Source organism: Variovorax paradoxus (assembly GCF_030815975.1).
GTDB lineage: Bacteria > Pseudomonadota > Gammaproteobacteria > Burkholderiales > Burkholderiaceae_C > Variovorax > Variovorax paradoxus_N.
The window spans coordinates 2400912-2456024 of the sequence record NZ_JAUSXL010000002.1 but is presented as its reverse complement, the minus strand read 5'-3'; the positions used below and the strand labels follow the sequence as shown (position 1 = coordinate 2456024).

Below are 55113 nucleotides of genomic sequence, written 5' to 3'. Positions count from 1 at the left end.
TGTTCCGGCTCGGCGTGGTGCCATGCGCCGCGGTGGCGCTCGCGCTCACCGGCTGGTTCACCCACAGCCGGCTGCAGACGCTCGAGGCGGCCTTCGATGCCGAAGGCCAGGCGGTGGCGCGCCAGGTGGCGGCCATGTCCGACCTGAGCCTTTATGCCGGCGACCTGCCGGCGCTGCAGAACGTGGCCAATGCCGCGCTGCGCGGCGGCCAGGTGATGCGCGTGGAAATCAGCAACAGCGCCGGCGTCTATGTGACGGCCGGCCCCAAGGCCTCGTCGCTCGCGCAGCTGCGCATGTTCACCTCGCCGGTCACGCTGCGCGAGGCGTCGCGCGCCAGCGCCTTCGCGCCGGCGGGCTCCACCGCCGCCGGTGAGACCCCCATCGGCCTGGTGCAGACCTTCCGCGACACCACGGCCTATGCGCGCGAGCGCAGCCGCTCGCTGATCGCGAGCATCGGCATCGCGCTGGTGGCGCTGCTCGCGGCCTGGGCCTCGGTGCGCCACATGGCGCGCACGGTGGCGCGGCCGCTGCGGCGCATCTCGCGCACCGTGGCCGCGCTCGAGGCCGGGCACTTCGAAGCGCGCTGCGACGTGGCCGAAGGCGACAGCCGCGCGGCCGCCGCGGGCTTGGGCACCGGCCGCGCGCACGAGCTCACGGTGCTCGCGCACGACATCGACCGCCTGGCCGAGCGCCTGCAGCGCAACCGGCAGATCAGCGAGGAGCGCGTGCGCGAAGCCACCGCGGTGGCGCTGCAGCGCATGGCCGAGGCCGAGCAGGCGGCGCTTTCGCGCGCCCGCTTCCTGGCCGCGGCCAGCCACGACCTGCGCCAGCCGCTGCATGCCATGGGCCTGTTCATCGACGGCCTGCTGCCGGGCGCCAGCGCCGCGCAGCGGCCTGCCATGCTGCGGCTGCAGGAGAGCACCGAGTTCATGGGCGTGCTGCTCGACGACCTGCTGGAGATCTCGCGGCTCGATGCCCAGGTGTTGACACCGGCGATCACCAAGGTGCCGCTCGCGGCGCTGTTCGACCAGCTCAATGCGCAGCATGCCGCCACCGCCGCCGAAACGCATGTGCGCCTGCGCTGGAGCGACCGCGGCCTGGCGGTGCGCAGCGATGCGGCGCTGCTGCAGCGCATCGTCGGCAACCTGGTGGCCAATGCACTGCGCCATGCGCCGGCCGGCGGCACCGTGCTGGTGGCCGCGCGCCGCGCCCGCGGAAAGAATGGCGACAGCGTGCGCATCGAGGTGCGCGACAACGGCATCGGCATCGCGCCCATCCACCAGGGCCGGATCTTCGAAGAGTTCTACCAGGTGGCCAACACCGAGCGCGACCGCCGCCGCGGCTTCGGGCTGGGCCTGGCGATCTGCGCGCGCATCGCAGCGCTGCTGGGCACCCGCATCACGCTGCGCTCGGCGCTGCAGGCCGGCAGCACCTTTGCGCTCACCCTGCCCGCGGCCCATGCGGCCGAAGCCGCCGCGCCCGAGCCCGCGCCCCTGGCGCCGACGCCGCTGGCCGGCCTGCACTGCATGGTGGTGGACGACGACCCCGCCATCCTCGACGGCAGCCGCGCGCTGCTGGAGCAGTGGGGCTGCCAGGTCGAATGCGTGGCCACCGGCGCCGAGGCCATCGCGAGGCTGGGCACGGGCGATGTGCATTTCGACGCGGTGCTGTGCGACCTGCAGCTGGCCGGCGACGCCGACGGCATGGACGTGATCGATGCCGCCCGGCGCCTGCAGCCCGACGCGCTCGCGGTGCTGGTCTCGGGCGCCACCGGGCCCGAGGTGCTGCAGCGGCTGCGCCATGGCGGCGTGATGCTGCTGACCAAGCCGGTCGCGCCGGCCAAGCTGCGCGCGCTGCTCACCACGCGGCGGCATGCGCACGCGGCCTGAATGGCACGCCTCTTCAACCACCCTTCCGACCACGCCATGCTCGACACCGCCGCCCTCAAGGGCCTCCGCCCCTTCGTCGCCACGCCCAGCTACAGCGGCGCCATGACCAGCCTCTACGTGCGCAGCCTGCTGGGTCTGGTCAACGCGGCCTGGACGCATGGTTTCGCCATGCAGACGCGCTTCCTCGACGGCGACAGCCTGCTCACGCGCGCGCGCAACCGGCTGGTGGCCGAGTTCATGGCCGATGCGCAATGGACGCACCTGTTCTGGATCGATGCCGACGTCGGCTTCACACCCGATGCGGCGCTGCGCCTGCTGCTGTCCGGCCGCGACGTGGTGGCCGGCGTCTACCCGCACAAGAACGACGGCTGGCCGGCCCAGGGCCTGGCGCGGCCGCTGCCGGCGGGCGCCACGCAGGCCGATTTCGACGCGCTGCATGCGCGCTATCCGCTGAACCTGCGCCACACGCCCACGCAGGCCGACGCGGACGGTTTTGTCGAGGTGCTGGACGCGCCCACCGGCTTCATGCTCATTGCCCGCGGCGTGTTCGAACGCATGGCCGCGGCGATGCCGGAGCTGCGCTACACCCCCGACGCCGGCGAACACGCCCATGCGCACCTGCCGCACTGGCGCTTCTTCGACACCCAGTTCGAGCCCGCCACCGGCCGCTACCTGAGCGAGGACTTCGCCTTCTGCCGGCGCTGGCAGCAACTGGGCGGCCAGGTGTTCGTCGACCTGCAGTCGCGGCTGTCGCACCAGGGCCTGAAAACCTGGCACGGCGACCTGCCGCGCGCGCTGGGCGCCACCGGCAGTGCCGGCCTTGCGCGCGAAGCCGTCACGCCTGCCGGGCCGGCGGATCGAAGGTCCAGCGCACCCTGAGCAGGCTCCACAGCTCCTCGGGCGTGAGGCCCGCGCCGGCCGCTCCCAGCAACTCGTCGTGCAACCCTTCGGGCGGCAGCGGCAGGCCGGCCTGGAGATAGGTGGCCCGCCAGTGCGATTCGTACAGCACGGTGTACTGCTGCGTCCAGCGCACCCGCAGCCCGTGGTGCTGCATGAGCCAGCACATCGCCCGGTCGCACACGGGCGTGAGCGAACGCGGCAGTTGCGACCAGGCGCCCCAGAGGAAGCCGGCCGAGCGGGCCAGGCTGATGCAGTTGGTGTCCACGAATTCCGCCTCCGGCACCTCGCCCGGCGGAACGATCCGCAGGTGCTCGTGGCCCGGCAGGAACATGTACCGCGACGAGAACACCGCATCGACCGGACGGCCCCGCGCCTGCGCCTCGGCATAGGCCTGCACCACCGAGGCGACGTGGTCGGGCAGGAACAGATTGTCCGCGTCCAGGAAGCACACCACGTCGGCGCCGTCGGCCAGCGCGCACAGCGCGCCGATGCCGCGCGGCGTGCAGCCGAAGTTGGCGTTGCCGTGCGGCAGCGGGATGTGCCGCACCTGCGGCCACTCGGCCAGCAGCTCGGGCTGCGCAAGGCCGTCCGCCACCATGTAGTGCACCACGTGCGGATGGTCCTGCGCGCGCACGCTCTGCATGCAGCGGCGCAGCACGGCAGGCGGCTCGCGGTGATAGGGGGTGACCACAGCCACCCTGAGCGGCGCGCCGTGCAACTCAGCTCCCGCGGTCCGCCAGTACGGGAATGGTGCGGGCCGCGGGCCGCGGCGCGGGAAAGAGCGGGACCTCGCGGCGCGACGCGCAGGTGCTGGTCTCCCTGCGCACGCTGTGGCTGATGCCGCAGAACTGGTTGCACCCGCGCATTGCCGCGCGGATGAACTCCGCCTCGCGCCAGAACAGGCGCAGGTCGCCGGGCCGGTCCAGTTGCATGCCCGGAAAGCTGCCCGAGAAGCACAGGCGCGCCACGCCGTAGTGGTCCACCATGATGTTGCGCTCGTAGGTGCTGCAGATGTGTTCCGGCGTGCGTGTGTGCGAGCCCCAGCCGCGCGCCGCGTCCGGGCAGGCGCGCAACGTCGAGAAGTACATGTGGACCTGGCGCAGCCAGACCGGGTTCAACCCGAGACCGAAGCGCTGGTCGCAGCGGCGGATCACCTCGACCAGCCGGTCCGGATCGACGTCGCGATGGGCCGCGAAGAAGGGGTCGACCAGCTCCATCTGGCCGAAGCTGGGCTGCAGAAAAGTTCAGCTTGAGCTTGTCGGCGCCCAGCTCGTCCAGCACGAAGGCATGGAAGTCCTCCAGCTCGAGGTAGTTCTCGTCGAAGATGAGGCCCATCACGTTGATCTTCGTGTCGCTGCCCGGCGCGCGCGCCCGCGCCGCCAGCAGCAGGCGCAGCGCACCGGCCGCCTTGCCGAAGGCCCCCGGCACGCCGCGCGTGCGGTCGTGCAGGGCCGCCCGATGGCTGTTGAGCGACACCGAGATGCCGCGCGGGCCCTCCCGGATCATGCGATCGGCCATGGCCTCGTCGCGCACGCGCGTGCCGTTGATGACCGACAGGCAGCCCAGGCCCAGCTCGCGGCAGCTGCGCGAGATGTGGAAGTAGTCTTCCAGGTCGAGCATGCTCTCGCCGCCGCAGATCACCACGCTGCCCTGGGGATTCATCCCGGCGAACTCCGCCAGCAGCTCGCGCCGTCGCGCGGGGCCGAGGTAGCGCGCACGGTCGGCGTCGTCGAGCTTCCAGAAGTCGCAGTGCTCGCAACGCAGGTTGCAGCGCTTGTTGGTCTGGATGAACAGGAACAGGGGCGGCGGCAGTTCCACGACCAGGTCCGCTCTCAGAAATCCGCGCAGCCGTTCTTGCGATCGGTGGCCACGCAGCTGGTGAGGTTGGGCCGCGAACGCACGCGCGACCATTCGCGCGCCAGCAGGTCGTCGCCCTGCTGCGAACGTTCACCCTCCAGCGGTCCGGTGGCAAAGCAGATCGGCGGCGCACCGAGGTTGCGGTCGAAGGTGTAGGTGTTGGTGTTGGGCAGCTCGCGCACCAGGTCCGCGCTCGGGAAGTCCGGGCGGCGCAGGTTCGCCGTCACGGTCAGCGTCCCGGGCACCACGTCCACCGCGTAGCCGGCCGCCGAGGTGAAGCTGCCGTTGATCGCATAGCGCCCCGCGGGGCTGAAGATGCCGGCCAGGCTCGTGGGCGTGCCCAGGAAGCCGGCCGTGCCGTCGCCCAGGATCAGCCCGCCGATGGTGAAGCCGAAGGGCGGGTTGGCCATGCCGAAGGGCCGGCTGGCGTCGCCGATGACCACCGTGACCCGCGGCTGCTGGGCGTAGATGAAGTGGTTGTCGCCCGGCGTGATGCTCACGGTGCACAGGCCCAGGTAGGCGCAGTGGAACAGGTTGGGCGTGGCGCCCGAGCCGGCGATGCCGCCGCGCGACTCGCCCACCCAGGTGTCGGCCCAGATGCGCCAGGGCGCGCCGCCGATGCTGCCGCCGCCCGCATTCTGGAAGCGCGCCGCGGCCACCAGGTCGGTGCCCGAGGTGCTGGTGACGGCGGTGTCCAGCGTGAGGTCGCCCGAGAGCGTGCGCACGAACACCGTGTCGGCCGCCATCGAGGTGGCCGACACCACCTGCGGCCGGTTGGTGCCGGCATCGAAGCCGGTGACCGACAGCGCGCCGATGCGCACGCCGTCCACGTCCTGGTAGCGGAAGGCGCCGGCAGCGCCGCCGCCCAGCGTGTTCTCGCTCACGTTGTTGGCCGCCCGGTCCAGCAGCACGCTGCCGCGGCTGGAGCGCGCCAGCAGGTGCTGGGCGGTGATCGGCGCCTTCGCCGTCTGCGTGATGTCGCCGGACGACAGCAGGCCCAGGCGGTCCGCCGTGACGGCGCCGTTCAGTACGATGCCGCCGGTGCCGGCGCCCTGGCCTTCGTTCTGCAGCGTGAGGGCGCCGCCGCTCGTCAGCGCGCCGGCCACGGTGATGGTGCCTGCGTGCGTGTTGCTGCCCACCACCACGCTCGGCGCATTCAAGCGCGACATCAGCGCATCCGACAGCGTGAAGCCGGGCCCCGCCGCGCCGCCGACGGTGATGCCGGTGGCCGTGGCGTCGAAGGCGTTGAGCGCCGTGTCCATGCCGCCCGGCCGCAGGTTGATGACGCCGGCGGCGCTCACCGGCGCGTCGATCACCAGGGCGGGCACGGTGCCGTCACTGGCCGCACGCAGCACCAGGTTGCCGCTGCTTTGCACCTGCGGCGCCGCACCGGGACCGCCGGCCGGCGTCGTGCCGGCCTGGATCGACACGCCGGGACTGGCCCGGCTGGAAGCGCCGGTGAGCTCGATGCTGCCGCCGCCCGTGGTGGCCAGGCGGGCGCCGTCTTCCAGCCGCACGCCGCTGTCGGTGCCGTCGAACACGTTGCCGTCGAAGCTGCCGCGCAAGGCGATGTTGCCGCTGCCAGCGGTGATGCTGCTGCCGCCGCGCACCAGCACGCCGTGTGTCGCCGCGAAGGCCGAGGACGGATTGGCTCGCGCCACTCCTTGCACCAGTACGTCGCCGCTGGTGGTGGAGATGCTGCTGGCGACGTTGTTTCTGCTGCGGTCGATCACGACGCCGGTTCCGGCGGAAAACGACGGATTGCCCACGCCCGTGATGCCGATGTTGCCCGTGGAAGCGGCAATCTGCGAGCCGGTGATGCGCACGCTGCCGCTGACGATGCCGACATTGCCTCCGGCGCCGGCATCGGATTGGCCCACCCGCGTGTCGATCACTGCTTCGTCCAGGCTGACCAGGCCCGTGGGCGCACCGGGCTGACCGGTGGTGATGGACACGGCGCCGCCGCCGGTGTCGATACGGGCGTTGCCCAGGTTCACCGCGCTGTTGGCATGCATCGTGACGCTGCCACCCTGCGTGGAGATAGCGGCCACATCGGCGGCCGAGCTGCCCTGGAAGAGGATGCTCCCGAAGGTACCGCCGGCCGTGCCCGCGTTGAAGATCACGTCCATCGGCCCGCTGGTCGAGCGGATGGTGGGTGCCAGCCACGAGGAGGAGAAGGTGCGGCCGATGTTGCTGGCCGCGTCCAGCTGGAAGAACACCGGCGCTGCGCCGGTGTTGCGCTCGATCGCCATGCCGCTGTCGAAGTTGATGTTGCCCGCGTCGGTGCCGCCGGTGCCGGTCGTGATGGCCACGCTGGTGCCACCGTTGAGGGCATTGTTGATGTCGCCGTCCTGGATGGTCGAGGTGGCCACCGGGTCGAAGGGGATTGGTGGGCAGCGAGCCGCTGGCCGTCCCGTGCCCGATGGTCACGTCATAGGGGTCGACGATCCAGCGCCCCGCCAGGCCGGCCGGGGCCGAGGCGTCGACGCGGATGCCTCTCACATCGAACGAGCCGCCCGATGTCTCGATCGTGCCGCCGTTGCCGCCGGCGCTGCCGCCCCGGGCCTGCAGGTCGCCGAAGGCGCGCACCGAACGCTCGCCCACGACGGTGATGCGGCCGCCGTTGCCGCTGCCCAGCGCGTTGGCCAGCAGCGTAAGGTTCGGGCCGATCGAGACCACGCCCGAATTCTCGTTGCCGGCGCCGGGCGCGGTCGTGCCGCGGATCTCGATGCTGCCGCCGCCGCCCGCGCCGCTGGCGTCCGCCAGGCCGCTGGCGTCGGCCGTGGATTGCGCGAGGATGTTGCGCCCCGTCACGCCGATGCTGCCGCCCATGCCGGTGGTGCTGGCAGCGTCGAGCAGCGTGCCCTCGAAGGCGCCGGCTGTCAGGCCCACATCGCCCGTGCCGGCCGCGATCCGGATGCTGCCGCCCGCGGCATGCAGCCCGTCGGTCTGCTGGGACGACGAAAGCCGCACACCAAAGGGCGTGACCGTCGCGTCCAGGGGCGCGAAGGCCAGCGCCGCGCCGTTGCCGTCATAGCCGAAGCCCGCGCTGCCGGCCGTGCCGGTGATCGCGATGCTGCGGCCTGCGCCGGCCTCGACCCGCGTGCCGTCGATCAGCACGCCATTCGAGGCGCCCACCGTGAAGCTGGAGCCGAACGCGGCGGCTTGGGTGCGCAGGCCGGTGGCCATGCCCGACAGGTCGCCGCCCTGGCCCGTGATGCGCACATTGCCGCCGGTGGTCAGCTTCGCGCCGGTGATCCGTACGCCGGCGCCGTCCGGGGGCTCGCCGACCGGGCCGCCGCTGGTCCAGTCGCGCACCGTCCCGGTCACGGCGATGTCGCCGCTCGCCGAAGACAGTGCGACCGAATAGTCGTCGCCGTTCAGCCGCACGCCCGAGCCTCCCGCGGCGCCGCGGCCGGCCAGCGTGATGCCGCCGGCCTGCGTGCTCAGCGTGCTGTCGCCGTCGATGCGCACACCGTCGGTGGCGCTCAGGAAGCCGCTGCCCACCTCGGCGGTGCCGCCCTCGCCGCGCAGCGAAATGCTCCCCGCGCCGAGCGTGCTCAAGGTGCTGCCGCCCAGCCAGACGCCGCTGCGAATATCGCCGGCGCCATCGGCGTCCGGGCCCTTGACCTGCCCGCCGATCGCTCGACCGTTGTCGCTGTCGCCCTGCCCGAAGAAGCGGATGTTCCCGCCGTTGGCATCGATGCGCGCGCTGTCCAACCGGATGGCCGCCGCAATGCCGTTGGCCTGGCCGACCTCGGCGGCGGCCAGGCCCTGTGCATCGGCATTGAACTCGACATTCAGCGCGCCGCTGGTGGAGGCGATCGTTGCGCCCCCATCCTCGACCGCCCAGCGCATGTCGATGTTGCCCACCGAATTCACGCGCAGCGTGGCCGTGCCGCCGCCGTCCTTGATCACCTGGGCGCCGGGCTGGAACACGACGGCGTCGTTGATCTGCGCCACCTTGCTGGACGAACGCGTGGTCAGCGTCACGTCGGTGCCCTGGCTCAGCGCCTTGCCGATGACGCTGGCCGCGATGTTGCCGGAGTTGCCGTCGGCCACGATCGAGAGATTGCGGCCCGCCTCGGCCGTCCAGCTGCCGTTGGCGCCGCCTGCATTGCCGCCGGCATCGATCTGCGTGCCCGCCAGCACATTCAGGCTGCCGGCCGTGGTGCGAATGCTGCCGCCGGCCACGCCAGCCGCACTGCCGCGCGCATCCAGCGTGCCGCTCACCTCGAGGCCCGCCCCACTGTCGACCGTTGCGCCGATGGCCTCCAGCACGATCTCGCCGCCGCGCTCGACCAGCGAACGCGCGCGCACCGTGCCGCTCTGGTTGACCACCTGCTGCACCAGCCCGGAGGCGCCCACCAGCACCACGCGCCCGCCGTCGGCCGTGATGGAGCCGGTGTTCATCACCAGCGCCTTGGTGGTGGGATCCGTCGCCTGCACACTGGCCACCGACGTGTTCATGAGCCCGCCTTCGAGCGGCACCGTGAACTTCGTGAGCCCGTCGCCTTCGAAGTCCAGCGTCACCCGGGCGCCCGACACCAGGCCCGCCGAGCCGCGCGCCACGTTGATCTGGCCTTCGTTGCGCACCAGCGCGCCGATCAGTCCCACCGTGCCGCCTTCGCCCACGTTGATGATCGCGCCTGGCTGGACCGTCACGCGGGCAATGCTGTTGGCATCGTTGATGCCGCCACCGAACACCAGCTGGCCGCCCTTGCCCACCACAGTGCCGTCCTTGGCGATCTGGCTGTCGCTGATGTCCAGCGTGGAGGCCACCAGCCCGCCGACGTTCACCTGGGCGCCGCTGCCGAAGAGAACGCCCGAGGGGTTGACCACGAACACATGCCCGTTGGCCGACAGCGTGCCGTTGATGACCGACTGCTCGATCACGCCGCCGCTGCCCACCACGCGGTTGAGCATCACGCTCGCCGCGCCCATCTGCTGGTTGATGTCAAGCGTCTTGCCGCCGGCCAGCGAAAACGCATTCCAGTTGACGATGGCGTTCATCGTGCTCTGGTTGAGCCTCTGCATGGCCGCCGTGCCGTTGGGAGCGACGCCCACGTTGCCGAACACCACGGTGCCGCTCTGGGGAAAGCCCGTCGGCAGATTGAGCTGCGCCCAGGCCGGCACCATGCCCATGCAGGCCAGCGACAGCACGAGCGGCCGCACGCGCCAGTGCCGCGGCAGGGCTTTCGCGGAAAGATCATGGTTTCTCATGCTGCCCTCAGAAGGTCTTTAGCGCCTGCACGTACAGCCGCGGGTTGTGCCCGCCGCCGTCGGTGCGCGCCGGGTCGGTGCCGGCACGCCAGGCCAGCGTGGCGTTGATGGTGAAGTTGCCGGGCCGCGTCCAGCTCAGCCCGATGCCCGCGCCGCGCAGGCTGCGCGAACCGGGGCTGGCGTCGAAGATCGTCGGGCTCTTCGTCTGGCGCCCGCGCGCCGCGTCGTAGAACACGAAGGGCGTGAACTCGGCGTCGAGCGACCAGCGCCATTCCACGGTGCCGATCAGGCCCTGGTCCACCAGCAGTTCGCCCGATGGGTAGGCGCGCACGGCACGCGCGCCGCCCAGCGAGAGCTTTTCCGAAGCGTCGAGGTTCTTGCTGGCCCACTGGCCGCCCAGCGCCAGGTACAGCGAGTGCTGCGGCAGCACCGCCTGCAGGCGCGAGAACTGGAAGGTGGCCTTGGTGAAGCCGCCTTCGGTGCGGTGGCCGCCCAGGCCCTGGTCGGTCAGCAGGCTGTCGGCATCGCGGATCGAGAGCCTGCCGTGATAGAGATTGCCGGTGCTGGCCCAGTAGCCGCCGCCCAGCCAGTCGTCGCGGCGCTCCCAGGTCCAGCCCAGGCCGAAGCCGCGCACCCGCTTGCGCGCCGAGAAGTCGACCGCCGTGTACTCGTCGGTGAGCTTCTTGCTGTCGGCCGACAGGCGCAGGAAGAGATTGTGCTGGCGCTGGCGGATCAGCGGATAGCTCAGCGAGACGTCGAACACGTCGGCCTTGCCCTGCGCGCCCAGTTCCGAGAACTCGCCGCCCAGTTCGTAGTTGACGCGCGCCAGCCCCACGCCGGCGCGCAGGCCGCTGCTGCCGATGGGCGCCTCGTAGGCGATGCGGCCGAACTGCAGCGCATTGCCGTTGGAGACCATGGCGCGCACGTCCAGGTTGTCGCCGATGCCCAGGGGGCTCGCCCAGCGCATCGTGCCGCCAAGGCGGTAGCGGCCGGATTCCTTGGTGCCGTGGTTGTCGGCCTCGGCCGCGAAGGCCCAGCGCGGCGCCGCCGCCACTTCCACCGAGAGGTCGGTGGTGCCCGGCTGCGTGCCTTCCTGCAGCGCGGACGAAACCTTGATGCCGGGCTGGTCCGACAGCAGCAGCATCGAACGCTCGTAGGCCGGCGCGTTCACGGCCTCGCCGGGCTGCAATGGTGCAAGAAAGCCGCGCACGCGCGCCTCGCCGATGGGAGCATCGGGCGCCACCAGCACCTCGACCTTGCCGATCCGGCCTTCGATGACGCTGATCTCGACGATGCCGTCGCGCACGGTCTGCACCGGCACCACGGCCTGCGCGAGGAAGTAGCCGTGCTCCTTGTAGCGCGCGGTGATGGCCTGCGCCAGGCTTTCGAGATCGCCGAGCGTGACGTCGCGGCCGATGTAGGGCGCGGTGATGCTCTGCAGTTCGTCGTTGCTCAGCGCCTTGACGCCATTGAGCCGCAGGTCGTTGAGCTTGAACTTGGCGGCGGGCGGCTGCGGCGGCGCGGGCAGGCTCTGCGGCGCCACGGTGCCGGTGGCCTGCGCGAGCGGGCGGTCGCAGCTGCCGCAGGGGTCCTTGGTGGGCAGCAGCGCATTGGCGTCGGGTTCTGCTGCATGCGTACGCTGGGCGGCAACAAGCAGCGTTGCGCTCACCAGGGCGGTGACGGCAAGGGCGATCGGTGTGGAGCGTTGGGTGGCGCGCATCTCAGTGCTCCGTTGCGCTTTGCTGTTGTTGTGGGCGCTGCTGTTCGGGGTGTTGCTGTTCGGGGCGCTGCTGTTCAGGGTGCGCTCCCGCCGACGGGGTACCTTGCTCCGCGAATGTCCTCCGGCCTGCGGCCTCCCCCTTGATTTCGCTGCGCAAGGCACCCCATCGACGGGAGCGTTGGACAGAGCGGTCGTTGATCAGCCAGCACAAGAGCCGCGCTTCTCGTGCACAGGGCATCGGGTGCTCCCCGCAGCGAAATAAAGGAGGAGGCCGAAGGCCGGGGGACATTCGCGGAGGGGAGTACCCGGTGGCCTGTGCACCCGCCCTGAACAACGGCAAAAAGCGCCCCGAACAGCGCACTTCAAACACAACGCGACGAACAGACATGGCAGTTCTTCTTTTCATGTCATCAGCTCCCAACGGTCAGACGCCAGTTGCCGATCAGGTTGAACGGCGCCCAGAAGAAGGGGTGGGACATCTTGGGATCTCTCAGCACCGCCAGCTGCCCGGCCTGCATGGCCTTCTGGATGTCGCGGCCCTTCGAGAGCTCGCCATAGAGCGTGCCCATGAGCACCGCCGTCGCGTCGTCCGACACCGGCCACAGCGATGCGATCAGGCTCGAGCTGCCGGCCGAGAGAAAGGAGCGCGTGAAGCCCAGCACCTCGTCTCCCTGCGCGATGCGCCCGAGCCCCGACTCGCAGGCCGAGAGCGTGACCAGCGCGGTGCCATCCATCGGCAGGCCGAGGATCTCGTGCGCCTCCAGGAAATTCTGCTTGCCGCCCTCGTTGGCCAGCAGGATGCGCGAGTACAGCGGATCGACTGCGTCGGCTTCGGCGTGCGCCGCCACGTGCATCAGCGGCGAGCGCGCGGCCACGTCGCGGAACTGCGTCTTGGTGGCCGCGGCACCCATGTACACGGTGTTGCGGGGAAACAGCTGCGCCAGCTGCTTCACCTCGACCTCGGCGCCGGGCAGGTCGTACTTGTCCTCGATGCGCGGATTGCCGAAGGCGGTGAGCGATGCGCTCACGCGCGGCGTGCGCTGCGCGAGCTGCACGGCAATGCTGATGGAAGGCGCCACCGCCACCGGATGGGTCTCGATCACGTAGCGCCCGTCGAGCCGCAGCGCCTGGAACGGCAGGTAGTGCAGCGGCCCGTGCGGCACCACGATCAGCCGCTGCCCCGGCGCCAGGCCCAGCGGACCGAGCAGCGCCGCGCCGAGCTTGTCGGCATTGGTGATGGCCGCGCGGCGGCCGCGCACGATGGAATTGCGGAACACCTCGACCAGCTCGGTGAGTTCCTCGCGGCGCACGGCCACGGTCTTGGCCTCGATGCCGGCCGGGCTCACGACCCACACCAGCAGCCGGTCAGGCAGCGAATGGAACTGCACCACGCGCTCGTCGGGCGCGAGCGTGCCCTGCAGCGTGGCAAGGTCCACGGTGTTCGCGGCGCGCTCGTTGATCTTCGCGCGGCCGCGCACCGCATCGAGCAGTGCGCGCGAGCGGCTGCGCTCGCTCACCTCGAAGGCCTGGCGCGCATCGCCCGCATCGCTGTAGATCGACACGCCGCGCTCGAACACCGACTGCAGGTCCGAGAACAGGCCCATCTTGAATTCTTCGCTGCGGAACCTGGCGCGCACCTGGTCGATGCCGCCCAGCGCGTGCGCCACGGCCTCGGCCGCGGCCTGCTTCTGGCCCAGCGCGAGCTCGCTGCGCGCGACGCCGTCCCAGGCCCAGAGGCGGTAGTACTCGGTGTCGGTGCCGACCTGCCGCGCAGTGAGCGCGCGGTAGAGGTCGCGCGCTTCGGCGGGCTTGTTCTCGGCCAGCAGCAGCCGCGCGCGGGTGCGGTCGAGCTGGGCCGTGAGCGGCGCATCCCTGGGTGGCGCCATGCCCGCGAGCACTTCGCGCGCCCTGGCGGCGTCGCCCGATTCGATCAGCGCATTGACGAGCGAAGCCTGCACCAGCGGCGCATAGCGCGGCGAGCTGTTGGCCAGCGCCTCGTCATAGCTGATCACCGCGCCCGCGTAGTCGCCGCGGCGCGTGCGCACGTCGCCGATCACCTTCTGCACCGGGCCGACCACCAGCCTGGGGTCGCGTGCCGGATGCTTGAGCGCCTCGCGCGCAAATTCCTCGGCCTTCTCGAGCTGGCCCGAATAGCTGTAGACAATGGCCAGGTCGCGGTTGGCCATGGCCAGCAGGTTGGGATCGCGCGTGGCGTTGGCCAGGTGCAGCGCCTTGCTGGCGGCACGCACGCTCTGGCGGAATTCGCCGGCCTCGGCCAGCGCCACGGCCTGGCTGCAGTACTGGTAGCCGGAGAGCTTGACCGCGTCCTGCCCGTAGAGCACCGCGCCCTCGCTGGTCAGGGCCAGCAAGGTGTCGGTGTCGGCCAGCCGGGCCTGCTCCATCCTGCCGGCCGCGGCCTCGGCGTTCGGCGCCTGCTGTGCCGATGCCAGGGGGCCATGGCCCAGCAGAAGAATGGCTGCCAGCCCCAGCGCACCCGCGACCCCTGCACGACGTGCCGAGCGCTCCCACCCCGTTCTTCTCGAAAACCACGTCATTGGACCCCCGCGCGCGGCCCGTGTGCCCGCGGTTGCGGGGGTCGACGCCGCGGAAGTGCGCGCCGTTCAGGCCTCGTGGGGAAAGTCTAGGAGCGGGCCTGCGGCCCGCCTATTCGCAAGAAGGCCTAGCGCGAATGGACTACGTCAAGCAGGGATGGCGTCGATGTTGACGCGGTCCCAGTGCCGGTGCTTTGCAATCGCTGCGATGAAGTCCTGCGCGATCTGCGTCGCCGCGCTCGTGTCGCCGAGGTTGGTGACCGGCGTGGCCGCGACGATGACGCCCGCGGGTGCGTCCCCCTGCTGCGCGTTCGCGCTGATGCCGAGCGTGGAGAGCAGCTGCACGCCATCGCCCACGGTGCAGATGGCCTTGCAATGCTTGTACGCCTCGAGCACGAAGTGCACGGCATCGCCCGTGCCTGCCAGCGCCGCAACGCCCTGGGCGCCACCGGGAATCAGCACGGCGTCGAACACGACCGACGGCCCGTTGGCAAAGGTCATGTCGACGTCGATCTGCCGCTTCGACGCGCTGGCGATGGTGCCCAGGCGGGCGCCGACCACCTTGCACTTGCCGCCGGCCGCCTCGAGCGCATCGCGGATCGGCTTGAGCGAGGCGGAGTCGATGCCGTCGGCCGCGAGGATCGCGATCTTGCGCGTGCGGATCGAGCCGTCGCCGGTATCGGCCATGCTGAGCGCGGGCGACTCCTCGATCGGCAGGGTCATGCGGTGCTCGCGGAACCCCGCGCGGCCCGCGGCCGCCTTGGCGTCCGGCGCGCCGATGCCCAGCGGCTCCGCCACGCGGCGCGCGAGCTTCTCGTCGACATGCGCCAGGTTGTCGACCATGCGCTGGCGAATGGCCGGTACCTCGACCTTCGAGAGTTCGAAGCGGAAGGCCGCAACGATGTGCTCCTTCTCGGCCGCGCTCTGGCTGTTGAAGAACAGCCGCGCCTGCGTGAAGTGATCGTCGAACGACGGGCTGCGCCGGCGGACCTTGGGCGACTCGAGCTCGTCGGGATGCGACTGGAAGCCGACGCTGCCGCCGTCGACCCTGAACTCCTTGCCGTCGCCCAGCGAGTTGGGCTCGTAGGCCACCTGGCCGCGCGCGATGGTCTGGCGGTGCATGCCGTCGCGCTGGAAGTTGTGGAACGGGCACACGCTCTTGTTGATGGGCAGCTCGTGGAAGTTCGCGCCGCCCAGGCGCGAGATCTGCGTGTCGGTGTAGGAGAACAGGCGCCCCTGCAGCAGCGGATCGTTGCTGAAGTCGATGCCCGGCACCACATGCCCCGGATGGAATGCCACCTGCTCGGTCTCGGCGAAGAAGTTCTCGGGATTGCGGTTCAGGACCAGCCGGCCGATGCGCTGCACCGGCACCATCTCTTCGGGGATCAGCTTGGTGGGGTCGAGCAGGTCGAAGCCGAGCGAACTCGCCTTGTCCTGCGGCACCAGCTGCACGCCGAGTTCCCACTCGGGGAAGTCGCCGTGCTCGATGGCTTCCCACAGATCGCGGCGATGGAAGTCCGGGTCCTTGCCCGCGATCTTCTGCGCCTCGTCCCATGCCAGGCCGTGGATGCCGAGCTTGGGTTTCCAGTGGAACTTCACGAAGTGGCTCTCGCCGCGCATGTTCACGAAGCGGAAGGTGTGCACGCCGAAGCCTTCCATCATGCGCAGGCTGCGCGGAACGGCGCGGTCGCTCATCGCCCACATCAGCATGTGGGTGCTCTCGGGCATGAGCGAGACGAAATCCCAGAAGGTGTCGTGCGCGCTGGCGGCCTGCGGCATCTCGTGGTGCGGCTCGGGCTTCACGGCATGGATCAGGTCGGGAAACTTCATCGCGTCCTGGATGAAGAACACCGGGATGTTGTTGCCCACGAGGTCGTAGTTGCCCTCGCGCGTGTAGAACTTGACGGCGAAGCCGCGCACGTCGCGCACCGTGTCGGCCGAGCCGCGCGAGCCGGCCACGGTGGAGAAGCGCACGAAAACGGGCGTCTTCGCGTCCGGGTCCTGCAGGAAGTCGGCGCAGGTGAACTGCGACATCGACTTGTAGACCTGGAAATAACCGTGCGCCGCCGAGCCGCGCGCATGCACCGCGCGCTCGGGAATGCGCTCGTGGTCGAAGTGCGTGATCTTCTCGCGCAGGATGAAATCTTCGAGCAGCGTGGGCCCGCGCACGCCGGCCTTGAGCGAATTGTGGTTGTCCGGGATCTGAAGACCCTGGTTGGTCGTCAGATGGGGCGCATGATCGGTCGCGAAGCCATCGAGTTGCTGCTGCTTGGCATTGCTGCCGTCCGTGGCCTTCGAGCGGCGGCCGGCGGCGGCCTTGTTCTGAGGCGTCATCGAGGGTCTTTCATGGGAGGGTCGGCTTCGTTGTCGATAAAAAGGTCCAGCACGTTCACCAGCGCAATCAGGCAGATGAAACCCGCCACGGCGGCCACCACCCAGAACAGGATTTCATCCCCCCAAGCACCGGTGAGTGAATCGAACAGCGACGACAGATCCATGATTCGCTCCAGCAGATCAGATTGAACGACTCGATGCTTGCGCTGCGGCCCCCATGAAGCCACGAAAGCCGGGCCCGGGGAGCAGTTGCGAGCGAATCCAAAGGTTATGTTTTTCTCAGACTGTTACCCGTAGTGGCTGCTCGCCCTCGCTTGTGGGAGAGCGGGCGCCTGCGGAGTAGGAGCGCACCGACAGTACTTGGCTGCCGCCTACGCGGATTGGCGTCTCGGCCCGCATCCGCGCCGCGTGCGCAGCCTTAGCATCGAACGCAGGCGGCACGATGCCTGCTTGCGCATCCATGGACAACACACATTCAGCACACAGGGAAGACAGAAACATGCAGATCAAGATCGGTTTCGACATTGAACTCGCCGTCACGGCCCCCACGGCACTGGTCTACATGCTGCATGTCCACCCCTCGCGCGCAGCGGACCTGCAGGACGGCGAGCACGTCACCATCACGCCGCCGCTGCCTACCGACTACTACGTGGACAGCTTCGACAACCACTGCGCGCGCGTGCGGATTCCCGCGGGCGTGCAAAGCGTGCGGCTGCGCAACCATGCGGTGGTGTTCGACCCGGGCTGGGCCGATCCGGTGGACTACGGCGCCGTCGAACACGCGGCGGCGGACCTGCCGGTGTCCACGCTGCCCTTCGTGCTGCCGAGCCGCTACTGCGAGGTCGACAGCGAACTGCTGCAGTTCGCCTGGAGCAATTTCGCCAATGTGGCGCCCGGCTGGCACCGCGTGCAGGCCATCTGCGATTTCGTGCACGAGCACCTGCGCTTCGACTACCAGAACGCACGCCCCACGCGCACGGCGCTGGAGGGATTCCGCGAGCGCACCGGCGTCTGCCGGGATTTCGCGCATCTGGCCATCACACTGTGCCGCTGCATGAACATTCCCGCGCGCTATGCCACCGGCTATCTCGGCGACATCGGCATTCCGCCCGTGCCCTATCCCATGGATTTCAGCGCCTGGTTCGAGGTGTACCTGGGAGAGCGCTGGTACACCTTCGATGCGCGCCACAACGTGCCGCGCGTCGGCCGCATCGTGATAGCGCGCGGGCGCGACGCGGCCGACGTGCCGATCACCATGGTGTTCGGCGCCAACTCGCTCAAGCGCTTCGAAGTGACGACCGACGAAGTGCCGCAGTAGGGCCGCAATAGGGCCGGGGCCTCACGCGGGCAGGAATCCGAGCATCTCCATGGCATCGCGAAGGCCGGTGCGGCTGCGCTCCATCGCGTCCCAGGGCGCGTTGCCGGTGGCCAGGCGCGGGCCGATGTTCGCCACCGTCCAGTGGGCGGCGCTGTCCAGGTCGGGCAGCTCTTCCCAGGCCAGCGGCACCGACACGCCCATGCCCGGGCGCGCGCGCGCCGACCATGCGCTGGCCGTGGTGGCGCCGAAGCCGTTGCGCAGATAGTCCACGAAGATCCTGCCCACGCGGTTGCGCGGCCCGCTCTTGGCCACGAAACGCCCGGGAACGGTGCGCGCCAGGTGCTCGACGATGGCGCGCGAAAAGCCGCGCACCTCGTCCCAGCCGAACTGGCGCCGCAGCGGCACCACCACGTGCAGTCCCTTGCCGCCGCTGGTCTTGAGGAACGAAGGCAGGCCGAGCTCGTCGAGCAGCACGTGCACCAGCAGCGCCGCCTCCTGGATCTGCTGCCAGTCGATGCCTTCGCCGGGATCGAGGTCGAAAGTCATGCGGTCGGGCTTGCCGAGGGCGCGCGAGGTGGCGTTCCAGGTGTGCAGTTCGACGGTGTTGAATTGCGCCGCGCCGACCAGCGCCTGGGCGGTGTCGATCTGCAGCAGCGGGTCGTGGCCCGGGTCGAGCGCGGGATCGAGCAGCTTGATGCCCGCGATGTCGCTGTGCTGCGCATGCTTCTGGAAGAACAGCTCGCCGCCCACGCCATCGGGCGCGCGCACCAGCGCCACGGGGCGCCCCTTCAGATGCGGCAGGATCAGCGGCGCAACGCTCGCGTAGTAGGCGGCGAGATCGCCCTTGGTGAGGCCGCTGGCGGCATCGATCACGCGCTCCGCGTGGGTGATGCGCGGCGCCTCCTTCGTCGTGCTCATTCGATGGGCGCTCATGCCGCGCGGCGCCGGGCGGTGGCGGTCTTGGCCGCGGTGCGCTTGCGTGCGGCGCTGCCGCTGCCGCTGCTGCTTTTTGCGGTGCTCTTGCCATGGGCCCTGGACTTGGCCTTGGGCTTGGCGCTTGCGGGCGCCTCTTTCTGCGCATCTTCCTGCGCATCTTTTTCGTCTTCATCGCCGGCCTTGCGGGCCGTGGCCGCCTTGCCGCCGCCACCACCACCCTTGCGCAGGCTGCGCTGCAGCAGCTCGGTCAGGTCGATGATCTTCGCGCCGCGGCTCTCGAGGGCCTGGCCTTCCTCGGGTTCGATCTGCGTCACGGTCTCGGTCTGGCCTGCGGCCACCTTGCGGTCGACGAGGCGCAGGATCTCGTCCTTGAACTCGTCCTTGTAGTCGTCCGGGTCCCAGTCGGCGCTCATGTCCTCGACCAGCTGCTCGGCCATCTTGATTTCCTGCTCGCGCAGCCCCGCCTTCTTCGCATCCTCGGAAGGCAGCGGCAATTCGGTCCAGGGCCGGATGTCGGCGCCCCAGCGCAGCAGGTTCAGCACCAGTCCCGGGCCCACCGGCACGAGCGCGGCCAGGTGCTGCTTGGTCTGGATCACCACGCGTGCCACGCCGATGCGCTGGCTGCGCTGCAGCGTCTCGCGCAGCAGCGCATACACCTTGGCGCCGCGGTTGATGGGCGCCACGTAGTAGGGGCGCTCGAGATAGACGAACGGAATGCCGTTGGCGGGCACGAAGCTCTCGATCTCGATGGTCTGCGTGGTCTTGGGGTAGGCGTCGGCAATTTCCTTGTCGCTCAGCACCACGTATTCGCCATCTTCGTATTCGATGCCCTTGACGATGTTCTCGCGCGCGATTTCCTTGCCGGTCTTCTTGTTGATGCGTTTGTAGCCCACCGGGTCCATCGTGCGCTTGTCGAGCCAGTCGAAGTCGATGCCGTGGTCGGTGGTGGCCGAATACAGGGCCACCGGGATGTGGACGAGGCCGAAGCTGATCGCGCCCTTCCACAGGACGCGCGGCGCGGGGGCCTTTTTCGAGATAGCCATGGATGGACACACTCCTTCAGCCTCGAAACTCTGCCCCCCGCGCCATGTGCGATGTAGGAGCGCGGCGGCGCCTGCCGTAGGTTCAGGCGGCGCCGGCCGAGCCGGTGGCCGCGGGCCCGAGCACGCGTTCGCTCGGATGCGCGAAGTAGAACCACTCGGCGCCCGGCAGCGCCAGCGCGTTGGGGAAGACGATGAACCCGTCGTCCGGCGCGCTCACCAGCGTGCCGTCGTGGCGCATGCCGATGGGTTCGCCGCGCTGCACCGCATCGAAGGTGGCCCAGTCGCGCACGAAGCTGTCGTCCTCGTGCAGCCGGTCCGTCACGCTCGCCAGGCGCAGCAGTTGGGGCGGCCTGGGCGGTTCCGCCACCAGGCCCTGGGGCAATGCTGCCATGCCGAGCAGTGCGAGCGCGCGGCGGATGGCGCGCCACGCAACTTCTGGCGCCTGCGGGTCCTGGTGCTGGCCGCATTCGAGCGTGACGCCGTAGCCGCCGCAATTGCGGATGTATTCGTTGGTGCCGCGGCCGAAGTCGAGCGCGCCCTCGCCGACTTCGGCGCCCGCGGAACGCTGCGCGAGCCCGGCGGCATAGATGTCGAGCCAGCCCTCGACCACGATGGGCGTGCCCAGGTGCAGCGCAAGCAGCCCTTCCTCGCCGGCGCGCGCGAAGGGCTCCAGCGCGCCGGTGTTGTCGCGCGGGCCGATCATCGCGAAGGCCTCGCCCTCGCTCTGGAAGGAATGCAGGTCGAGCAGCACGTCATGCCGTTCGATCAGCGGGCACAGCACGTTGGTGACCCGGTCTTCGTAATCCGCGGGCTCCGCGCTGGGCTTGAACAGGCGGTTGAGGTTGCGCTCGCCCTCGCGCTGCAGGCGCCGCCGCGCCAGCGGATTGGCGACCGGCACCAGCGTGAGCTGCCCGCGCCGCAGCCCGAAGGTGCCGCCATCGAGTTCGGCCAGCACGCGCTCGATGCCCGCGGTGCCGCAGGTCTCGTCGCCATGCACCCCGCCCAGCACGAGCAGCCGCGGACCGGGGTCCAGCGCGGCGAAGGTGTGGATGCGCAGGCTGTCGGCCACGGTGGCGGCAAGAGGATCGGAGGACATCCCGGCGATTATTGCGGAGGCCTTCCCCTGTGCGCAAAGCCGCTGCCCGTTTTCATGGCCGTGGTGCGCCTCGGGGCTCGCCGCGCAGCGCCTACAGGGCATGCCTGGGCTGTCCTACCGGCTGCGGTCCGGGCGCCATGCAGGCTCATGGCCGATACATGAAAGACAGACACCGCGAAGGAACAGCGCCATGAGCAGCAGCAAGCCCCGCACCAAGGATCCGGTCGAACCGAGCGACCCGCTGCGGGACGCCGGCGGCGGCCATACCAAGACCGAGCAGGGCGGCGATTCGGCGCCGCGCCTGCCGCACGAGCGCGACGAGTCTTCCGACAGCCAAGAGACACAGGACGGGCAGCCGCCCGAGGTCGGCCGCAAGGGCCACGAGGACATCGAGCGCGGCCGCGTGGACACCGACCGCGGGCCGGAGACGGACCGCGTCTACAACGACAAGGTCAAGCGCTGACCCGGGATTCTTATTTGCGGCCCACGCCCGCGAGCTGGTCGCGCATGGACGAGATCACCGCCGCGTAGTCCTGGGCGTTGAAGATCGCGCTACCCGCCACGAAGGTGTCGGCGCCGGCCGAAGCCACGCGCGCGATGTTGTCCACCTTGATGCCGCCGTCCACCTCCAGGCGGATGTCGCGGCCGCTCTGCTCGATGCGCTTGCGCGCGAGTTCGATCTTGCGCAGCGCCGAATCGATGAAGCTCTGCCCGCCGAAGCCGGGGTTCACCGACATGATCAGGATCAGGTCGATGTCGTCGATCGCCCAGTCGAGCGCTTCCAGGCCCAGCCCCGGATTGAACACCAGCCCCGCCTTGCAGCCCGCGCCCTTGATGGCCTGGATGCTGCGGTTCACGTGCGGCGAGGCATCGGGGTGAAAGCTGATGTAGTCGGCACCCGCTTCGGCGAAAGAGGCGGCCAGCGCGTCGACCGGCTGGATCATGAGGTGCACGTCGATCGGCACCGGCTCGCCGTCGGCCGTCTTGGCGTAGGGCTTGAGCGCCTTGCAGATCATGGGGCCGAAGGTCAGGTTCGGCACGTAATGGTTGTCCATCACGTCGAAGTGGATCCAGTCGGCGCCGGCGGCGATGACCTTGGCCAGTTCGTCGCCAAGGTGGGCGAAATCGGCCGAAAGAATGGAAGGGGCGATGCGGAACGGCGTGCTCATGCCGCCGATTGTCGCAGCCGCCGGAAAACCCGCAAAGCAGTGCAACGGAAGGCGCCAGTTACCATCGCGCGCATGTCACAGAGCCCCATCCGCGTCCAGGTCGAGCCGCGCTATCTCGCGGACCAGTCCTCGCCCAAGGACAAGATCTACACCTTCGCCTATACCGTCACCGTGACCAACACGGGCGAGACGAGCGCCCAGCTCATTGCCCGCCACTGGCTCATCAACGACGCCTCGGGCCATGCGCAGGAGGTCAAGGGCCTGGGCGTGATCGGCCAGCAGCCGCTCTTGGCGCCGGGCGAATCGTTCCGCTACACCAGCGGCTGCCGCCTGCAGGCGCCCAGCGGCACCATGCACGGCAGCTATTTCATGGTGACCGAGGACGGCGAGCGCTTCGACGTGCCGATTCCGATGTTCGTGCTGGAGGCGGACATCGGCGGGGCACCTGTCTCGCGCGTATTGCACTAGTACTCCCCCAGGCTTCGCGCACTTCGTGTCGCTTCTCCCTCCCCCTCGCCGGGGGCAACACCGGAGGCCCGGCGAAGCCGGTTCCTCGGTGGCACTTGGCTCGCCCCCAGTCTTCGCGCACTTCGTGTCGCTTCGCCAACCCCCTACCGGGGGCAACACCAGCGGCCCGGCAAAGCCGGTTCCGCGGTGTTTCTGGTCTGATTCCTTTTTTTGTTCCTGTTTCTTTGTTCTTTAAATGGCTGCTGCATCGCTTGACCTGCAGGGGCTGCTGGCCCGGCTCGATCCGACGGCGGACGTGGCGCAGCGCCACATCTGGCTGATCGGCGTTTTCGACTGGCTGCGCGGCGACCGTGCGTCGCCGCAGGCCGCGGTGGGGCGCGTGTCGCTGCTGCTCGATGCGATCGAGGCGCGGCCCGAGCTGCGAGAGCGCCTCTGCGCATGGTGGCGCGCCTTCACGCAGGCGGTCGACCTGACTGCGCTGCTGGCGGACTACGGCTTTGCGCCGCGCACCGCCTTCGTGAGCGAACTCACCGAACGGCTGCGCCGCAAGATCCTGCCCGGCACGCCTGAAACCACCGACGCCTCGGATCTCTTTCGCATGGTGCTGCCCGGCGTGTTCGATGCGGGCTGGATCGCGCTGCTCGATGAAACGCAGCTCGCGCGCATCGGCGACCTGCTGGCCGACGCCGCATTGGACGGCGACGGCACCCCGCGCTGGCGCCACACCGTGATGGACGCGGTCACCTATTGCAGCAGCCAGGTGGTCGCGGCGGGCTTCTCGCCCGAGCTCCGCCTGCGCACCAGCGCGGAGCACCACGAGACGCGGCCGTTCCACACGCTGATGTCCGACCTCGACGAGTTGCGCGAGCAAGCCTTCGCCGAGCCGCGTGACGAAGACGCGCTGCAGGCCGCGTTCGTGACCTTCCGCGACCGGCTCGACGCCTGCCGCGCCAGCGCCTCCTCGGTCTACACGCACCTGGAGGACAACGGCATCTCGGTCGGCCTGGTGTTCCGGCTGCGCCAGCTGCGCGAGCGGGTGCTGCGCATCCGCGAACTGCTCGACTGCCTGATCTCGCCCGCATCCGCGCCCAGCGTGGCGCGGCTGGTGGGCCGGCTGGTGCTGGCCGGCGGCGAGCGCAACAGCATCCGCGCGCTGATCGCGTCGAACTCCTCGATGCTCGCGGCCAAGGTGACCGAGCGCAGCGCCGAAACCGGCGAGCACTACATCACGCGCGACCGCGCCAGCTACCTGCAGATGGTGCGCAAGGCCGCGGGCGGCGGCGCGCTCACCGCGCTGACGGTGCTGCTCAAGTTCGGCATTCTTGCGCTCGGCCTGTCGGCCTTCTGGAGCGGGTTCTGGTCGGGCCTGATGTATGCCGCCAGCTTCGTCGCGATCCAGCTGCTGCACCTGACGCTGGCCACCAAGCAGCCCGCGATGACGGCGCCCGCCATGGCGGCGCGGCTGCGCGACATCAAGACCGACGCCGCGGTGGCCGATTTCGTCGACGAAGTGGCCAACCTGGTGCGTTCGCAGGTGGCGGCCGTGCTGGGCAACGTGGGGGTGGTGGTGCCCGCGATGCTGGCGCTCGCCCTGTTGGTGCAGTTCGCGCTCGGCCGGCCGTTGCTGGACGCGTCGCATGCCGCGGCCACGCTGCAATCGCTCTCGCTGGCGGGCCCGACCGCACTCTTCGCGGCCATGACCGGCGTGCTGCTGTTCGCGGCCAGCATCGTCGCGGGCTGGACAGAAAACGCCTTTGTCCTGCATCGTCTGGACTCCGCCATGCGGTACAACCCTCGCATCGGCGCTTTTCTGGGTGCCGCCCGCGCCCGCCGGTGGGCCACCTTCATGCGCACGCACATATCGGGCTTTGCCTCCAACATTTCGCTCGGGCTCATGCTCGGCCTGCTGCCCGCATTCGCGGGTTTCTTCGGGCTCGGGCTGGACGTGCGCCACGTGACACTGTCGGCCGGGCAGATCGCGGCCGCCGCGGCCTCCACCGGCATGGCGGTGCTCCAGCAGCCCGCGCTGTGGTGGGCGGTGGCGGCCATCCCGGTGATCGGCGCGCTCAATGTGAGCGTGAGTTTCTATTTCGCATTCCGGCTGGCGCTGCGCGCGCACAGCGTCAGCCTGGGTGACCGCGCACGCATCCGCAGCGCCATCCGGGCGCGCTGGCGCAGCCGGCCCATCAGCTTTTTTCTACCTGCATGAATCTGACGAGTCTCTTCAACGATCTGCTGGGCTTCTGGTCCGAGTGGCTGCGCCCGTCGGCGGGCCTGCCCACCGTGCTGTGGTCGCTGCTGCTGGCCGCCGCGGCGGCCTCGGGTCACCTGGTGCAGCGCTACCTGGGGCTGCCCAAGGTGGTGGGCTATTCGATGGTCGGCGCGGTGTTCGGCCTGGCCGGCTTCGAGGGCGCGATCTGGCCGCTGCGCGGCATCAGCCTGTTCCTGCTGGAGCTCGGCGCGGCCGTGGTGCTGTTCGAGGCCGGCGGCCGGCTGCCGCTGCGCTGGTTCCGCCACAACCCGATGGTGCTGGTGCAGAGCCTGCTCGAAGCCACGCTCACCTACTTCGGCGTGTTCTGGATGCTGCAGCTGCTGGGCCTGCCCGATCCGGTGGCCAACCCCATTGCGCTGATGGCCATCGTCGCCTCGCCGGCGGTGCTGAGCCGCGTGATCATGGACACCCGCGCCTCGGGCCCGGTCACCGAGCGCGCCATGACGCTGGCCACGCTCAACACCTTCTACGCGCTGGCGCTCGGCTATGCGCAGGCCGGCCTGATCGAGCGCGCGCCGCAGACCCTGCTGCAAAAGCTCTATCCGGTGGCGGTGGTGCTCGGCCTCTCGTTCGTCGTCGGCGGCATCCTGGCGCTGGCGCTGCGCACGGCCCTGCGCTTCATGAGCCCCACGAGCGAGAACACCTCGATCCTGCTGCTCGCGCTCATTGCGGCCGCCAGCGCCCTCACGGCCCATGTCGGCGGCTCGGCACCGCTGGCGGCGCTGATCGGCGGGGTGCTGCTCAAGACGCTGAACCCCAAGCCCTGGGCCTGGCAGCGGCAGCTCGGCACGGCCGCATCGCTGCTCACCATGCTGATGTTCGTGCTGGTGTCCATCGTCGCGGCGCAGGCCGACTGGACGCTGCCCGTGGCCAGCGTGGTGCTGGCGGTGATCGGCATCCGCCTGTTCGCCAAGATCGCCGGCGTGGCCATTGCCAACCCGGGCAGCGGCGCCAGCTGGAACCAGGCCTTCTGGGTCGGCTGCGCGATGTCGCCGCTGTCGTCGATCGCGCTGCTCATCGCATCGAACTTCACCACCGCGTCGCCGCTGCTCGGCACCATGATCACGCAGGTGGCCCTGCCCTCGATTCTCCTGATGGAAGTGATGGGCGCCGTGCTCGCCACCGTGGCCATCCATGCGGTGGGCGAAAGCTCGGTGCCCTGGACGCCCCAGGCCTTCAGCACCACGGAGGACACGCAGCGATGACCGCGGCCATGGCTTTTCCCGACAGCGACGACTTCCGCTCCGCCGCGCTGCCCGCGGACCCCGCGAGCCGCGTGGTCAAGCTCGAACCCTTCAACCGCTCGGAAGCGCTGTCGCTCGGCGTGGAGCTCGAACTGCAGCTCGTCAATACCCACGACTACGACCTGGCGCCCTATGCGGAAGACATGCTGCGGCTGATGGCGCAGACCCCGCTGCCCGGCAGCGTGGTGCCCGAGATGACCTCGAGCATGATCGAGATCTCGACCGACATCTGCCATTCGGCGCAGGACGTGATCACGCAGCTCTCGCCGATCCGCGAAGCGCTGATCCGGAACGCCGACAAGCTCAACATCGCGGTGGTGGGCGGCGGCACGCATGCGTTCCAGCAGTGGCACGAGCGGCGCATCTACGACAAGCCGCGCTTTCGCGAGCTGTCCGAGCTCTATGGCTACCTGAGCAAGCAGTTCACCATCTTCGGCCAGCACGTGCACATCGGCTGCCCCGATGCCGACTCGGCCTTGCTGATGCTGCACCGCATGTCGCGCTACATCCCGCACTTCATTGCGCTGTCGGCCTCGTCGCCGTTCGTGCAGGGGCAGGACACGCAGTTCGACTCGGCGCGGCTCAACTCGGTGTTCGCGTTTCCGCTCTCGGGCCGCGCACCGTTCACGCTGAGCTGGAAGGAGTTCGAAGCCTACTTCGAGCGCATGACCCGCACCGGCGTCGTGCGCAGCATGAAAGACTTCTATTGGGACATCCGGCCCAAGCCCGAGTTCGGCACCATCGAGATCCGCGTGTTCGACACGCCGCTCACGGTGGAGCGCGCGGCCGCGCTCGCAGGCTACGTGCAGTCGCTGGCCGCATGGTTCCTGCAGGAGCAGCCCTTCGAGCCGACGGAAGACGATTACCTCGTCTACACCTACAACCGCTTCCAGGCCTGCCGCTTCGGGCTCGACGCGGTGTACGTGGACCCGGCCAGCGGCCAGCACATGCCGCTTCGCGACCACATCCTCATGACCATGACGCAGCTCGAATGGCACAGCGAGGCGCTCAACGCCACGCAGGCGCTCGGCGAACTGCGCACCAGCGTGGAAGCCAACCGCAACGATGCGCGCTGGCTGCGCGAGAAGCAGGGCAAGGAGCGCCTGCTGGCCGAGGTGGTGCGGCAGGCGGCGCTGCGCTTTCGCGGCGGGGCCTAGGCTCAGGCCACGGCCGCTTGGGAGAACTGCCTGCGGTAGGCCGTGGGCGACACCTTGAACGCCGCCGCGAAGTGCTTTCGCAGCGATACCGCCGAGCCGAAGCCCACGTCGCCGGCCACGCGCTCCACTGGACGGTCGGTGGTCTCCAGCAGCCGCTGCGCCAGCGCCAGGCGCTGGTTCTGCAGCCATTGGCCGACCGTGGTGCCGGTGGCTTCGCGGAAGCGCCGCGTGAAGGTGCGCCGGCTCATGAGCGCGCGCCTGGCGAGGCTGTCCAGTTCATGCGGGCTCTGAAGATGCCGCCCCAGCCATTCGAGCAGCGGCGCAAGGCGATCGCCGTCGGCCGCGGCGGGCATATCGGCTGCCGGATGTACTGCGCCTGCCCGCCCTGGCGGTGCGGCGCGACCACCATGCGCCGCGCGGCACGGTTCGCAGCCTCGGCGCCATGGCGCACGCGCAGCAGGTGCAGGCAGCAGTCGATGCCCGCGGCCGTGCCGGCCGAGGTGAGCACGTCGCCGTCGTCGACATACAGCACCTCGGGCTGCAGCCTGACCTTCGGATATTGCCTTGCAAAGGCTTCAGCCAGATTCCAGTGCGTGGTGGCCGGGCGGCCATCGAGCAGGCCCGCCTCGGCCAGCACGAAGGCGCCCAGGCACAGCCCGACCACGATGGCGCCGCGCCGATGCGCCGCCTGCAGCGCGCGGATCAGCGCCGGCGGCGCGGGCCGGCCGTCGTCGCACCATGAGGGCACGATCACGATCTGCGCCCTCCGGATGGCTTCGAGCCCGTGCGGCACCACGAGCGTGAAGCCCGCGTTGGTGCGCAGCGGGCCCGGCTCGGTGCCGCACACCTGCAGGCGAAAACGCGGGTCGCCCGCTTCCGTGCGGTCTTCGCCGAAGACCATGCACGGCACCGACAGGTGAAAGGGGCTGATGCCGTCGAAGGCGACGACGGCGATGGTTTCCGCGGGTTTTCTGGCCATGGCCCGATCTTATCGATGAATGGCTTTCGGGCCACTTTCCCGCACGGACTCCAGCGCGAAGAATCGAGTCATTCCAAACCACTCGCAACCACGGAGCCATCCACCATGAGCAACCACCCCGCACCGCGCCGCGCCCTCGTCGTGATCGACGTGCAGAACGAATACTTCGAAGGCGGCGGACTGCCCATCGAGTACCCGCCGGTCGAAATCTCGCTGCCGAAGATCGCGCAGGCCATGGACGCAGCCCGCGCGGCCGGCACGCCGGTGGTCGTGGTGCAGCACCACGCACCCAAGGGCGCGCCGGTCTTCCAGGCCGATACGCACAACGGCCAGCTGCATCCTGAAATTGCCAGGCGGCCGCACGATCACCTGGTCACCAAGACCTTCCCGAGCGTCTTCACCGGCACCGACTTCGCCGACTGGATCACGCGCCACCAGATCGACACGCTCAGCGTGGCCGGCTACATGACCCACAACTGCGATGCCTCCACCGTGTTCGAGGCCATGCACCGCGGCCTCCACGTGGAATTCCTGTCGGACGCGAGCGGCGCGCTGCCTTACGCGAATGCGGCCGGGCAGGTCAGCGCCGAGGAAATCCACCGCGTCTTCAGCGTCGTGTTCCACAGCAACTTCGCGGCCGTGGCAACCACCGAGGCCTGGATTGCCGCGCTGCAGGCCGGCCAGGCGATCGAGAAGGACAACGTGGTGATGTCGAACCGGCGCGCACGGGGCTGAGCGGTTCAGCGCTTATGCTCGCCCCATGGGTGAATTCGACCTGATCACACGCTATTTCCAGCGCCCCGCCACGCGCTCCCCGCTCGGCGTGGGCGACGACTGCGCATTGCTCGCACCGGCCCCCGGCATGCAGCTTGCCGTGTCCTGCGACATGCTGGTCGAGGGCCGGCACTTTCTCTCGACCGTCGATCCCGCGCGGCTCGGCCACAAGGCGCTGGCGGTGAACCTCAGCGACCTCGCGGCCTGCGGCGCAAAGCCGCTGGCCTTCACGCTCGCGCTCGCGCTGCCCGGTGTCGACGAGCCCTGGCTCGAAGATTTTTCGCGCGGCCTGTTCGCGCTGGCCGACGAACATGGCTGCGAGGTCGTGGGCGGCGACACCACGCGCGGCCCGCTCAACATCTGCATCACGGTGTTCGGCGAGGTGCCGGCCGGCGCGGCGCTGCTGCGCTCGGGGGCGCGCGTGGGCGACGACATCTGGGTCAGCGGCACGCTCGGCGACGCACGACTCGCGCTCGAAGCGTTCCGCGGCACGCTCGCGCTGCCCGCCGACGTGTTCGCGCAGGCGCGCAGGCGCATGGAGCAGCCCACGCCGCGCGTGGCGCTGGGCCAGGCGCTGCGCGGCACGGCTTCCTCGGCGGTGGACGTGAGCGATGGCCTCGTGGGCGACCTGGGCCACATCCTCGCGTCGAGCAAGGTGGGCGCCACGCTCGACGCCGACGCGGCCACGGGCCTGATCGCCGCCGCCGCGGCCTCCGGCCTCGGCACCGAGATCCTGCGCACCTGCGCGCTCTCGGGCGGCGACGACTATGAGCTGGTCTTCACCGCACCGCCCGCCGCGCGCGCCGCGGTCGAACAGGCCGGCAAGGAAAGCGCCACGCGCGTCACGCGCATCGGCCGCATCGATGCCGAAGCAGGCCTTCGTATCGTGGACGCCGGCGGCGCGCCGATATCACAGCGCTTCGGCTCGTTCGACCACTTCGTCTGATCAGGAACCGCAGAGCATCGTGTGCGTCTTGCGCTGGGCCGCGTTGATGGCCTTCGAGTGGCCATTGAGTTCCTGCAGGTTGAGCTGCGCCTGCACGGCCGGATCGCTCACGATCACCGGCGCGCGGCAACGAAGCGCGCGACCAGCCACGCCGCCAGCGCGGGCGCGAACGCGAATCCCGCGAACAGCCAAGCCGCGGCGGAGCGCGCACCCGCCGCGCCGCCCGGCTCGCTGAGGCCGGCCGCGTTGACCACCAGCCCCGCCACCGCCGCGCCCACGGCCATGCCGTAGAGCTGCACGGTCGTGATCGAGGCCGAGGCCAGGCCTTCCTGCCCGGCGGGCGCCAGCGACATCACGCGCGTGACCAGGTGCGGCCATCCGATGCCCACGCCCAGCCCCACGGCCGCCAGAGCCATGGCGGCCAGCAGCATCTCGAGCCCCGGCGCAAAGCGCCCGGGCGCCGGCAGCAGCAGCGCGAGCGCCGCAAGCCCCAGCGTGCAGGCCACCGGCCCGGCGCGCAGCATGCGGTCGGCGCCCGCGCCGCTGCGCCCCGACGACAGCAGCGAGCCGGCGCTCCAGCCGCCGGCCATCGCGGCCGTGAGATAGCCGGCCGACAGCGGCGAATGGCCATGCAGCAGCTGCAGGAAGTACGGCACGAAGATCTCGGTGGTGGTGCCGACCAGGAGCAGCACCACGCTCGCATAGATGGCGCCCATCGGCGTGCGCAGCGCATAGGCGCCGGCGGGCAGCAGCCGCACCGCGGCGCGCCGGTCGATCCGCGTGGCGGCCACGCCGAGCGCGAGGCCCAGCGCCACGCCAACGGCCTGCCAGGCGAGCGCAGACAGGAACTCGCTGGCCGCAATCACCAGCACCGAGGCCGCCAGCAAGCCGATCTGCAGCGCCGCAATGCGCGGCATGGCCGCCGGCCGTTCATGCCGCACGCCGGCCGCGGGCCGCAGCTGCACCGCGACCAGCAGCGCCTGCACCGCAGCCAGCGGCAGCAGCGACCAGAAGGCCCAGCGCCAGTGTCCCGCCTGCGCGAACAGGCCGCCCACCGCGGGCCCGCAGAGCGTGGCCACGCCCCACATGCCCGACACCAGCGCCACTGCGCGCGGCCACAGCCGCGGCGCGAACACCCGCTGAATCAGCCCATAGCTCAGGGCCGCGAGCAGGCCGCCGCCCAGCCCCTGCACCGTGCGGCCCGCGAGCAACCAGTGCATGGCCGGCGCCAGCGCGCAAGCCATCGAACCCGCGCTGAAGACCACGAGCGCCGCCAGGCAGGCGCCGCGCGGACCCAGCCTCGCAAGCAGCCGCACCGACAGCGTGGCGCCGAGGATCGACCCCACCACGAACAGTGTGGTGCTCCAGGCATACCAACCGAGCCCGCCGATCTCGTTCACCACCGACGGCAGCACGGTCGTCACGATGTGCACGTTGACCGCGTGCAGCGCAACGCCGCCCGTGAGCGCCAGCGCGCGCCAGCCGCTGCGTCCGCTGAACAGCTCGCTCCAGTTGGCCGCGGGCGCAGCGGGCAGAAGAAGCGAGGCAGAGGAATTGGATGAGGCAGCGGGCATGTGGCGCGGTCCGTGGCGGACGACGGGTGGCAAAGCAAGGCCCGGATACTAGGCCGGCTCCTTGAATTAAACAAGCTATTGCTTTGATAAATAGAGGAGAAATAGCGGGACTGGGACAACCCCTCGAATGCGCGACACTCTGGCCTGATGCAAGCCGCTACTTCCTCCGCAGGCCCCATGCCGCAAGCCACGCCCCGCCGCCCCACGATCGGTTTTCTTTTGTCCCATCCGGCGCACTTCATCGCCATGGGCTTCGGCTCCGGGCTGCCGCGCCTGGCGCCCGGCACCGTCGGCACGCTCTGGGCCTGGGCCGCCTTTGCCGTGATGCAGCTGTGGTTCGCGCCCGCGACCATCGGCTGGATCATCCTGGCCTCGCTGCCGATCGGCTGGTGGGCCTGCAGCATCACCGCGCGCGACATGGGCGTGGCCGACCCGGGCAGCATCGTGTGGGACGAGGTGATCGCGTTCTGGATCGTGCTGTGGCTCGTCACGCCGGCCGGCCTGCTCGCGCAGGCCATCGCGTTCGGCCTGTTCCGCTACTTCGACGCCGCCAAGCCGGGGCCGGTGGCCTGGGCCGATGCGCTGTTCAAGCAGCGCGACGCCGCCGAGGTGCGCTGGTGGCGTGCCGGCTTCGGCATCATCCTCGACGACCTGGTGGCGGCGTTCTGCACGCTGCTGGTCATCGCGCTCTGGCGCGCATGGTGAACTTTTGATGGACCCTTCGACCCCGCCCAATTTTTCCGCCGACCAGGACACGCCCGCGCTCGTCGTGGCCACGGCTGAACTGCTGCTGAAAAAGGGCTGGATGCTGGCCACGGCCGAAAGCTGCACCGGCGGGCTCATTGCCGGCGCATGCACCGAGCTCGCGGGCTCCAGCGCATGGTTCGAGCGCGGCTTCGTCACCTACTCGAACGCGGCCAAGACCGAACAGCTGGGCGTGGATGCCGCGCTGATCGAAGCCTATGGCGCGGTCAGCGAGCCCGTGGCGCGCGCCATGGCCGAAGGGGCCATCGCGCGCTCGGCAGCGCGCGCGGCGGTGGCCGTGACCGGTGTGGCCGGCCCCACCGGCGGCAGCCCCGAAAAACCGGTCGGCACCGTGTGGTTCGGCTGGTCGGTCGACGGGCAGGTCCGCACCGAGCGCCGCCGCTTCGAGGGCGACCGCGCCGCGGTGCGCGCGGCCACCGTGCACTACGCTCTGCAGACACTGGTGGTCCTGCTCGGCGCGCACCCCGGCACAACAACAAAGGCCTCATGACATGACATCAGCAGCCGCGACCGCCAATGCCCAGACCATCGAACGCCTCTACGAGGCTTTCTCCAGGCTCGACGCCCCCGCCATGGCCGCCTGCTATGCCAGCGATGCGGCGTTCGACGACGAGGCCTTCTCGCTGCGCGGGCGGCGCCACGTGGGCGGCATGTGGCGCATGCTCTGCGACGCCACCCGGGCCAAGGGCGCCGACGTCTGGCGCCTCCGCTGGCGCGACGTGCACGCCGACAACACCAGCGGCCAGGCCCACTGGGACGCGCACTACCGCTTCAGCGCCACCGGCCGCCTGGTCGACAACAGCGTCGACGCGCGCTTCGGCTTCACGTCCGACGGGTTGATTGCCACGCACCGCGACAGCTTTGACTTCTGGACCTGGTCGCGCCAGGCGCTGGGCGCACCGGGCCTGCTGCTCGGCTGGACGCCAATGCTGCGCAACAAGGTGCGCGCCACCGCGGCCGCCAATCTCACCACTTATCTCGCACGCCAACTATGAGCAACAGCAACCTAGTCATCACCAACAACGAAGCCCAGCACCGCTACGAAGCCGCGCTCGAGGGCCAGCTCGCGGCCTATGCCGAATACAACCTGCTGACCGACGCCATCATGTTCACCCACACCGAGGTGCTGCCCGCGCACGAGGGCAAGGGCGTGGGCTCGGGCATTGCGCGGCATGTGCTCGACGAGGCGCGCGCCAGGGGCCTGCATGTGATTCCGGTGTGCCAGTTCATCGCGGGCTACATCCGCAAGCACCGCGAATACGCCGACCTGGTGCGGCCCGACATCCAGCGCGCCTTCAAGATCTGAGGGCTTGTGCCTTGGGCGCGGGCAGCCACGCGAAGGCCGCGATGCCCAGCACCAGCAGCGCGGCGATGGTGGCCAGCACGGCCGTGAGCGGGTCGCCGCCATGCGCCGCGGCCACCGAGGCCGCCACGCCGGTACCCCACTGCATGAGCGCGACGCCAAGGAACATCGCCATGGTGAAGACCGCCATCGCGCGGCCCGTGAGCGTCGCCGGATAGGCCACGCGCACGTCGGCGTACTGCCAGACGATGAAGCCCGAGAGCACGCCGATCAGCACCATGCCGCCAATGTCCAGCCAGGCCGAGCGCGTGAAGGCGATGAGCGCGAACAGGGCCGCATAGCCGAGCGCGCAGACCACGATCCAGCGGCGGCGCGCGGCCCCGTCGCGGTCGAAGCGGCCGAACAGCGGCGCACCGAACAGCGAGATCACCGACACCGCAATGGCGACATTGCCGCTCTGCACCAGCGAGTAGCCGTGGCGCTCCATCATGAGCGGCCCGAGCCAGAGCCCGCGCAGCGAGATGAAGGCGGCGTAGGTCACGGCGCCGAGCACCACGATGCCGAGCGTGTGCGGCATTGCGAGCAGCGCGCCGAACTGGCGGATGGCCTCGGGAATGGACTCGTTCGCCTTCGGCACCGCCGAGGCGGGCTCGCGCACCCAGCGCCAGATCGCAAGCCACGCCAATGCCGAGGCCACGGCCAGCACCAGGAAGCCCGCGCGCCAGGAGTACGCCTGCACCAGCCACGCGAGCGGCGTGCCGGTGGCCAGCATGCCGAGGCCGCCGATGGCCAGCACCAGGCCCGAGACGGTGGCGAAGCGCGCGGCCGGAAAGTACCGTGCGATGAACACGGTGCACACCAGGAAGGCCGGCGCGCAGCCGATGCCGATCAGCGCCTGCCCCGCCACCAGCACCGGGTAGCTCGGCGACAGCGCCGACAGCAGCGCGCCCGCGATGGCGACCGGAAAAGCCACCAGCACCGTGCGCCGCACGCCATGCAGGTCGATGCCGATGCCCATGAAAAGCTGCATCGCGCCAAACGCGAAATGAAAGGCGCCCGAGAAAATGCCCAGCGCCTGGGCCGACAGCCTGAAGTCGGCCTGCAGCGGGCTCGCCATGATGGCGCCCACGGTACGGAAGGCCTGGCTCAGCGCCACCCCGGCGCACAGCGCCAGCACCATGACCCACGCCGCGCGTGGCGTCAGCCGTGCGCCGGCAGAGCCGCTGTCAGGCACCGTGGCACTTCTTGTATTTTTTTCCGCTGCCGCAGGGGCAGGGGTCGTTGCGGCCGGGCGTGGCTTCCTTGCGCACGGTCTCGACCTTCGGCCCCAGGCTCTTCCAGAGCTGGCGCAGGTCGTACACGGCCCAGATGGCGGCGCCGAAATCGTCCAGCCGCTGCTGGCTCACGCTCGGCGGGCCGTCGTCGCTGAACATCGAAAGCGTGGGCTTGGCCTTGTCGTCCTCGGTCAGCGCCACGATGTTGTCGAGCGCGTCGTCGAGCATCTGGGCGGCTTCCTTGTCGCGCGGCGGGGCCCAGTCCTCGGGCCAGTTCTCGACCGCGTACATGAAGCCCAGCGCCCAGACCTGCGCGAACGAGGGAATTTCCTCGCCCGCCACCTCGGCGCGCTCTTCCTCGGGCAGCGAGGCAATGGCGCCGCGGGTGTCGAGCACCTCGGGCTGCCAGCTGCGCTCGTCGTCGAGCGACTGCACGTCGGCGTCCAGGCCTTGCTCGATTTCGAGCCAGCGGCGCTTCCAGTTCCAGACGAACTCCATGTGCTGGGCCGGCACGAAGCCCTCCCCCAGCAGCACGGGCCAGTATTCGGCGGGCTCGATGGACCGGCGGGTGCAGATCAGCGCGGCCATGAAGCCTTCGCAGAACTCCCACTGGGGAATTTCCTCGTCGTGCTCGCGCATGGCGTCCAGCGCTTGGTCGAGGGCGTCGAAATCGTCGGGACCGAGGGGGGCGGCGGCTGGCGCTGCGGCCTGTGGGGTGTCGTTGGTGTTCATCATGGCAAGTTCGGGGCAGCCCTCTATGATGCAGCAGGCTCCGGTCGACCCTATTTCTATGCCCACGATTATTCCGTTCCCGACGCGCTACAGCGCTTTCGCCCTGTGCGTGGTCGGCCTGGCGGCCTGCATCGCCTTGGTGCTGGTGTCGCCCCACCTGTGGCTGGCCTGGGTGGGCGTGGCCGTCTTCGCGGCCCTTTCCGGCACCGGCGTGCACGACCTGCGGCAGGCGCGCCACGCCATCCTGCGCAACTATCCGGTCATCGGCCACCTGCGCTTCCTGCTCGAATTCATCCGGCCGGAAATGCGGCAGTACTTCATCGAGAGCGATTCCGAAGCGGCGCCGTTCTCGCGCGCGCAGCGCTCGCTGGTGTACCAGCGCGCCAAGGGCGAGCCCGACAACCGGCCCTTCGGCACGCAGCTCGACGTGACCATCGCGGGCTACGAGTGGATCAACCATTCGATGCAGCCCACGAAGCTCGAGAACCACGATTTCCGCATCGTGATCGGCGGCACGCCGCATACCGCCGACGCGAATCCGCCGCCATCGGGCGCCGCCGGGGCGGCGTCCCACCATCCCTGCACGCAGCCGTACAGCGCGAGCGTATTCAACATCTCGGCCATGAGCTTCGGCGCGCTGTCGGCCAATGCGATCCTCGCGCTCAACCAGGGCGCGAGGCTGGGCGGCTTTGCGCACGACACCGGCGAAGGCTCCATTTCGCAGCACCACCGCGTGCATGGCGGCGACCTGATCTGGGAGATCGGCTCGGGCTACTTCGGCTGCCGCAACGAGGACGGCACGTTCAACGCCGAGCGCTTCAGCGCCAATGCGCGCGATCCGCAGGTGAAGATGATCGAGATCAAGCTGAGCCAGGGCGCCAAGCCCGGGCACGGCGGCGTGCTGCCCGCACCCAAGGTCACGTCCGAGATCGCGGCCGCGCGCGGTGTGCCGATCGGCATCGACTGCGTTTCGCCGTCGTCGCACAGCGCGTTCGCCACGCCCATCGAGATGATGCATTTCGTCGCCAGGCTGCGCGAGCTTTCGGGCGGCAAGCCGACCGGCTTCAAGTTCTGCCTCGGCCATCCGTGGGAATGGTTCGCGATCGTCAAGGCCATGCAGGCGACGGGCATCACGCCCGACTTCATCGTGGTGGACGGCGCCGAAGGCGGCACGGGCGCCGCGCCGGTCGAGTTCAGCGACCACGTGGGCGCGCCGCTGCAGGAAGGCCTGCTGCTGGTGCACAACACGCTGGTCGGCGTGAACCTGCGCCACCGCATCAAGCTGGGCTGCGCCGGCAAGGTGATCACGGCCTTCGACGTGGCGCGCATGATGGCGCTGGGCGCCGACTGGTGCAATGCGGCGCGCGGCTTCATGATGGCCCTGGGCTGCATCCAGGCGCAAAGCTGCCACACCGGCCACTGCCCCACCGGCGTGACCACTCAGGACCCGCTGCGCCAGCAGGCGCTGGTGGTGCCGACCAAGGCCGAGCGCGTGCGCAACTTCCACCGCAGCACGCTGCATGCGCTGCAGGAGCTGGTGCAGGCCGCCGGCCTCGACCATCCGCAGCAGATCACGGCGCACCACATCGTGCGGCGCATTTCCGACACCGAGGTGCGCCTGTTGAGCAACCTGGTGATGCAGGTGCAGCCGGGCGCGCTGCTCGGCTCGCTCGACAAGCAGCACAACGTGTTCCGCACCTACTGGCCGCTGGCCAGCGCCGAGAGCTTCCAGCCCCTGACACAGGGGCCGCACGGCCTGGTGTCGAATCTTCCGCTGGCCGCATGAACCCCTTGCGACGCGGCGCTTCGACGCGGCTGCACAGCGCCAAGGGCGCGGCCTCCGCGCCCGCGCCGCTGGACGCGCAGCCCTTCGCGCCGGCGCCCGGCGACTACGCCGAGTTCCTGCGCCTCATGCTGCCCAAGCAGCAGAAGAACGTGGCCAGCCACCGGCTGGGCAGCGAGCGCGTGTGGCTCAAGAAGGCCGGTCCGCGGCACGGCAAGTGGGGCTACCGCGTGATGGCGGCGGTCGCGCGCATGGCCCGGCTGGACATCATCAAGCCGGTGCCCAACCCCGGCGGCGAGGCCGCCATCGCCACCGAGGCGCGGCGCCTGCGGCAGCTCGCAGCCGCCGGCCTGCGCGTGCCGGCGGTGCTGGCGCAGCAGCCCGACGGCCTGCTGATCTCAGACCTCGGCCAAAGCGGCCGCGCCACCGTCGTGCTGCAGGAGCGGCTCGACCATGCGGCCGCGGCCGGGCCGGCCGCGCTGCTCGCAGTGTGGCGCGAAGGGCTGGCCGCGATCGCCGTCGTCCACGTATGCGGCCAGCACCTGAGCCAGGCCTTCGACCGCAACCTGGTGCAGTGCCCCGACGGCGTGATCGGCTACATCGACTTCGAGGACGATCCGTCCGAGGTCATGACCCTGGCCGAGTGCCAGGCCCGCGACTGGCTCAGCTACCTGCACTCCACGGCCATGATGCTGGAGGCCGCCGCGCCCGAAGCCGCCGGCCAGCACTGGCACGCCGCGCTGGTCGAGGTGGACGCAGAAGTGCGCGGGCGCATCGCCGAGGCGGCGCGGCGCATGAAATGGGCGCAGAAGCTGCCCGCGAGCCGGCGGTGGGGGCGGGATACGCAGCGTGTGCGCGCGGTGGCGCGGCTGCTGGGGCGCTGGCACCTGGCGCCGCCCGCTGCGCTCCAGAACTAGCAGCGGTTGTCAGAGACGCTGTTGGCGGCTGAGCTGCTTGTGGCGCCATTTGCGGAATGCACGGTCGCCGAGCCAGCCGCCCACTATCAAGGCGAGGAATTGAACGGCGAGCGCGACCAAGTACGCTTGGCCTAGGTCACCGTCGTTCTTCGCAAAGTTAAGCTCATACCTATGGCCCACAAGGCCAATGAGCTTGTAGAAAACAAGACTGAGCGCAATCGCTCCGGCGAAAATACAGAGCAGGCGAATGAGTGTTTTCATTGGGCCGACCAAAACCATATGGCGCATTTCAAGGATGCCCCCTCCCAAGAGATGCACTATGGGTTATTGACGATCAAGTTGCTTCTGCCGCCATTTGCGAAACACCCGGTCGCCTAGCCAGCCACCCACGATGGCGCAAATTGCCTGCACAGCAAGGGCGATTACAAAAGCTTGAGTTAGATCGCTCTCGCTTTGAGCCTTGTTCATTTCGTACCACTGGCCAATGGGCACAAGCACTCCCTTTGCCACAACAAAACTCAACGCCAGCCCTCCTAGCACAATGCAGATGAGGCGAAGTAGGATTTTCATAGAACCTGCCAAAACCATATGGCTCGCGCCAGACGCATGTCATTGATGGCCCCCTCCCAAGAAAGGTGCCACTGAACACGGAAATATGACATGAGTTCCGTCATGCGCGATCCATTCCAGAGATCGATATGGTCGCCTTGCCGCCCTTCACCCCAATAGTTCTGGATGAACACGATTCCAGTGCGGTTGGCGATTTTCTCGAAGCCTTCTTTTCCCATGTATTTTTCGGTGCGAGACATAAACCCCGAGGTGCCTGAATCCAGCCAGTTCGCCAACTCTTGCGCCCGAATCGGATACTTCGGCTTGTCTTTTTGCCAGGAGTAGACGCCCCGAAATCCGTCGAGGCTCATGTTCGACCGAATAAAGGCAGCGCCAACATTGATCGCACATTGGTCCTTGTAAACGTCCTTGTCCAGCAAGGCGCTGTCTCCCTTGATCACCGGATGATTCGCCCAGAGCGTCGCGAAAGATGGTTGCATGATTTCCCGTCGAAACAAGTGCTGAAGGGTGGCGCCAGGGCCGCACAAGGCAAGGAACTGCGATACCCGTTCGCCGCAACCATCCTCGCCTTGCCGGAAAGCTAACACCGCCCCTGGCAGGTGTCGATGAGAAGGAAGTAGCAAGCCGCTGGATTTCGCGCTTCTCGGCGCGCAGCGGCAATCGGCCGAGACTGTGGGTGCAGTCAGGGCCCGAGCGCCGCCTGCACCACCACGCCGCGCAGCGCGAGCCGCTTTTTCATCGACAGCACCGCGCGGTCCTTGCTGAGCAGCAGTGCGCGGTGCGCCACCGCAAGGTCGATGAAGACCTGGTCGTCGGGGTCGCTGCAGACGCAGGGTGCGCGCGATGGAACGCCTTCGACCATGCGTACCCGCGCATCGAAGTCCGCCAGCACGGCGGGCACTTGCAGGCGGCGCTGCGCCATGCGCCGGGCGATCAGCGGGTAGCCGAGCACGCGCTCGAGTTCGGCGCGCATCGCGGCCGTTGCGAGCCAGCGCAGTTCGCCCGCGGCCAGCAGGGCGATCAGCGGCACCCAGGCGGGGTCTTCGAAGACCAGCAGGTCGAGCGCGATGTTGGTGTCGATGACGACGAGGCCGGATTCTGGAACGGGCATGGCTCTGCGTGAAGGCGCGCACCCGCGAGTGCGCGCGGGGCTACTTCCTGGCCGAACCCGCAACCATGTCGAAGCGGAACAGCCGGCACTCGATCGGCCCGTTCCACATCGGCACGCGGCGCGACTCCTTCAGGCGCATCTGCCTGGGCAGCTTCAGGTCGGGCGTGAGCACCCAGGCGGTCCAGCCGGCGTAGTTCTTCTTCCAGTGGGTGGCGAGCTGTGGGAAGAATTCGCCGCCGTCGCCGCTTTCACCCGCTTCGGTCTGCGCCGATTCGCGCGCGCCCGAGCGGCCCGTGCCGGCCACGCCGCCGACCTCGATGCGCTCGCCGTACGGCGGGTTGAGCATGATCACGCCGCCCTCGGCCGGCGGCATGCGCTGCAGCGCGTCACCGCCGCGGAATTCGATGGCGTCGGCGACACCGGCGCGCTCCGCGTTGCGCTCGGCAAAGTCGACCATGCGGTGCGAGACGTCGGAGCCGAAGATGGCGACATTGCGCGGCACCGCCGACGATGCGGCTTCCTTCCTGATGGCGTCCCACACGTGCGCCTGGAACGGCAGCAGCTTCTCGAAGCCGAAGCGCCTGAGCGACCCGGCCGGAATGCCGCGCGCGATCTGCGCCGCCTCGATGGCGATCGTGCCGCTGCCGCAGCAGGGGTCGTACAGCGGCTCGGCGGCCACGGCGCCGGTTTCGGGGTTCCACCAGCCGCTCGCGGCCAGCATGGCGGCGGCCAGGGTTTCCTTCAGCGGCGCGTCGCCCTTGTCCTGCCGCCAGCCGCGCTTGAAGAGCGGCTCGCCGGAGGTGTCGATGTAGAGCGTGCAGTGCTCGGTGGTCAGGTGGGCGAACACGCGGCAGTCGGGCCACTGGGTCTCGATGCTCGGGCGCACGCCGCCGGCCTTGGCGCGGAAGCGGTCGGCAATGGCGTCCTTGATGCGCAAGGTGGCAAAGTTCAGGCTCTGCAGCGGGCTGTGCTGCGCCGTGGTCTCGATCTTGAAGGTCTGCCTGGGTGTGAACCAGATTTCCCAGGCCACGCCGCTCGCGATGGCGTAGAGGTCGTTTTCGTTGCGGTAGGGCGCGTGGGCCAGTTCGACCAGCACGCGCTGCGCGAGCCGGCTGTGCAGGTTGAGCTTGAGCGCGTCGCGCCATTCGGCGCGCACCCGCACGCCGCCGCGCAGCGTGAGCAGGTCTTGCCCGGCGCGGCCGGTGAGCGCATGGACTTCCTGCGCCAGGAGTTCCTCGACGCCGGCGGCGCAAGGCAAAAAGAGAGAAAGATCGTTCACAGGGGGTTCGCCATCATTCGGCCGGCTGGGGAACGCCATTGTCGCCGCGCCGGGCCGCTTCTCTATATAGTGGATCGGCCGATGAATTCCACCACCGCGCCCATGGTTGCTCCGGCTGTCGCCGATGACGGCCGCTTTGCGATCCAGTGCGAGGTTCTGCGGCTGTCGATCCGCCCGATCGGGCCGGTGCTGCTGGCGCAATACCTGCTGAACTGCGGCGTGGCGGCGCTCTTTGCCTGGCAATATTCCCTCTCGCGCGCGCTGGTGTGGATCTCGCTGATCACCGCCGTGACGCTCATGCGCGGCTTTTTTCCGCAGCGCCTGCCCGCCCCCTTCACGCCGCAGAGCCTGCGCGATGCGCAGCGCACGCACACGGTGCGCACCGGCATCTGGGAGCTGGCGCACGGCTTGGCCGGCGTGCTGCTGTTCAACCCCGGCCAGCCGGACCAGCAGCTGCTGCTCGGTCTGATGCTGATGGGCATGACGCTGTCCTCGGCATTCTCGGTGTCGTTCTACGTTCCGGCCACGCAGCTGGCGATCACGCTGCTGCTGGCACCGGTGATCGTGACCGGCCTCTGGCTCGGCGCGCCGGCGATGAAGGCGGTGGCGCTCATCGGCATCGGCCTGACCGCGATGATGTGGAAGCTGGTGGCCGAGCGCTCGCGCCAGCTCGAGGAAAACATCGGCCTGCGCCTCAATGAGCGCAGCCTGCGCGAGCAGGCGCTGGCCGGGCTTCGCGCCTCGGAGCAGGCGCAGGCCGAGCGGCTGCGCTTTTTCTCGGCCGCCAACCACGACCTGCGCCAGCCGGTGATGGCCATCGGCCTGCAGGCCGAAGTCTTGCGCCAGCAGCTCGACAACGGCGCCGATGCGCCCCTGGTGCAACACACCGTGGCCTCGCTCGCGCGTGCGCAGCAGGCGCTGGAAGGCCTGACCAACCAGCTGCTCGAGATCGGCCGCATCGAGGCTGCAGCCGATCCGCTGCAGCCGGTGGCGGTGTCGCTGGCGCCGCTGCTGCACGATCTCGCGCGCCAGGCCGGTGACGGCCGCGTCACGGTGCGCTGCCCTGCCGATGCGGTGGCCTGGGCCGATGCGGTTTCGCTGCGCCGCGTGCTGGCGAACCTGGTCGACAACGCCGTCAAGTTCACGCCGCGCGGCCGGGTGCTGCTGGCCGTGCGCGCGCGCCGGCGCGACACCGGCCGCGCCTGGCGCGTGGAGGTGCGCGACAGCGGCATCGGCATTGCCGCCGACTCGCAGGAACGCGTGTTCGGCGACTTCGAGCAGATCGGCAATGTGGAGCGCAACCTGCAGCGCGGGCACGGGCTGGGCCTGGCGATCGTGCGGCGGCTGGCCGCGCAGCTCGGCATCCAGGTGTCGCTGCGTTCGGCGCCGGGGCGGGGCTCGGTGTTCGGCTTCGAACTGCCCGCGGCGCCGGCCGACGCGCCGGTGGCGGCTCCCGCGCCCGCGCCCGCGGCGCCGCCCCGCTCCGGCGCGGCGCATGCGCTGCGGCCCGGCCTGGCCGTGCTGGTGGTGGAAGACAACGCCGTGGTGGCCGACAGCCTCGGGGCCCTGCTGCAGCAATGGCAGCTCGCGCCGCGCGTGTACGCCAGCGCGGCCGAGGCGCTGGCGCTGGCCGACCTGCGCGCGCTCGATGCCGCGCTGTGCGACATCCGGCTGCCGGGCGCGCTCGACGGCATCGCGCTGGCGGAACGGCTGCAGCGGCACAAGCCCTCGCTCACCATCGCGCTGGTTTCGGCCGACATCGGCGAAGCCACCCAGCGGCTGGCCGCCGAGCGCGGCTGGCATGCGCTGCGCAAGCCGGTGCAGCCGGCCGAGCTGCATGCGGTGCTGGTGCAGGCGCAGCAGGCGGCAGCCGGGCGCTGAACGGGCGGCCGGTGCGTTTGGCACGGCTCGTGCAGTGCCTTCACCGCTTCCGATATATGCTCCGCGCACAGGCCGCCGGTCCTGCTTCCGATGTCCATCGACACACCTTCCCCTCCTGCTGCGGCCGATCCGCCCGAACTGCGCGAACTTCGCGAACTGCGTTATGGCCCGGTCGCGATCGCGCTGCACTGGCTGCTTGCGGCCATGATCGTCGGCTCGCTCGGCGTCGGCCTCTACATGACGGGCCTGCCGCTCTCGCCGGCGCGCATCAAGCTCTACAACTGGCACAAGTGGGCGGGCGTGACGATCCTGCTGCTGTCGGCCGCGCGCCTGCTGTGGCGGCTGCGCCATCCGCCGCCGCCGCTGCCGGCCGATGCGGCGGCGGCCATGCCGCACTGGCAGCGCAGCGGCTACCGCGCGAGCCACGCGCTGATGTACCTGCTGTTCCTTGTGGTTCCGCTGTTCGGCTGGGCCTACAGTTCGGCGCTGGGTTTTCCGGTGGTGTGGTTCGGCTTGCTGCCGCTGCCCGACTTCGTGCCGGTCGACAAGGAATGGGCCGAGGCCGTGCTCAAGCCGCTGCACAAGGGCAGCGCGTTCACGCTGGCCGCGGTGGCGCTGCTGCACGTGGCGGCGGTGCTCAAGCACCACTGGATCGACCGCGATGGCATCTTGAAACGCATGTGGCCCGCGCCACGCAAGGAATCCGCCGGATGAAGCGCATCACTCGTCTCCTTCTTGCGGCCCTCGCGTTTGCCGCTCTTGCGCCCGCGCTCGCCGAGCCGGCTACGGCCACCCGGCTGGTGCCCGACAAGAGCCAGATTGCCTTCGTGAGCAAGCAGATGGGTGCGCCCGTGGAGGGCACCTTCAAGAAGTTCGATGCGCAGGTGGCCTTCGATCCGCGCAAGCCCGAGGGCGGCACGGTCGCATTGCAGATCGACACGGGCAGCGCATCGCTCGGCGTGCCCATGAGCGATGCCGAACTGCCCAAGGCCCCGTGGTTCGATACGTCGCATTTTCCGCAAGCCAGTTTCCAGTCGAGTGCGATCAAGGCGCTGGGCGACGGCCGCTTCGAGATGGCGGGCAAGCTCACCATCAAGAACATCTCGCGCCCGGTCACGGTGCCGGTGAGCATTGCGCAAGCCGGCGGCCAGGCGGTGGCCACCGGAAGCTTTACGATCCAGCGGCTCGACTACAAGGTGGGCGACGGCGAATGGACCGATACCTCGGTGGTCGGCAACGAGGTGCTGGTTCGCTTCAAGTTCACGCTCGCGGGGTTCGGCCCGCTTTGAATTCCCTTACTCCGTTCTCACGCCACGCACGCCCATTGCCATGAAGAAGCTCCTCCTCGCTGCCGCGCTGTCTGCCGCGGCGGCCTTTGCCACCCCTGCCCTGGCGCAGGACTACACCGCGCCGCCCGTGGCCGCCAAGCCCGCGGGCGGCCCGGTGAAGAACGCCAGCTACGTGATCGACCCCACGCACACCTTCGTGATGTACGAGATGGGGCATTACGGCACCACCACCAACCGCGGCCGCTTCAGCACCAAGGACGGCTCGGTGCAGATCGACGGCACGGGCAGCAGCGGCAAGGTCGACATCACGATGGACATCGGCTCCATCAACACCGGCGTCGACCTGCTCAACCGGCACGTTCAAAGCAAGGACTTCTTCAACGTGGCCGAATTCCCGACCGGCCGCTTCGTGGCGGACCGCATCGAATTCAACGGCGACAAGGTGATCGACGTGCCGGGCACGCTCACGCTGATGGGGCAGACCAAGCCGGTCACGCTCAGGGCCGTGCGCTTCAACTGCTACCTGAACCCGCTCATCAACCGCCAGGTCTGCGGCGGCGACTTCGAGGCCACGGTACAGCGCAGCGACTGGGGCATCACCTGGGGCCTGAACTTCGGCTTCGAGAACAAGGTGAAGCTGCTGGTGCAGGTCGAAGCGGTCAACGTGCAGCAGTAGTCCCAGGAAAACCATGAGCGGCATCACGGTTCCACTGCTGGGCATCGCGGGCGCAATGATCGTCGGGGCCATGAGCCCCGGCCCGAGCTTCGTCATGGTGGCGCGCACCGCCGTGTCGTCGTCGCGCGGCGACGGCCTGGCCGCGGCGCTGGGGATGGGCGCGGGCGGCGTGGTGTTCGCCATTGCGGCGCTGGTCGGGCTGCAGGCGGCGTTCGCCGCGGTTCCGGCGCTGTACCTGGCGGTGAAGCTGCTCGGCGGCGCCTACCTGGTGGTTCTGGGCATTCGCATCTGGCGTGGCGCACGCGAGCCGCTTCCGGCTGCGCAGGAAGAGGGACGCTTGGCCGGCGGCCGGGGCAATCCGCGGCGCGCGTTTCTCCTGGGCATGGGCACGCAGATCAGCAATCCGAAGACCGCGGTGGTCTACGCCAGCATCTTCGCCGCGTTCCTGCCGCGCGAGGTGCCGCTGGCGCTGGCGCTCGCGGTGCCGGCGGTGATCTTCTGCATCGAGACCGGCTGGTACGCGGTCGTCGCGCTGGCGCTCTCGTCGGCGGCGCCGCGCTCGGCCTACCTGCGCTACAAGGCCTGGATCGACCGCGCGGCCGGCGGCGTGATGGTGCTGCTGGGCCTCAAGCTGCTGTCGGGCGTGCGCGGCAGCTGAGCCGCGCGGGCTACAGCAGGCTTTCGGGCGTCAGCGGCGCCAGCAGTTCGAGCATGGTGCGGCCCCAGAAATCGGAGTCGGGCTCCTCGCTCAGCACGGTGGTCTTGCCGGCCTCCTCCTCGCTGATCCACTCGATGCGCGCATCGCCGCTGCCCTTCGCAAAGCGCAGCCGGTAGGCGCCCTGCTGCTTCAGCACCTCGATGAGCTTGAGCGTCTGCTGCGCCATCTCGGGGCTGCGGATGAAAAGCCCGATCTCGGTGTTGTGCGTTTCGGAGCGCGGGTCGAAGTTCATCGAGCCGACGAAAAGAACCTGCCGGTCGATCACCGCCGACTTCGCATGCAGCCGCCCCACCGAAGTACCGAACAGGCCGAGACGCACGCTGCGCCGCGTGCGCGTGGTGCTCAATTCGTAGAGGTCGGCGCCGAGCCCGAGCATCTCGGTCCGGTAGCGGCGGTAGGCGGTGTGGACCAGCGGCTCGTCGGTGGCGGCGAAGGAATTGGTGACGACGCTGATCTTCACGTTGCGCCGGCGGATCTCGCGCATCATTTCGAGGCCCGCCTCGCCCGGTATCAGGTAGGGCGAGACGATGGTCACTTCGGAGCGCGCGCGTCGCATCTGCTCGACCACGTTGTAGCGCACGCTGTCGACGTCGAGCAGCGGCACGCCGCCGTACGAGGCGGTCTTGCCGATCACGCGCTCGGGCGAATCGGCATACGCCTCGGCAAGGGCCCAGATCAGGTCGAGCTTGCCCGCCTCCAGGTCTTCGGCCATCGGGCTGTAGCCGAGCAGGTCGTTGGGCGCGGGCCTGGGCGGCGGCGGCGTGGTGTCGGGGCCGGTGGCGGCGTCGAAGCGCCGCTGCAATTCCTCGCGCGGCAGGCTGCTGGCCACCACGGACTGGATCGGCCGCACGTAGATGCTGTTCCAGTACTGGTCGAACAGCGCGCCAAGGCGCGGGACCAGCGCGCCGGCCACGAAGGTGTCCAGGTCGATGAAGTTCTCGCCGGCGGTGCGCCTGAAGTACTGGTTGCCGATGTTGCGCCCGCCCGCCACCGCCATCGCGCCATCGGCGATGAAGAGCTTGTTGTGCATGCGCCGGTTGACGCGGCTGAAGTCGAACAGCGAGGCGGTGAAGCGCCTGAGCAGGCTGCCGCGCCCGGCCGGAAACGGGTTGAACAGGCGCAGTTCGACGTTCGGCGTGGCGGCCAGGCCGAGCAGCAGTTCGTCCTCGCCCGAGGTGTAGAGATCGTCCATCAGCAGGCGCACGCGCACGCCGCGCCGGGCCGCATCGCGCAGCGTGCGCAGCAGGTAGCGGCCGGTCTCGTCGTTCTCGATCTGGTAGTACTGCACGTCGAGCGTGCGCTGGGCGCGCCGCGCGAGCTGGATGCGGGTGTCGAACGCGAAGTCGCCGCCCGGCATCAGGCGAAAGCCGCTCAGGTCGGAGTCGGGCTGCGAGGCCAGCGCGATCTTGCCGAGCGCGGTGTCGGCCGAGGCGGCCATGGCCTTGGTGGGCGGGTGCGGTGCTTCGTCGGGCAAGGTGGCGCAGCCGGCGAAGAGCAATGCCGCCGCCATGGCGAAGATCCATTGCCCGCAGCGCGACAGCAGGCGGCGGGCCATCGGCGGGCTTTCTACAGCGCCTTGCGGAGGTTGGCGGGCGCGATGCGCAGCGCCTCGCGGTACTTGGCCACGGTGCGCCGCGCGCATTCGATGCCCTGCTCTTTCAGCATCTCGGAAATCTGGCTGTCGGACAGCGGCTTCTTGATGCTCTCGGAGCCCACGAACTGCTTGATCAGCGCGCGCACCGCGGTGCTCGACGCATTGCCGCCGGTTTCGGTGCCGAGCGCCGAGCCGAAGAAGTACTTGAGCTCGACCGTGCCGAAAGGCGTGGACATGTACTTGGCCGTGGTCACGCGCGAGATGGTCGACTCGTGCAGGCCCAGTTCGTCGGCAATCTCGCGCAGCACCAGCGGCCGCATCGCGAGTTCGCCGTGCACGAAGAAGCTCTTCTGCCGCTCGACGATGGCGTTGCTCACGCGCAGGATGGTGTCGAAGCGCTGCTGGATGTTTTTGATGAACCAGCGCGCCTCCTGCAGCCGCTGCGACAGCGCCTGGCTGCCCTCGCCCTTGTGCGACTTGAGCGCGCCGGCATAGATGTCGTGCACGCGCAGCCGCGGCATGACCTCGGGGTTGAGCATGACGCGGAACTTGGCGTTGGTGCCGCGGCCGATCTTGGTGACGATCACGTCGGGAATGACGATGTTGCGCTCGACATCGACGAAGCGGCGGCCCGGCTTGGGCTCCAGGCGCGAGATGATCTGCAGCGCCGAGCGCACAACCTCTTCGTTGGTGCGCGTGAGCGTGGCCAGGCGCTTGAAGTCGCGCCGCGCGAGCAGCTCCATCGGCTGCTTGCAGATCGCGATGGCGGTCTTGCGCACCAGCGCGTGTTCCTCGGTCTCGCTTTCGCTGGCGAGTGCGCGCAGCTGGATGCACAGGCATTCGCCCAGGTCGCGCGCGCCGACGCCGGCCGGCTCCAGGCTCTGCAGCAGGCCGAGCGCCACCTGGAAGTGATGCACCAGCTCGTCGAACTGGTCGTTGTCGTCGCCCGCGAGGCCCGAGGCCAGCGCCGGCAGCGAATCCTCGAGGTAGCCGTCGTCATTGAGCGATTCGATCAGGAAGCGCAGCGCGGCACAGTCGTTTTCGTTGAGCCGCAGGCTCAGCGCCTGCCGGTGCAGGAAGGATTGCAGCGACTCCTGGCTGCGCGCGAGCTCGGTGGCGTCGGCACGCTCGTCGTCGCCCAGGTTGTTCTGGCGCGCGGGGGCGTCGCTGCCCCACTCGCTGTCGTCAGGCGCCATGTCGACGGTGCCGTCGCCTTCCCAGTCGGGCTCGCGCTCGGTGGCATCGGCGGCGGGAACGTCGGACTCGGGAGGGGAGGCGGTTTCGCTGGACGTGGTGGCCGCGCTGCTGATGGGGGCCGCGGCGAATTCGCCCTCGGCGGCTTCACCCGCTTCGTCGCGCGGCATCGGCGTATCGATGGCATCGAGGCCGAATTCCTCGCGCGCGGCTTCTTCCGCGGTGCGTTCGAGGAACGGGTTCTCGTCCAGCATCTGCTCCACCTCCTGGCTCAGTTCGAGCGTGGAGAGCTGCAGCAGCCGGATCGACTGCTGCAGCTGGGGCGTGAGCGCCAGGTGCTGCGAAACGCGAAGGGACAGCCCTTGCTTCATGGAGACCGGCTCCTCGCTTACATCCGGAAGTGCTCGCCGAGGTACACCCTGCGTACTTCGGCGTTGTCGACGATCTCCGAGGGCGTGCCTTGTGCCAGCACATGTCCGTCGCTGATGATGAACGCGTGATCGCAGATGCCCAGCGTTTCACGCACGTTGTGGTCGGTGATGAGCACGCCGATGCCGCGCTCCTTCAGGAAGCTGATGATCCGCTGGATCTCGATCACGGCGATGGGGTCGATGCCGGCAAAGGGCTCGTCCAGCAGGATGAAGCGCGGCTGCGTGGCCAGCGCGCGGGCAATCTCGACCCGGCGCCGTTCCCCGCCCGAAAGCGCGAGCGCAGGCGAGTCGCGAAGATGGTCCACCCGCAGGTCGGCCAGCAGGCCGGACAGGCGCTCCTCGATGCGCTGCTTCGTCAAGGGCGCGGGCTTGCCGCTGGCGTCGGGTTCGCGCTGGAGCTCGAGCACGGCGCGCACGTTTTCCTCGACCGTGAGCTTGCGGAAGATGGAAGCTTCCTGCGGCAGGTAGCTCAGGCCCATGCGGGCGCGCCGGTGGATCGGCATGTGGGCGATGGGTTCGCCGTCGATGGTGATCTCGCCCGCGTCGGCCCGCACCAGGCCCACGATCATGTAGAACGAGGTGGTCTTGCCGGCGCCGTTGGGGCCGAGCAGTCCCACGACCTCGCCCTTCTGCACGTCGAGCGAGACATCCCTGACGACCTTGCGGCTGCCGTAGCTTTTCTGCAGGCCGCGCACCACCAGGCGGCTGCCCGGCGTGCCATCGGCGTTCTGGGTTCCGGCGGTTTCGATCACTTGCGCCCTTCCCCTTCGCCGCCACCGAGCGTGGTGGTCGAGCGCAGGCCGGCACCGGGTGCCGGTTGGGGCGCTGCCGCCGCCGGCGCGGCCCGTCCGCCGGCGGGGGCCGAGGCACCGGGCGCCGGCGCCGTGGCGCTCTTGGGCGTGAGGATGGTCTTCACCCGCCCGCCCGCCGGGGCGTTCACCCCGGCATTGGGCGGCACGGTGGAACCGTTGACCGTGTAGGTGTCGTTGCTCTGGTCATAGACGATGAGCGCGCCCTGGCTTTCGTCGTTGGGCGTGGCGCCGAGCAGGCGGCGCATGACGGCATTGCGGATGAACTTGACGTTGTCGGCGCGGCTGTCGTACTCGATGACTTCGGATTCGCCCTCGATCCACTCGTCGGGCGCATTGCGCTTCTGCTTGTAATAGGCCCGTTTGCCGGGCGCCGCCGTGACCACGCCGTACTGGTAGCCCTCGGCATCCTGGCGCACGTCGATGCGCGCGCCGCGGATGATGATCGTGCCCTTGGTGACCAGCACGTTCCCCGTGAACACGCTCGTCTGCTTGAGGTCGTCGTAGCGCATCGCATCGGATTCGATGTTCATCGGCTTGCTGCGGTCGGCGGTTTCGGCCAGCGCGCCCGAGGCCAGGCCGGCCAGCAGCAGCGCGCCGATACCCGCGCGGGCGAGACGGGCCAGTCGGCCGGTGCGGCGAAGAAGAGGGGTGGTGTGGGAGTAGGAGTGCAATGTCATAGAGGCACGAAACTTGCTCTGCATTGTATGCGGCGGATGGCGCCAAGCCTTCCATCGCAAATGAAAAAGCCCGCCAAATGCGGGCTTGACATCCCATCCGGGAACACCGCGGAACCGGCTCCGCCGGGCCGCAGGTGTCGCCCCCTGCAAGGGGGTGGGCGCTGCGGACACGAAGTGCCGCGCAGCCTGGGGTTAGCCCTTTTTAGCTTCGCCGATCAGGTAGTTGGTGACCTGCAGCGCCTTGGTCATGTTGCCAGCCAGTTCGCCGTCTACGTACCAGCGCCCGTTCACGGCCAGCGCCGGCACGCCGGCCACCTTGTAGGCATCGGTCAGCTGCGCGGCGCGCTTGGCCTTGCTGGCCACGCCGAAGGAGGTGAAGACTTCCTTGAACTTGGTACCGTCGAGGCCATTGGCCGCGGCCCAGGCAATGATGGCGGCGTCGCCGTTCACGTTCTGGCGCTGCTTGTGGATCGCGTCGAAGACCTTCGGCTGGAATTCGTCGATCTTGCCCATGGCTTCGAGCGCGTAGTACAGGCGCTGCTTGGCTTCGACGTCGTTACCCACGAAAGGCACGGGCACGCGGCGGAAAGCCACTTCCTTCGGGGCGGTCTTGAGCCAGGCTTCCAGCTGCGGCTCGAAGTCGTTGCAGTGCGGGCAGTTGTACGAGAAGAACTCGATCACCTCGATCTTGCCCGCCGGCGCGTCGACCGGCACGCGCTTGTCGAGCACCAGGTACTCGGTGCCGGCCTTGGGCGCGCGCGCCTGGGCGTGGGCGCTGTTGCCAGCCATCGAAAGCAGGCCCAGCGAGGTGGCGGCCAGCGAAAAGTCACGACGTTTCATTGAAAGAGTTCTCCTGTTGGGTACGGCAGACAGAGCCGGCGCGCCGCGCGGAGTTCCCGCATGCGGCATGCCCAGGACGATCCTGGCGGCGGCCCGTGCCGCGCGGCGAAGCTTAAAGAATATCCGTGATGGCCGCCGGCAGGCTCAGCGCTGTACGCGCACGAGCGCCGATTCGAGGCCGCCGCTGTCGAGCCGTTCCTTCAGGCGATCGGCATCGTCCTTCTTGTTGAACGGACCCGCGCGCACCCGGTAGACGGTGCGGCCGGCTTGCTCGCGCTCGGTGACCCGGGCCTCGACGCCCATCAGCGACAGCTTGGCGCGCTGGGCCTCGGCATCGTCGGTGGTGCGGAAGGCGCCGGCTTGCACGAAGTACATGAACGGATCGGCACCCGGCGCCGCGCTGTTGCTGCCGGGCGCGGCGGAAGCCGTGGTGGTACTACCGCTGTTGCCGCCGGCGCGCGCGCGCGCCAGGTCGCCCAGCGGATCGTTCGATGGCGGCGGGGAATTGGCTTCGGCCGGCACCGGTGCCGGGCGCGGGGGTTTTGGAGCCACCACCACCGGCACCGGCGGCGCGGGCGGCGGAGCGGCACCCGGCGCCACGGCCGCGGTATCGCCGCCGGCCGGTGGTGCCACCACCGGGCCGGCCGCAGCCGGCGGCTGCGGCTTGGGCGCGCCGGCCTTGCCGGCCAGCGGCGCGTTGGGATCCCAGTCGCGGTTCTTGCGGGCTTCGGCTTCGTCCTGCTCGGCGCCGCCGCGCTGGGTCTTGGTCACGAACGGGATCGGCACCTTGGTCACGTAGACCGCGATGCCCAGCGCGACACCCAACCCCAGCACCAGGCCGACGATGAGCCCGATGACGATGTTGCCGCGTTGTCTGGTTGTCTTCTTCATAGTCAGTTCACATCTTGCTCGGCGCACTGACGCCGAGAATCGCGAGGCCATTGTGCAGCACCTGCGCGGTGGCCGCGACGAGCGCGAGCCGCGCCAGCTTGACCGGCTCGTCGTCGACCAGGATGCGCTCGGCGTCGTAGTAGCTGTGGTAGCTGGCCGCCAGTTCGCGCAGGTAGAAAGTAACGTCGTGCGGCGCGAAATCCTTGGCGGCGGCCGTGAGCATGGCAGGGTACCTGGCCAGCAGCAGCATGAGCGCCTGCGCGGCCGGGCTTTGGAGCGGCGACAGGTCCACGTCCTTCAGTGTGGCCGCGTCGCCGCCCCAGCCCGCCAGCACCGAGCAGATGCGCGCATGGGCGTACTGCACGTAGTACACCGGGTTGTCGTTGTTCTTCGTCACCGCGAGGTCGACGTCGAAGGTGTATTCGGTGTCGGGCTTGCGGCTCAAGAGGAAGAAGCGCACGGCGTCGGTGCTGGTCCACTCGATCAGGTCGCGCAGCGTGACGTAGCTGCCCGCGCGCTTGCTGATCTTGACCTCTTCGCCACCCTTCATCACGCGCACCATGGTGTGCAGCACGTAGTCGGGGTAGCCCTCGGGAATGCCCACGCCCGCGGCCTGCAGGCCGGCGCGCACGCGCGCGATGGTGCCGTGGTGGTCAGTGCCCTGGATGTTGACCACCTTGTGGAAGCCGCGCTCCCACTTGGCGATGTGATAGGCGACGTCGGGCACGAAGTACGTGTACGTGCCATCCTGCTTCTTCATCACGCGGTCCTTGTCGTCGCCGTAGTCGGTCGACCGGAGCCAGAGCGCGCCGTCCTGCTCGTAGGTCTTGCCGGCGGCCACGAGCTTGCGAACCGCCTCCTCGACGCGGCCGCTGGTGTAGAGGCTGGATTCGAGGTAGTAGTTGTCGAAGCGCACGCGGAAGGCCTGCAGGTCCAGGTCCTGCTCGCGGCGCAGGTAGGCCACGGCGAATTCGCGGATGGAGTCGAGGTCGCCGATGTTGCCGCTGGCGGTGTATTCGCGGTCATCCGACTTGACGGTCTTCTTGGCCTTGAAGTCTTCCGCGATGTCGGCGATGTAGTCGCCGTTGTAGGCGGGCGCCTTTTCGCCGCTCGGCCATTCGGGGTCGCCGGGCTTGAAGCCGCGGGCGCGCAGTTGCGTGCTGTTGGCCAGCGTCTGGATCTGCACGCCGGCGTCGTTGTAATAGAACTCGCGCCAGACGCTGTCGCCCTGGGAAGCGCGCAGGTTGCAGATGGCGTCGCCGAGTGCGGCCTGGCGGCCATGGCCGACGTGCAGCGGCCCGGTGGGGTTGGCCGAGACGAACTCGACCAGCACCTTTTCGCCGGTGGCGGGCTGCTGCCCGAAGGCGCTGCCGGCGGCCAGCACCTCGCGCACGATCTGCTGCTTGGCGGCCGTCTTGAGGCGGATGTTGAGAAAGCCGGGGCCGGCAATCTCGATGGCTTCGACCCACTGGCCGAAAACCGGGGTGGCGAGCAGCGCGGCACTGAGCTCCTCGGCCAGTTCGCGCGGCTTGCGCCCGAGCGGCTTGGCCAGTTGCATGGCGGCCGTGCTGGCGAAATCGCCGTGGGCAGCCACCTTGGGCGACTCGAACGCGGCTTTGGAGCCAGCGCCGGGCGAGAGGGATTCGAGCGTGTTCGCGAGCGCCGCGAGCAGCTCCTGTTTGACCAATAGCATCTGCGAATTTTACCGGGGGCAAACCCGGGTCCAGTTAACGATCGTCATCCGATGGGCGGCTTCGGCCGTTAGGGTGATCGGCCCCGGGGCGGGGCATCCTGTCACAAACCATCTTGCAAGGACATATCACCATGAAGAAGCTCCTTTCCCTGATCGCACTGGGCGCCTGTCTTTCCTTCGGCGCCGCGCAGGCACAAGACAAGGCGCCGGCCAAGGCTCCGGCGCCTGTCACCGCTCCCGCGGCCACGCCCGCGACGCCCGCCACCCCCGCCGCTCCTGCGGCGGCAACTCCCGCAGCGCCGGCCACCGCAGCGGCCCCCGCCGCGAGCTGCGAATCCAAGGCCATCGACAAGAACGGCAAGCCGCTGTCCGGCGCCGCCAAGGGCAGCTTCATCAAGAAGTGCGAGAAAGACACCAAGGCCGCCGCAGCACCCGCTTGCGCAGCCAAGGCCGTCGACAAGAACGGCAAGCCGCTGGCCGGCGCCGCCAAGAACAGCTTCATGAAGAAGTGCGAAAAGGACGCCAAGGCCTGACGAAGCAGCGCTGCGCTTCATCAGCCTGCGCAAACAGGGCCCGCCGTGTGCGGGCCCTTTTTCATGGGCGCACCGGCGGCTACTTCAGCACACTCAGCAGGTTGTTGAAATCGTCGGTCCAGGGCCGCCTGCCGGGCGCCGGCGCCATGGCGGTTGCCGCGCCGGCCACCGGCTCGCGCGCCAGCACCTGCGCATTGCGCGCCACCAGCACCCAGTCGGTCGGGTTGAGCCACTTCGAATCTTCCGCATCGTCGCTGACCAGCACCGCGTGCAGGCCCTTCATCTCGGCGATCCGTGCCACCACGGGTGCCAGTTCGAGGAAGCGGTTGGTCACGTGAAAGGCCACCACGCCATCGGGTTTCATGTGCCGCAGGTAGACGTCCATGGCCTGCGCGGTGAGCAGGTGCACCGGCACCGCGTCGCCCGAGAAGGCGTCCACCGCGAGCAGGTCGAAGCCTTGCGGCGGCTCGCGCTCCAGCGCCAGCCGCGCGTCGCCGAGCACGCGCTCGATGCGCGCCGGGCTGTCGCGCAGGAAGGTGAATTCGCTGTCCGCCAGCTCGAACACCTGCGGATTGATCTCGTAGATCCGGTAGGTGTCGCCGCTGCGGCCGTAGCTCGCGAGCGTGCCGGCGCCCAGGCCGATCAATCCGATGCGGCGCGGCCCGGCCGGCGCGGCGGCCATCGCGCGGCCGATGCCCG

General features: G+C 69.4%; 50 protein-coding genes and 2 pseudogenes (2 of these 52 running past the window's edge). 22 read left to right on the top strand and 30 right to left on the bottom strand.

Annotated features, from left to right (window positions below; translation table 11 throughout):
• A protein-coding gene (locus QFZ47_RS15265; RefSeq protein ID WP_307656429.1) for an ATP-binding response regulator crosses the window boundary here: on the top strand, positions 1–1889 show its 3' portion. It extends 121 nt beyond the left edge of the window; 1889 of the gene's 2010 nt are visible here — the last part of the coding sequence; its start codon lies beyond the left edge, outside the window; it ends in the stop codon at positions 1887–1889.
• A 36-nt stretch (positions 1890–1925) separates the two neighbouring features.
• Positions 1926–2768, top strand: coding sequence for a hypothetical protein (locus QFZ47_RS15260; RefSeq protein ID WP_370880637.1), 843 nt, complete (start codon positions 1926–1928; stop codon positions 2766–2768).
• On the opposite strand, the gene QFZ47_RS15255 is transcribed toward QFZ47_RS15260, so the two are convergent.
• From QFZ47_RS15255 to QFZ47_RS15215, 9 genes and pseudogenes are all read right to left on the bottom strand, one after another.
• Positions 2725–3486, bottom strand: a complete 762-nt coding sequence (locus QFZ47_RS15255) for a glycosyltransferase family 2 protein (RefSeq protein WP_307656427.1) — start codon at positions 3484–3486, stop codon at positions 2725–2727. The two genes, QFZ47_RS15260 and QFZ47_RS15255, sit on opposite strands and share 44 nt — an antisense overlap.
• A gap of 22 nt (positions 3487–3508) precedes the next feature.
• Positions 3509–4006, bottom strand: a complete 498-nt coding sequence (locus QFZ47_RS15250) for a hypothetical protein (RefSeq protein WP_307656426.1) — start codon at positions 4004–4006, stop codon at positions 3509–3511.
• 133 nt (positions 4007–4139) lie between these two features.
• A pseudogene (locus QFZ47_RS15245) lies at positions 4140–4700 on the bottom strand (radical SAM protein); the annotation flags it as partial.
• On the bottom strand, positions 4622–5392 hold the full coding sequence (locus QFZ47_RS28935; protein ID WP_442480563.1) for an MBG domain-containing protein: 771 nt from the start codon (positions 5390–5392) through the stop codon (positions 4622–4624). The gene QFZ47_RS28935 and the pseudogene QFZ47_RS15245, both read right to left, overlap by 79 nt.
• A gap of 589 nt (positions 5393–5981) precedes the next feature.
• Positions 5982–9869, bottom strand: coding sequence for a two-partner secretion domain-containing protein (locus QFZ47_RS15235; RefSeq protein WP_307656425.1), 3888 nt, complete (start codon positions 9867–9869; stop codon positions 5982–5984).
• A 7-nt stretch (positions 9870–9876) separates the two neighbouring features.
• The gene (locus QFZ47_RS15230) at positions 9877–11589 is read right to left on the bottom strand and encodes a ShlB/FhaC/HecB family hemolysin secretion/activation protein (protein ID WP_307656424.1); all 1713 of its coding nucleotides are present in this window, start codon (positions 11587–11589) and stop codon (positions 9877–9879) included.
• 410 nt (positions 11590–11999) lie between these two features.
• Entirely contained in the window at positions 12000–14144 is a 2145-nt protein-coding gene (locus tag QFZ47_RS15225) for a CHAT domain-containing protein (RefSeq protein WP_307656423.1), read from the bottom strand.
• A 144-nt stretch (positions 14145–14288) separates the two neighbouring features.
• Entirely contained in the window at positions 14289–16475 is a 2187-nt protein-coding gene (gene katE, locus QFZ47_RS15220; RefSeq protein ID WP_307656422.1) for a catalase HPII, read from the bottom strand.
• Positions 16472–16639 (bottom strand): hypothetical protein, encoded by a 168-nt coding sequence (locus QFZ47_RS15215; RefSeq protein WP_021005272.1) that lies wholly within the window; start codon positions 16637–16639, stop codon positions 16472–16474. The genes katE and QFZ47_RS15215 overlap by 4 nt, the downstream gene beginning before the upstream one ends.
• A gap of 335 nt (positions 16640–16974) precedes the next feature.
• Between QFZ47_RS15215 and QFZ47_RS15210 the strand changes: the two genes are divergently transcribed.
• Positions 16975–17793, top strand: coding sequence for a transglutaminase-like domain-containing protein (locus QFZ47_RS15210; RefSeq protein ID WP_307656421.1), 819 nt, complete (start codon positions 16975–16977; stop codon positions 17791–17793).
• Positions 17794–17814: 21 nt separating this feature from the next.
• Here the strand turns inward: QFZ47_RS15210 and ligD are convergent, their stop codons facing one another.
• From ligD to QFZ47_RS15195, 3 genes are all read right to left on the bottom strand, one after another.
• Entirely contained in the window at positions 17815–18711 is an 897-nt protein-coding gene (gene ligD / locus QFZ47_RS15205; protein ID WP_370880580.1) for a non-homologous end-joining DNA ligase, read from the bottom strand.
• A gap of 11 nt (positions 18712–18722) precedes the next feature.
• Positions 18723–19772, bottom strand: a complete 1050-nt coding sequence (gene ku / locus QFZ47_RS15200; RefSeq protein WP_307656420.1) for a non-homologous end joining protein Ku — start codon at positions 19770–19772, stop codon at positions 18723–18725.
• 82 nt (positions 19773–19854) lie between these two features.
• A complete protein-coding gene (locus QFZ47_RS15195) occupies positions 19855–20868 on the bottom strand; it encodes a M14 family metallopeptidase (RefSeq protein ID WP_307656419.1) in 1014 nt (337 codons plus the stop codon).
• Positions 20869–21058: 190 nt separating this feature from the next.
• Here QFZ47_RS15195 and QFZ47_RS15190 point away from each other — a divergent pair, with 190 nt between their 5' ends.
• Entirely contained in the window at positions 21059–21331 is a 273-nt protein-coding gene (locus QFZ47_RS15190) for a hypothetical protein (RefSeq protein ID WP_307656418.1), read from the top strand.
• Positions 21332–21341: 10 nt separating this feature from the next.
• Here the strand turns inward: QFZ47_RS15190 and rpe are convergent, their stop codons facing one another.
• On the bottom strand, positions 21342–22037 hold the full coding sequence (gene rpe, locus QFZ47_RS15185) for a ribulose-phosphate 3-epimerase (RefSeq protein WP_307656417.1): 696 nt from the start codon (positions 22035–22037) through the stop codon (positions 21342–21344).
• A 72-nt stretch (positions 22038–22109) separates the two neighbouring features.
• Here rpe and apaG point away from each other — a divergent pair, with 72 nt between their 5' ends.
• The 4 genes from apaG to QFZ47_RS15165 all read left to right on the top strand — a co-directional run bounded on the left by apaG (position 22110) and on the right by QFZ47_RS15165 (position 27178).
• On the top strand, positions 22110–22505 hold the full coding sequence (gene apaG / locus QFZ47_RS15180) for a Co2+/Mg2+ efflux facilitator ApaG/CorD (protein ID WP_307656416.1): 396 nt from the start codon (positions 22110–22112) through the stop codon (positions 22503–22505).
• A gap of 235 nt (positions 22506–22740) precedes the next feature.
• Positions 22741–24714, top strand: a complete 1974-nt coding sequence (tlpB, locus tag QFZ47_RS15175) for a transporter-like protein TlpB (protein ID WP_307656415.1) — start codon at positions 22741–22743, stop codon at positions 24712–24714.
• A complete protein-coding gene (locus QFZ47_RS15170; protein WP_307656414.1) occupies positions 24711–25982 on the top strand; it encodes a cation:proton antiporter in 1272 nt (423 codons plus the stop codon). Before tlpB ends, QFZ47_RS15170 begins: the two co-directional genes overlap by 4 nt.
• Positions 25979–27178 (top strand): YbdK family carboxylate-amine ligase, encoded by a 1200-nt coding sequence (locus QFZ47_RS15165; RefSeq protein WP_307656413.1) that lies wholly within the window; start codon positions 25979–25981, stop codon positions 27176–27178. The genes QFZ47_RS15170 and QFZ47_RS15165 overlap by 4 nt, the downstream gene beginning before the upstream one ends.
• 2 nt (positions 27179–27180) lie before the next feature.
• Here the strand turns inward: QFZ47_RS15165 and QFZ47_RS15160 are convergent.
• A pseudogene (locus tag QFZ47_RS15160) lies at positions 27181–28157 on the bottom strand (GlxA family transcriptional regulator).
• A gap of 105 nt (positions 28158–28262) precedes the next feature.
• On the opposite strand from QFZ47_RS15160, the gene QFZ47_RS15155 reads away from it, so the two are divergent.
• Both QFZ47_RS15155 and thiL read left to right on the top strand, forming a co-directional pair.
• Positions 28263–28892, top strand: coding sequence for an isochorismatase family protein (locus tag QFZ47_RS15155; RefSeq protein WP_307656412.1), 630 nt, complete (start codon positions 28263–28265; stop codon positions 28890–28892).
• A 25-nt stretch (positions 28893–28917) separates the two neighbouring features.
• Positions 28918–29877, top strand: a complete 960-nt coding sequence (gene thiL / locus QFZ47_RS15150) for a thiamine-phosphate kinase (RefSeq protein ID WP_307656411.1) — start codon at positions 28918–28920, stop codon at positions 29875–29877.
• Positions 29878–29990: 113 nt separating this feature from the next.
• On the opposite strand, the gene QFZ47_RS15145 is transcribed toward thiL, so the two are convergent.
• A complete protein-coding gene (locus QFZ47_RS15145; protein ID WP_307656410.1) occupies positions 29991–31451 on the bottom strand; it encodes an MFS transporter in 1461 nt (486 codons plus the stop codon).
• A gap of 177 nt (positions 31452–31628) precedes the next feature.
• Between QFZ47_RS15145 and QFZ47_RS15140 the strand changes: the two genes are divergently transcribed.
• From QFZ47_RS15140 to QFZ47_RS15125, 4 genes are read left to right on the top strand one after another with little or no spacing between them, the layout of a single operon-like run.
• Positions 31629–32156 carry a phosphatidylglycerophosphatase A family protein gene (locus tag QFZ47_RS15140; protein ID WP_307656409.1) on the top strand — a complete coding sequence of 176 codons (528 nt, stop codon included), beginning with the start codon at positions 31629–31631 and terminating at the stop codon, positions 32154–32156.
• Positions 32157–32163: 7 nt separating this feature from the next.
• The gene (locus QFZ47_RS15135; protein ID WP_307656408.1) at positions 32164–32706 is read left to right on the top strand and encodes a CinA family protein; all 543 of its coding nucleotides are present in this window, start codon (positions 32164–32166) and stop codon (positions 32704–32706) included.
• Position 32707: 1 nt separating this feature from the next.
• A complete protein-coding gene (locus tag QFZ47_RS15130; RefSeq protein WP_307656407.1) occupies positions 32708–33211 on the top strand; it encodes a nuclear transport factor 2 family protein in 504 nt (167 codons plus the stop codon).
• Positions 33208–33522, top strand: coding sequence for a GNAT family N-acetyltransferase (locus QFZ47_RS15125; RefSeq protein WP_307656406.1), 315 nt, complete (start codon positions 33208–33210; stop codon positions 33520–33522). Before QFZ47_RS15130 ends, QFZ47_RS15125 begins: the two co-directional genes overlap by 4 nt.
• Here QFZ47_RS15125 and QFZ47_RS15120 read toward each other — a convergent pair.
• Positions 33512–34699 (bottom strand): MFS transporter, encoded by a 1188-nt coding sequence (locus tag QFZ47_RS15120; protein WP_307658947.1) that lies wholly within the window; start codon positions 34697–34699, stop codon positions 33512–33514. The two genes, QFZ47_RS15125 and QFZ47_RS15120, sit on opposite strands and share 11 nt — an antisense overlap.
• Before the next feature lie 46 nt (positions 34700–34745).
• On the bottom strand, positions 34746–35528 hold the full coding sequence (locus QFZ47_RS15115; protein WP_370880579.1) for a UPF0149 family protein: 783 nt from the start codon (positions 35526–35528) through the stop codon (positions 34746–34748).
• Positions 35529–35583: 55 nt separating this feature from the next.
• On the opposite strand from QFZ47_RS15115, the gene QFZ47_RS15110 reads away from it, so the two are divergent.
• Positions 35584–37311 carry an FMN-binding glutamate synthase family protein gene (locus QFZ47_RS15110; RefSeq protein ID WP_307656405.1) on the top strand — a complete coding sequence of 576 codons (1728 nt, stop codon included), beginning with the start codon at positions 35584–35586 and terminating at the stop codon, positions 37309–37311.
• Entirely contained in the window at positions 37308–38225 is a 918-nt protein-coding gene (locus QFZ47_RS15105) for a BUD32 family EKC/KEOPS complex subunit (protein WP_307656404.1), read from the top strand. Before QFZ47_RS15110 ends, QFZ47_RS15105 begins: the two co-directional genes overlap by 4 nt.
• A 9-nt stretch (positions 38226–38234) precedes the next feature.
• Here the strand turns inward: QFZ47_RS15105 and QFZ47_RS15100 are convergent, their stop codons facing one another.
• The 5 genes from QFZ47_RS15100 to QFZ47_RS15080 form a co-directional block, all read right to left on the bottom strand.
• Positions 38235–38486 (bottom strand): hypothetical protein, encoded by a 252-nt coding sequence (locus QFZ47_RS15100; protein ID WP_307656403.1) that lies wholly within the window; start codon positions 38484–38486, stop codon positions 38235–38237.
• 63 nt (positions 38487–38549) lie between these two features.
• Positions 38550–38795 (bottom strand): hypothetical protein, encoded by a 246-nt coding sequence (locus tag QFZ47_RS15095; RefSeq protein WP_307656402.1) that lies wholly within the window; start codon positions 38793–38795, stop codon positions 38550–38552.
• Positions 38792–39274 (bottom strand): type VI secretion system amidase effector protein Tae4, encoded by a 483-nt coding sequence (locus tag QFZ47_RS15090; RefSeq protein ID WP_307656401.1) that lies wholly within the window; start codon positions 39272–39274, stop codon positions 38792–38794. The genes QFZ47_RS15095 and QFZ47_RS15090 overlap by 4 nt, the downstream gene beginning before the upstream one ends.
• A 203-nt stretch (positions 39275–39477) precedes the next feature.
• Complete coding sequence (locus QFZ47_RS15085; protein ID WP_307656400.1) at positions 39478–39906, bottom strand: putative toxin-antitoxin system toxin component, PIN family; 429 nt, start codon at positions 39904–39906, stop codon at positions 39478–39480.
• Positions 39907–39946: 40 nt separating this feature from the next.
• Positions 39947–41185 carry a THUMP domain-containing class I SAM-dependent RNA methyltransferase gene (locus tag QFZ47_RS15080; protein WP_307656399.1) on the bottom strand — a complete coding sequence of 413 codons (1239 nt, stop codon included), beginning with the start codon at positions 41183–41185 and terminating at the stop codon, positions 39947–39949.
• A gap of 81 nt (positions 41186–41266) precedes the next feature.
• Between QFZ47_RS15080 and QFZ47_RS15075 the strand changes: the two genes are divergently transcribed.
• The 5 genes from QFZ47_RS15075 (at position 41267) to QFZ47_RS15055 (ending at position 45689) form a co-directional block, all read left to right on the top strand.
• The gene (locus tag QFZ47_RS15075; RefSeq protein WP_307656398.1) at positions 41267–43066 is read left to right on the top strand and encodes an ATP-binding response regulator; all 1800 of its coding nucleotides are present in this window, start codon (positions 41267–41269) and stop codon (positions 43064–43066) included.
• 90 nt (positions 43067–43156) lie between these two features.
• Complete coding sequence (locus tag QFZ47_RS15070) at positions 43157–43780, top strand: cytochrome b (RefSeq protein ID WP_307656397.1); 624 nt, start codon at positions 43157–43159, stop codon at positions 43778–43780.
• Positions 43777–44355 (top strand): YceI family protein, encoded by a 579-nt coding sequence (locus tag QFZ47_RS15065; RefSeq protein ID WP_307656396.1) that lies wholly within the window; start codon positions 43777–43779, stop codon positions 44353–44355. Before QFZ47_RS15070 ends, QFZ47_RS15065 begins: the two co-directional genes overlap by 4 nt.
• 40 nt (positions 44356–44395) lie before the next feature.
• Positions 44396–45031 carry a YceI family protein gene (locus QFZ47_RS15060; protein WP_307656395.1) on the top strand — a complete coding sequence of 212 codons (636 nt, stop codon included), beginning with the start codon at positions 44396–44398 and terminating at the stop codon, positions 45029–45031.
• 13 nt (positions 45032–45044) lie between these two features.
• Positions 45045–45689 carry a LysE family translocator gene (locus tag QFZ47_RS15055; protein ID WP_307656394.1) on the top strand — a complete coding sequence of 215 codons (645 nt, stop codon included), beginning with the start codon at positions 45045–45047 and terminating at the stop codon, positions 45687–45689.
• A gap of 10 nt (positions 45690–45699) precedes the next feature.
• Here QFZ47_RS15055 and QFZ47_RS15050 read toward each other — a convergent pair whose 3' ends face one another.
• The 7 genes from QFZ47_RS15050 to argS all read right to left on the bottom strand — a co-directional run bounded on the left by QFZ47_RS15050 (position 45700) and on the right by argS (position 53881).
• Entirely contained in the window at positions 45700–47304 is a 1605-nt protein-coding gene (locus QFZ47_RS15050; RefSeq protein WP_307656393.1) for a phospholipase D family protein, read from the bottom strand.
• Between the two features lie 11 nt (positions 47305–47315).
• The gene (locus QFZ47_RS15045; RefSeq protein WP_307656392.1) at positions 47316–48908 is read right to left on the bottom strand and encodes an RNA polymerase factor sigma-54; all 1593 of its coding nucleotides are present in this window, start codon (positions 48906–48908) and stop codon (positions 47316–47318) included.
• 17 nt (positions 48909–48925) lie between these two features.
• A complete protein-coding gene (gene lptB / locus QFZ47_RS15040; RefSeq protein ID WP_307656391.1) occupies positions 48926–49720 on the bottom strand; it encodes an LPS export ABC transporter ATP-binding protein in 795 nt (264 codons plus the stop codon).
• Positions 49717–50457, bottom strand: a complete 741-nt coding sequence (gene lptA / locus QFZ47_RS15035; protein ID WP_307656390.1) for a lipopolysaccharide transport periplasmic protein LptA — start codon at positions 50455–50457, stop codon at positions 49717–49719. The genes lptB and lptA overlap by 4 nt, the downstream gene beginning before the upstream one ends.
• A 192-nt stretch (positions 50458–50649) precedes the next feature.
• On the bottom strand, positions 50650–51297 hold the full coding sequence (locus tag QFZ47_RS15030) for a thiol:disulfide interchange protein DsbA/DsbL (protein WP_307656389.1): 648 nt from the start codon (positions 51295–51297) through the stop codon (positions 50650–50652).
• A 144-nt stretch (positions 51298–51441) separates the two neighbouring features.
• A complete protein-coding gene (locus QFZ47_RS15025) occupies positions 51442–52188 on the bottom strand; it encodes an SPOR domain-containing protein (RefSeq protein ID WP_307656388.1) in 747 nt (248 codons plus the stop codon).
• Positions 52189–52195: 7 nt separating this feature from the next.
• The gene (gene argS / locus QFZ47_RS15020; protein WP_307656387.1) at positions 52196–53881 is read right to left on the bottom strand and encodes an arginine--tRNA ligase; all 1686 of its coding nucleotides are present in this window, start codon (positions 53879–53881) and stop codon (positions 52196–52198) included.
• Between the two features lie 131 nt (positions 53882–54012).
• On the opposite strand from argS, the gene QFZ47_RS15015 reads away from it, so the two are divergent.
• On the top strand, positions 54013–54414 hold the full coding sequence (locus tag QFZ47_RS15015) for a hypothetical protein (protein ID WP_307656386.1): 402 nt from the start codon (positions 54013–54015) through the stop codon (positions 54412–54414).
• A 79-nt stretch (positions 54415–54493) separates the two neighbouring features.
• Here QFZ47_RS15015 and QFZ47_RS15010 read toward each other — a convergent pair whose 3' ends face one another.
• Positions 54494–55113, bottom strand: the final stretch of a protein-coding gene (locus QFZ47_RS15010) for a spermidine synthase (RefSeq protein ID WP_307656385.1). 1426 nt of this gene lie beyond the right edge of the window; 620 of the gene's 2046 nt are visible here — the last part of the coding sequence; its start codon lies off the right edge, out of view; the stop codon is at positions 54494–54496.

What these genes read in the sequence shown, in the direction of transcription:
- QFZ47_RS15260 (WP_370880637.1), top strand. Translation starts at nt 1,926, where the DNA reads ATGCTCGACACCGCCGCCCTCAAGGGCCTCCGCCCCTTCGTCGCCACG.
- QFZ47_RS15250 (WP_307656426.1), bottom strand. Translation starts at nt 4,006, where the DNA reads ATGGAGCTGGTCGACCCCTTCTTCGCGGCCCATCGCGACGTCGATCCG.
- QFZ47_RS28935 (WP_442480563.1), bottom strand. Translation starts at nt 5,392, where the DNA reads ATGGCGGCCGACACGGTGTTCGTGCGCACGCTCTCGGGCGACCTCACG.
- QFZ47_RS15235 (WP_307656425.1), bottom strand. Translation starts at nt 9,869, where the DNA reads ATGAGAAACCATGATCTTTCCGCGAAAGCCCTGCCGCGGCACTGGCGC.
- QFZ47_RS15230 (WP_307656424.1), bottom strand. Translation starts at nt 11,589, where the DNA reads ATGCGCGCCACCCAACGCTCCACACCGATCGCCCTTGCCGTCACCGCC.
- QFZ47_RS15225 (WP_307656423.1), bottom strand. Translation starts at nt 14,144, where the DNA reads ATGACGTGGTTTTCGAGAAGAACGGGGTGGGAGCGCTCGGCACGTCGT.
- katE (WP_307656422.1), bottom strand. Translation starts at nt 16,475, where the DNA reads ATGACGCCTCAGAACAAGGCCGCCGCCGGCCGCCGCTCGAAGGCCACG.
- QFZ47_RS15215 (WP_021005272.1), bottom strand. Translation starts at nt 16,639, where the DNA reads ATGGATCTGTCGTCGCTGTTCGATTCACTCACCGGTGCTTGGGGGGAT.
- QFZ47_RS15210 (WP_307656421.1), top strand. Translation starts at nt 16,975, where the DNA reads ATGCAGATCAAGATCGGTTTCGACATTGAACTCGCCGTCACGGCCCCC.
- ligD (WP_370880580.1), bottom strand. Translation starts at nt 18,711, where the DNA reads ATGAGCACGACGAAGGAGGCGCCGCGCATCACCCACGCGGAGCGCGTG.
- ku (WP_307656420.1), bottom strand. Translation starts at nt 19,772, where the DNA reads ATGGCTATCTCGAAAAAGGCCCCCGCGCCGCGCGTCCTGTGGAAGGGC.
- QFZ47_RS15195 (WP_307656419.1), bottom strand. Translation starts at nt 20,868, where the DNA reads ATGTCCTCCGATCCTCTTGCCGCCACCGTGGCCGACAGCCTGCGCATC.
- QFZ47_RS15190 (WP_307656418.1), top strand. Translation starts at nt 21,059, where the DNA reads ATGAGCAGCAGCAAGCCCCGCACCAAGGATCCGGTCGAACCGAGCGAC.
- rpe (WP_307656417.1), bottom strand. Translation starts at nt 22,037, where the DNA reads ATGAGCACGCCGTTCCGCATCGCCCCTTCCATTCTTTCGGCCGATTTC.
- apaG (WP_307656416.1), top strand. Translation starts at nt 22,110, where the DNA reads ATGTCACAGAGCCCCATCCGCGTCCAGGTCGAGCCGCGCTATCTCGCG.
- tlpB (WP_307656415.1), top strand. Translation starts at nt 22,741, where the DNA reads ATGGCTGCTGCATCGCTTGACCTGCAGGGGCTGCTGGCCCGGCTCGAT.
- QFZ47_RS15170 (WP_307656414.1), top strand. Translation starts at nt 24,711, where the DNA reads ATGAATCTGACGAGTCTCTTCAACGATCTGCTGGGCTTCTGGTCCGAG.
- QFZ47_RS15165 (WP_307656413.1), top strand. Translation starts at nt 25,979, where the DNA reads ATGACCGCGGCCATGGCTTTTCCCGACAGCGACGACTTCCGCTCCGCC.
- QFZ47_RS15155 (WP_307656412.1), top strand. Translation starts at nt 28,263, where the DNA reads ATGAGCAACCACCCCGCACCGCGCCGCGCCCTCGTCGTGATCGACGTG.
- thiL (WP_307656411.1), top strand. Translation starts at nt 28,918, where the DNA reads ATGGGTGAATTCGACCTGATCACACGCTATTTCCAGCGCCCCGCCACG.
- QFZ47_RS15145 (WP_307656410.1), bottom strand. Translation starts at nt 31,451, where the DNA reads ATGCCCGCTGCCTCATCCAATTCCTCTGCCTCGCTTCTTCTGCCCGCT.
- QFZ47_RS15140 (WP_307656409.1), top strand. Translation starts at nt 31,629, where the DNA reads ATGCCGCAAGCCACGCCCCGCCGCCCCACGATCGGTTTTCTTTTGTCC.
- QFZ47_RS15135 (WP_307656408.1), top strand. Translation starts at nt 32,164, where the DNA reads ATGGACCCTTCGACCCCGCCCAATTTTTCCGCCGACCAGGACACGCCC.
- QFZ47_RS15130 (WP_307656407.1), top strand. Translation starts at nt 32,708, where the DNA reads ATGACATCAGCAGCCGCGACCGCCAATGCCCAGACCATCGAACGCCTC.
- QFZ47_RS15125 (WP_307656406.1), top strand. Translation starts at nt 33,208, where the DNA reads ATGAGCAACAGCAACCTAGTCATCACCAACAACGAAGCCCAGCACCGC.
- QFZ47_RS15120 (WP_307658947.1), bottom strand. Translation starts at nt 34,699, where the DNA reads ATGGTGCTGGCGCTGTGCGCCGGGGTGGCGCTGAGCCAGGCCTTCCGT.
- QFZ47_RS15115 (WP_370880579.1), bottom strand. Translation starts at nt 35,528, where the DNA reads ATGATGAACACCAACGACACCCCACAGGCCGCAGCGCCAGCCGCCGCC.
- QFZ47_RS15110 (WP_307656405.1), top strand. Translation starts at nt 35,584, where the DNA reads ATGCCCACGATTATTCCGTTCCCGACGCGCTACAGCGCTTTCGCCCTG.
- QFZ47_RS15105 (WP_307656404.1), top strand. Translation starts at nt 37,308, where the DNA reads ATGAACCCCTTGCGACGCGGCGCTTCGACGCGGCTGCACAGCGCCAAG.
- QFZ47_RS15100 (WP_307656403.1), bottom strand. Translation starts at nt 38,486, where the DNA reads ATGAAAACACTCATTCGCCTGCTCTGTATTTTCGCCGGAGCGATTGCG.
- QFZ47_RS15095 (WP_307656402.1), bottom strand. Translation starts at nt 38,795, where the DNA reads ATGAAAATCCTACTTCGCCTCATCTGCATTGTGCTAGGAGGGCTGGCG.
- QFZ47_RS15090 (WP_307656401.1), bottom strand. Translation starts at nt 39,274, where the DNA reads ATGCAACCATCTTTCGCGACGCTCTGGGCGAATCATCCGGTGATCAAG.
- QFZ47_RS15085 (WP_307656400.1), bottom strand. Translation starts at nt 39,906, where the DNA reads ATGCCCGTTCCAGAATCCGGCCTCGTCGTCATCGACACCAACATCGCG.
- QFZ47_RS15075 (WP_307656398.1), top strand. Translation starts at nt 41,267, where the DNA reads ATGAATTCCACCACCGCGCCCATGGTTGCTCCGGCTGTCGCCGATGAC.
- QFZ47_RS15070 (WP_307656397.1), top strand. Translation starts at nt 43,157, where the DNA reads ATGTCCATCGACACACCTTCCCCTCCTGCTGCGGCCGATCCGCCCGAA.
- QFZ47_RS15065 (WP_307656396.1), top strand. Translation starts at nt 43,777, where the DNA reads ATGAAGCGCATCACTCGTCTCCTTCTTGCGGCCCTCGCGTTTGCCGCT.
- QFZ47_RS15060 (WP_307656395.1), top strand. Translation starts at nt 44,396, where the DNA reads ATGAAGAAGCTCCTCCTCGCTGCCGCGCTGTCTGCCGCGGCGGCCTTT.
- QFZ47_RS15055 (WP_307656394.1), top strand. Translation starts at nt 45,045, where the DNA reads ATGAGCGGCATCACGGTTCCACTGCTGGGCATCGCGGGCGCAATGATC.
- QFZ47_RS15050 (WP_307656393.1), bottom strand. Translation starts at nt 47,304, where the DNA reads ATGGCCCGCCGCCTGCTGTCGCGCTGCGGGCAATGGATCTTCGCCATG.
- QFZ47_RS15045 (WP_307656392.1), bottom strand. Translation starts at nt 48,908, where the DNA reads ATGAAGCAAGGGCTGTCCCTTCGCGTTTCGCAGCACCTGGCGCTCACG.
- lptA (WP_307656390.1), bottom strand. Translation starts at nt 50,457, where the DNA reads ATGACATTGCACTCCTACTCCCACACCACCCCTCTTCTTCGCCGCACC.
- QFZ47_RS15030 (WP_307656389.1), bottom strand. Translation starts at nt 51,297, where the DNA reads ATGAAACGTCGTGACTTTTCGCTGGCCGCCACCTCGCTGGGCCTGCTT.
- QFZ47_RS15025 (WP_307656388.1), bottom strand. Translation starts at nt 52,188, where the DNA reads ATGAAGAAGACAACCAGACAACGCGGCAACATCGTCATCGGGCTCATC.
- argS (WP_307656387.1), bottom strand. Translation starts at nt 53,881, where the DNA reads ATGCTATTGGTCAAACAGGAGCTGCTCGCGGCGCTCGCGAACACGCTC.
- QFZ47_RS15015 (WP_307656386.1), top strand. Translation starts at nt 54,013, where the DNA reads ATGAAGAAGCTCCTTTCCCTGATCGCACTGGGCGCCTGTCTTTCCTTC.